43 protein-coding genes and 1 pseudogene (1 of these 44 running past the window's edge) are annotated in these 44426 nt (G+C 55.9%); 24 read left to right on the forward strand and 20 right to left on the reverse strand.

Annotation, left to right across the window (positions count from 1 at the left end; all coding sequences use genetic code 11):
- On the reverse strand, positions 1-797 hold the beginning of the coding sequence (gene argS, locus ACWKXN_RS08705; RefSeq protein ID WP_262770477.1) for an arginine--tRNA ligase. Its footprint begins 937 nt before the window's first position; the window shows 797 of its 1734 coding nt (coding positions 1-797); it begins with the start codon at positions 795-797; its stop codon lies beyond the left edge, outside the window.
- 239 nt (positions 798-1036) lie between these two features.
- Here argS and ACWKXN_RS08710 point away from each other — a divergent pair, with 239 nt between their 5' ends.
- Together ACWKXN_RS08710 and cutC are read left to right on the forward strand one after the other, a co-directional pair.
- Positions 1037-1597 carry a VOC family protein gene (locus tag ACWKXN_RS08710; protein WP_033145857.1) on the forward strand — a complete coding sequence of 187 codons (561 nt, stop codon included), beginning with the start codon at positions 1037-1039 and terminating at the stop codon, positions 1595-1597.
- Positions 1598-1675: 78 nt separating this feature from the next.
- A complete protein-coding gene (gene cutC / locus ACWKXN_RS08715) occupies positions 1676-2419 on the forward strand; it encodes a copper homeostasis protein CutC (RefSeq protein ID WP_454543640.1) in 744 nt (247 codons plus the stop codon).
- 188 nt (positions 2420-2607) lie between these two features.
- On the opposite strand, the gene cmoB is transcribed toward cutC, so the two are convergent.
- The 5 genes from cmoB to ACWKXN_RS08740 are packed head-to-tail and all read right to left on the reverse strand — an operon-like array spanning position 2608 to position 6188.
- Positions 2608-3579: a tRNA 5-methoxyuridine(34)/uridine 5-oxyacetic acid(34) synthase CmoB gene (cmoB, locus tag ACWKXN_RS08720; protein WP_039263658.1), complete on the reverse strand. Its 972-nt coding sequence runs from the start codon at positions 3577-3579 to the stop codon at positions 2608-2610.
- Positions 3576-4319: a carboxy-S-adenosyl-L-methionine synthase CmoA gene (cmoA, locus tag ACWKXN_RS08725; protein ID WP_182072476.1), complete on the reverse strand. Its 744-nt coding sequence runs from the start codon at positions 4317-4319 to the stop codon at positions 3576-3578. The genes cmoB and cmoA overlap by 4 nt, the downstream gene beginning before the upstream one ends.
- Before the next feature lie 40 nt (positions 4320-4359).
- On the reverse strand, positions 4360-4755 hold the full coding sequence (locus ACWKXN_RS08730) for an MAPEG family protein (RefSeq protein ID WP_021240443.1): 396 nt from the start codon (positions 4753-4755) through the stop codon (positions 4360-4362).
- A 51-nt stretch (positions 4756-4806) separates the two neighbouring features.
- A complete protein-coding gene (locus ACWKXN_RS08735; protein WP_454543641.1) occupies positions 4807-5625 on the reverse strand; it encodes a DUF72 domain-containing protein in 819 nt (272 codons plus the stop codon).
- On the reverse strand, positions 5622-6188 hold the full coding sequence (locus ACWKXN_RS08740; RefSeq protein ID WP_045887971.1) for a hydrolase: 567 nt from the start codon (positions 6186-6188) through the stop codon (positions 5622-5624). Before ACWKXN_RS08740 ends, ACWKXN_RS08735 begins: the two co-directional genes overlap by 4 nt.
- A gap of 263 nt (positions 6189-6451) precedes the next feature.
- On the opposite strand from ACWKXN_RS08740, the gene aspS reads away from it, so the two are divergent.
- The 6 genes from aspS (at position 6452) to ruvB (ending at position 11707) form a co-directional block, all read left to right on the forward strand.
- Positions 6452-8224 carry an aspartate--tRNA ligase gene (aspS, locus tag ACWKXN_RS08745; protein ID WP_023312238.1) on the forward strand — a complete coding sequence of 591 codons (1773 nt, stop codon included), beginning with the start codon at positions 6452-6454 and terminating at the stop codon, positions 8222-8224.
- A gap of 1 nt (position 8225) precedes the next feature.
- Positions 8226-8669, forward strand: a complete 444-nt coding sequence (gene nudB, locus ACWKXN_RS08750; RefSeq protein ID WP_033145850.1) for a dihydroneopterin triphosphate diphosphatase — start codon at positions 8226-8228, stop codon at positions 8667-8669.
- A gap of 27 nt (positions 8670-8696) precedes the next feature.
- Complete coding sequence (locus ACWKXN_RS08755) at positions 8697-9437, forward strand: YebC/PmpR family DNA-binding transcriptional regulator (RefSeq protein ID WP_008500447.1); 741 nt, start codon at positions 8697-8699, stop codon at positions 9435-9437.
- 34 nt (positions 9438-9471) lie between these two features.
- Positions 9472-9993: a crossover junction endodeoxyribonuclease RuvC gene (ruvC, locus tag ACWKXN_RS08760; RefSeq protein ID WP_003859749.1), complete on the forward strand. Its 522-nt coding sequence runs from the start codon at positions 9472-9474 to the stop codon at positions 9991-9993.
- Positions 9994-10073: 80 nt separating this feature from the next.
- Positions 10074-10688: a Holliday junction branch migration protein RuvA gene (gene ruvA / locus ACWKXN_RS08765; protein WP_023312236.1), complete on the forward strand. Its 615-nt coding sequence runs from the start codon at positions 10074-10076 to the stop codon at positions 10686-10688.
- Between the two features lie 8 nt (positions 10689-10696).
- Positions 10697-11707: a Holliday junction branch migration DNA helicase RuvB gene (ruvB, locus tag ACWKXN_RS08770; protein WP_023312235.1), complete on the forward strand. Its 1011-nt coding sequence runs from the start codon at positions 10697-10699 to the stop codon at positions 11705-11707.
- A 57-nt stretch (positions 11708-11764) separates the two neighbouring features.
- Here the strand turns inward: ruvB and znuB are convergent, their stop codons facing one another.
- Positions 11765-12550 (reverse strand): zinc ABC transporter permease subunit ZnuB, encoded by a 786-nt coding sequence (znuB, locus tag ACWKXN_RS08775; protein WP_029741768.1) that lies wholly within the window; start codon positions 12548-12550, stop codon positions 11765-11767.
- On the reverse strand, positions 12547-13302 hold the full coding sequence (gene znuC, locus ACWKXN_RS08780) for a zinc ABC transporter ATP-binding protein ZnuC (protein ID WP_023312233.1): 756 nt from the start codon (positions 13300-13302) through the stop codon (positions 12547-12549). Before znuC ends, znuB begins: the two co-directional genes overlap by 4 nt.
- A gap of 77 nt (positions 13303-13379) precedes the next feature.
- On the opposite strand from znuC, the gene znuA reads away from it, so the two are divergent.
- The 3 genes from znuA (at position 13380) to lpxM (ending at position 16752) form a co-directional block, all read left to right on the forward strand.
- Positions 13380-14324, forward strand: a complete 945-nt coding sequence (gene znuA / locus ACWKXN_RS08785; RefSeq protein WP_045404493.1) for a zinc ABC transporter substrate-binding protein ZnuA — start codon at positions 13380-13382, stop codon at positions 14322-14324.
- 15 nt (positions 14325-14339) lie between these two features.
- The gene (gene mepM, locus ACWKXN_RS08790; protein ID WP_023312231.1) at positions 14340-15659 is read left to right on the forward strand and encodes a murein DD-endopeptidase MepM; all 1320 of its coding nucleotides are present in this window, start codon (positions 14340-14342) and stop codon (positions 15657-15659) included.
- 121 nt (positions 15660-15780) lie between these two features.
- Entirely contained in the window at positions 15781-16752 is a 972-nt protein-coding gene (gene lpxM, locus ACWKXN_RS08795) for a lauroyl-Kdo(2)-lipid IV(A) myristoyltransferase (protein WP_454543642.1), read from the forward strand.
- Between the two features lie 45 nt (positions 16753-16797).
- Here the strand turns inward: lpxM and pyk are convergent, their stop codons facing one another.
- Together pyk and ACWKXN_RS08805 are read right to left on the reverse strand one after the other, a co-directional pair.
- Positions 16798-18240 (reverse strand): pyruvate kinase, encoded by a 1443-nt coding sequence (pyk, locus tag ACWKXN_RS08800; RefSeq protein WP_039263653.1) that lies wholly within the window; start codon positions 18238-18240, stop codon positions 16798-16800.
- A 140-nt stretch (positions 18241-18380) separates the two neighbouring features.
- Positions 18381-19250, reverse strand: a complete 870-nt coding sequence (locus tag ACWKXN_RS08805) for a MurR/RpiR family transcriptional regulator (protein WP_023312229.1) — start codon at positions 19248-19250, stop codon at positions 18381-18383.
- Between the two features lie 356 nt (positions 19251-19606).
- Here ACWKXN_RS08805 and zwf point away from each other — a divergent pair, with 356 nt between their 5' ends.
- From zwf to kdgA, 3 genes are all read left to right on the forward strand, one after another.
- Positions 19607-21082 (forward strand): glucose-6-phosphate dehydrogenase, encoded by a 1476-nt coding sequence (zwf, locus tag ACWKXN_RS08810; protein WP_023312228.1) that lies wholly within the window; start codon positions 19607-19609, stop codon positions 21080-21082.
- A gap of 232 nt (positions 21083-21314) precedes the next feature.
- On the forward strand, positions 21315-23126 hold the full coding sequence (gene edd / locus ACWKXN_RS08815) for a phosphogluconate dehydratase (RefSeq protein ID WP_454543643.1): 1812 nt from the start codon (positions 21315-21317) through the stop codon (positions 23124-23126).
- Between the two features lie 39 nt (positions 23127-23165).
- On the forward strand, positions 23166-23807 hold the full coding sequence (gene kdgA, locus ACWKXN_RS08820; RefSeq protein WP_454543644.1) for a bifunctional 4-hydroxy-2-oxoglutarate aldolase/2-dehydro-3-deoxy-phosphogluconate aldolase: 642 nt from the start codon (positions 23166-23168) through the stop codon (positions 23805-23807).
- 41 nt (positions 23808-23848) lie between these two features.
- Here kdgA and purT read toward each other — a convergent pair whose 3' ends face one another.
- On the reverse strand, positions 23849-25027 hold the full coding sequence (purT, locus tag ACWKXN_RS08825; protein ID WP_045888028.1) for a formate-dependent phosphoribosylglycinamide formyltransferase: 1179 nt from the start codon (positions 25025-25027) through the stop codon (positions 23849-23851).
- A gap of 170 nt (positions 25028-25197) precedes the next feature.
- Between purT and ACWKXN_RS08830 the strand changes: the two genes are divergently transcribed.
- Together ACWKXN_RS08830 and ptrB are read left to right on the forward strand one after the other, a co-directional pair.
- Positions 25198-25845, forward strand: coding sequence for a tellurite resistance TerB family protein (locus ACWKXN_RS08830; RefSeq protein ID WP_454543645.1), 648 nt, complete (start codon positions 25198-25200; stop codon positions 25843-25845).
- Positions 25846-25930: 85 nt separating this feature from the next.
- Positions 25931-27991 carry an oligopeptidase B gene (ptrB, locus tag ACWKXN_RS08835; protein WP_454543646.1) on the forward strand — a complete coding sequence of 687 codons (2061 nt, stop codon included), beginning with the start codon at positions 25931-25933 and terminating at the stop codon, positions 27989-27991.
- Here ptrB and exoX read toward each other — a convergent pair.
- The 3 genes from exoX to ACWKXN_RS08850 all read right to left on the reverse strand — a co-directional run bounded on the left by exoX (position 27988) and on the right by ACWKXN_RS08850 (position 29666).
- Entirely contained in the window at positions 27988-28650 is a 663-nt protein-coding gene (gene exoX, locus ACWKXN_RS08840) for an exodeoxyribonuclease X (RefSeq protein ID WP_010432611.1), read from the reverse strand. The two genes, ptrB and exoX, sit on opposite strands and share 4 nt — an antisense overlap.
- Before the next feature lie 24 nt (positions 28651-28674).
- A complete protein-coding gene (locus tag ACWKXN_RS08845) occupies positions 28675-29325 on the reverse strand; it encodes a nitrilase-related carbon-nitrogen hydrolase (protein ID WP_454543647.1) in 651 nt (216 codons plus the stop codon).
- Positions 29326-29435: 110 nt separating this feature from the next.
- Positions 29436-29666, reverse strand: a complete 231-nt coding sequence (locus tag ACWKXN_RS08850; protein ID WP_008500465.1) for a DNA polymerase III subunit theta — start codon at positions 29664-29666, stop codon at positions 29436-29438.
- Positions 29667-29802: 136 nt separating this feature from the next.
- Between ACWKXN_RS08850 and yobA the strand changes: the two genes are divergently transcribed.
- Genes yobA through ACWKXN_RS08865 form a run of 3 tightly spaced genes read left to right on the forward strand, consistent with a single transcriptional unit; the run spans position 29803 to position 31400 of the window.
- Positions 29803-30174 carry a CopC domain-containing protein YobA gene (yobA, locus tag ACWKXN_RS08855; protein ID WP_213729597.1) on the forward strand — a complete coding sequence of 124 codons (372 nt, stop codon included), beginning with the start codon at positions 29803-29805 and terminating at the stop codon, positions 30172-30174.
- A 1-nt stretch (position 30175) separates the two neighbouring features.
- Positions 30176-31045, forward strand: coding sequence for a copper homeostasis membrane protein CopD (gene copD / locus ACWKXN_RS08860; protein ID WP_047061088.1), 870 nt, complete (start codon positions 30176-30178; stop codon positions 31043-31045).
- 16 nt (positions 31046-31061) lie between these two features.
- Positions 31062-31400, forward strand: a complete 339-nt coding sequence (locus tag ACWKXN_RS08865; RefSeq protein ID WP_454543648.1) for a YebY family protein — start codon at positions 31062-31064, stop codon at positions 31398-31400.
- Between the two features lie 439 nt (positions 31401-31839).
- Here the strand turns inward: ACWKXN_RS08865 and ACWKXN_RS08870 are convergent, their stop codons facing one another.
- Both ACWKXN_RS08870 and ACWKXN_RS08875 read right to left on the reverse strand, forming a co-directional pair.
- On the reverse strand, positions 31840-32736 hold the full coding sequence (locus ACWKXN_RS08870) for a glycosyltransferase family 17 protein (protein ID WP_039263645.1): 897 nt from the start codon (positions 32734-32736) through the stop codon (positions 31840-31842).
- A 173-nt stretch (positions 32737-32909) separates the two neighbouring features.
- Positions 32910-33851, reverse strand: a complete 942-nt coding sequence (locus ACWKXN_RS08875) for a VirK/YbjX family protein (RefSeq protein WP_033145838.1) — start codon at positions 33849-33851, stop codon at positions 32910-32912.
- A gap of 166 nt (positions 33852-34017) precedes the next feature.
- On the opposite strand from ACWKXN_RS08875, the gene pphA reads away from it, so the two are divergent.
- Entirely contained in the window at positions 34018-34662 is a 645-nt protein-coding gene (gene pphA / locus ACWKXN_RS08880) for a protein-serine/threonine phosphatase (RefSeq protein WP_033145837.1), read from the forward strand.
- A gap of 34 nt (positions 34663-34696) precedes the next feature.
- On the opposite strand, the gene ACWKXN_RS08885 is transcribed toward pphA, so the two are convergent.
- From ACWKXN_RS08885 to yebS, 4 genes are all read right to left on the reverse strand, one after another.
- Entirely contained in the window at positions 34697-34936 is a 240-nt protein-coding gene (locus ACWKXN_RS08885; protein WP_008500472.1) for a YebV family protein, read from the reverse strand.
- Positions 34937-35042: 106 nt separating this feature from the next.
- Positions 35043-36485, reverse strand: a complete 1443-nt coding sequence (rsmF, locus tag ACWKXN_RS08890; protein WP_454543649.1) for a 16S rRNA (cytosine(1407)-C(5))-methyltransferase RsmF — start codon at positions 36483-36485, stop codon at positions 35043-35045.
- Positions 36486-36562: 77 nt separating this feature from the next.
- The gene (locus ACWKXN_RS08895) at positions 36563-39196 is read right to left on the reverse strand and encodes a PqiB family protein (RefSeq protein WP_039263642.1); all 2634 of its coding nucleotides are present in this window, start codon (positions 39194-39196) and stop codon (positions 36563-36565) included.
- Positions 39165-40448 carry a membrane integrity lipid transport subunit YebS gene (yebS, locus tag ACWKXN_RS08900; protein ID WP_023312213.1) on the reverse strand — a complete coding sequence of 428 codons (1284 nt, stop codon included), beginning with the start codon at positions 40446-40448 and terminating at the stop codon, positions 39165-39167. The genes ACWKXN_RS08895 and yebS overlap by 32 nt, the downstream gene beginning before the upstream one ends.
- A 132-nt stretch (positions 40449-40580) precedes the next feature.
- Here yebS and ACWKXN_RS08905 point away from each other — a divergent pair, with 132 nt between their 5' ends.
- From ACWKXN_RS08905 to ACWKXN_RS08920, 4 genes and pseudogenes are all read left to right on the forward strand, one after another.
- Positions 40581-41078: a GAF domain-containing protein gene (locus ACWKXN_RS08905; RefSeq protein WP_008500476.1), complete on the forward strand. Its 498-nt coding sequence runs from the start codon at positions 40581-40583 to the stop codon at positions 41076-41078.
- Between the two features lie 96 nt (positions 41079-41174).
- Entirely contained in the window at positions 41175-41861 is a 687-nt protein-coding gene (gene proQ, locus ACWKXN_RS08910; protein WP_014884292.1) for an RNA chaperone ProQ, read from the forward strand.
- A gap of 19 nt (positions 41862-41880) precedes the next feature.
- Complete coding sequence (gene prc / locus ACWKXN_RS08915) at positions 41881-43929, forward strand: carboxy terminal-processing peptidase (RefSeq protein ID WP_454543650.1); 2049 nt, start codon at positions 41881-41883, stop codon at positions 43927-43929.
- Positions 43930-44122: 193 nt separating this feature from the next.
- Positions 44123-44426, forward strand: a pseudogene (locus ACWKXN_RS08920) (protease HtpX); the annotation flags it as partial.

A 44426-nucleotide genomic window follows, 5' to 3' on the forward strand; every position in this document is an offset into this window, starting at 1 on the left:
GGCAGCATTGGGTTATAGAGGCTTTCGCCCATCACGTCGTCACGGGTCAGGGTAACGTTCAGACGGTTATAGGTCAGCTGGTTCTGCGACATGGTGATGTCGACAAGCTTGCGCCACATCTCGAGGAAGTATTGGTCGCCGCCCTGCAGTTTAACCACGTAGCTGCGCGCGCGCTCGGCAAAGGCTTCGTCTTCGTCGTAGTGTTTTTTGGCTTCGCGGTAGAACCCTTCCAGGTCCGCCAGCGCCATTTCACCCGCGTTTTCCTGCTGCTGTTTTTCCAGGTAAGCAATCAGCATGCCGAACTGGGTACCCCAGTCGCCCACGTGGTTCGCGCGGATCACCTTGTGACCGAGGAACTCGAGCGTGCGCACCGCGGCATCACCAATGATGGTGGAGCGCAGGTGGCCAACGTGCATCTCTTTCGCCACGTTCGGCGCAGAGTAGTCGATCACGACGGTCTGCGCATCCGGCTGGGAAACGCCCAGACGGTCAGATTTCAGGGCCGCGTCAACGTGGCTTGCCAGGAATGCAGGCTCAAGGAAGATGTTGATAAAGCCCGGACCGGCGATTTCGGTTTTGCTGGCAATGCCGGAAAGATCCAGATGCGTCAGTACCTGCTCAGCGAGCTGTCGCGGCGGCATGCCCAGTTTTTTAGCCACTGCCATCACGCCATTAGCCTGATAGTCGCCAAACTGTACTTTTGCTGACTGACGAACCTGCGGTTCGCAATCCGCAGGTGCGCCTGCGGCAATCAGTGCCTGACTGACTTTTTCGGAGAGAAGAGCCTGAATATTCACCTGGATACCTTACGTTTTTGATGCGGGCTTACAACCGCCCGCGCCAGTTAAAGAATTTAGGGCGGGAGTATACTGCAAATGCCCTCTGGCGTCAGCATTGCGGGGCCTGAAGATTGCTCAGAATCCAGGCGGTGAAGGTGTGCATAATCATGCAGTCGCAAAAAGCCGGATTCTGCGGTTGGTCAAAACAGGGCAACAGAGTAAATTAGCGGCTTTGCGACATGAAAAGAGAGTGACTTATGGCGAACTGGCAATCCATTGACGAACTGCATGATATTTCCGCAGATTTACCGCGCTTCACCCAGGCGTTCACAGAACTTGCCACCCGTCTTGGTCTGGATATCGCGCCGCTTGAGGCCGATCACATCTCTTTGCGCTGTCATCAGAATGCCACGGCCGAGCGCTGGCGTCGCGGGTTCGAACGGTGCGGCGAGTTGCTCTCCGAGAACATCATCAATGGTCGCCCCATTTGCCTGTTCAAACTGCATGAACCGGTGAACGTGGCGCACTGGCAATTCAGCGTGGTTGAGCTGCCGTGGCCGGGCGAGAAACGCTATCCGCACGAAGGCTGGGAGCATATCGAAATAGTCCTGCCGGGTGAGCCGGAAACGTTGAACGCGCGCGCGCTGGCCCTCCTTTCCGACGAAGGCTTAAGCAAGCCGGGGATTTTTGTGAAGACGAGTTCACCCAAAGGCGAGCGCGAGCGGTTACCTAACCCGACGCTGGCCGTCACTGACGGACAGGTCACGGTGAAGTTTCATCCGTGGACCATTGAGCAGATCGTTGCCAGCGAAGCGTAAGAGATGTGAGTTCACGCCGGGACTGAAAACGGACGGCGTGTCAGGATGTTTCGTTTAGTGGAATTTCAGGAGGATTAAATGGCGCTGCTGGAGATTTGTTGTTACAGCGTGGAGTGTGCCGTGACCGCGCAAAAGCACGGGGCTGACCGCATTGAACTGTGCGCGGCACCCAAAGAGGGCGGGCTGACGCCGTCTTACGGCGTGTTGAAGTCTGCCCGTCAGGCCGTCACCATTCCCGTTCACCCGATTATTCGTCCGCGCGGCGGTGATTTTTGTTACACGGCGGGCGAGTTCAGTGCCATGCTTGATGATATCGCACTCGTTCGGGACCTGGGGTTTCCAGGGCTGGTGACCGGCCAGCTGGATGAAGACGGCAATATCGATATACCGCGCATGCGTCAGATTATGAGCGCCGCGCAGGGGCTGGCCGTCACTTTTCATCGCGCATTTGATATGTGTAAAGATCCGCTTCAGGCCTTTGAAACGCTTGGAGAACTTGGCGTGGCGCGCATCCTGACATCGGGTCAGCAGGCGTCAGCTGAAAAAGGACTGCAATTAATTACGGAACTAAAAGCACATTCCGGTGTTCCAATAATAATGGCGGGTGCGGGAGTCCGCGCCAGCAATCTGGAACGGTTTTTAAACGCAGGGGTAGAAGAGCTGCACAGCTCCGCGGGTAAATGGATACCTTCGCCCATGCGTTATCGCAATACAGGATTGTCAATGTCGACGGATGCTGAAGCGGATGAGTATTCACGCTATGGCGTAGAGGGAGAGTCGGTTGCGGAAATGAAGTCGCTGATTGAGCGCCATCACGTGTAGCAACGTACCGATTTTTACCGCGCATCATGTCGCCCAATATGATGCTTGCTTGTACCAGGCCCCTGCAATTTCAACAGGGGCCTTTTTTTATCCCCTCACCCTAACCCTCTCCCCATAGGGGAGAGGGGACGGCTCGGTGCGGTTTTTCTCCCTCGCCCCTATGGGGAGAGGGCCGGGTGAGGGGAAAACTACGGCTTGGTCGCAATCAACACCGCACGCATCGGGGCTGGATAGCCTTCGATGGTTTTGCTGTGGTCGGCCGGGTCGAGGAACTGCTCCAGCGATTCGGTGATCATCCAGTCGGTGCGGCGCTGTTCCTCAATTGAGGTCACGCTGACGTCGGCAATCCGCACATCCACAAACCCGCACTTCTCCAGCCAGTTCTTCAGCGCCAGCGCGGAAGGGATGAAGTAAACGTTGCGCATCTGCGCGTAGCGATCGCCCGGCACCAGAACGGCATGTTCATCGCCTTCAATCACCAGCGTTTCCAGCACCAGCTCGCCGCCGCTGACCAGCTGATCCTTCAGCTGCCACAGGTGTTCAAGCGGGGAACGACGGTGGTACAGCACGCCCATGGAGAAGACGGTATCAAAGGCTTTCAGGGCAGGGAGTTGTTCAATGCCCAGCGGCAGCAGGTGCGCGCGCTGGTCGTTACCCAGCAGCTTACGCACCGCTTCAAACTGGCACAGGAACAGCTGCATCGGGTCAATACCTACCGCCAGATGCGCCCCCGCGCCAATCATGCGCCACATGTGATAACCGCTGCCGCAGCCCACGTCCAGAATGGTACGTCCGGTCAGGTCGGAAAGGTGGGGCAGCACGCGATCCCATTTCCAGTCCGAGCGCCATTCGGTATTGATGTTCACGCCGTAAAGTGAAAACGGCCCTTTGCGCCACGGCATCAGGTTACGCATCAGCGTTTCGATGCGGTTGATCTGCCCGGCCGGGAGCGGCTCTTCACTCTCGGCGGTTACGCTGTGCAGAAGATCCAGACGATGTGGGGTCAGTTCGGGCAGATACTCCACCGCGTTTGACCACTGCTTTAACAGGCCGTGCTGCTGATCGCGCTGCCAGGCGGCAATCTGCGCGGGCAAGGTTTCCAGCCAGTGGGAAAGCTGGTTTTTGGCAATCAGCTGATAGAAGTTGCTGAATTCGATCATGCGGATTCTCCCGCTTTCAGCGCCACCAGAGAGCCAAAGTTAAAGCACTGGAACCACAGTTCGCTGTGCTCAAAACCGGCTTTGCTCAGACGCGCTTTGTGGGTTTCTACGGAATCCGTCAGCATCACGTTTTCGAGCATGCTGCGCTTCTGGCTGATCTCCAGCTCGCTGTAGCCGTTCGCCCGTTTGAAATCGTGGTGCATATTGAACAGCAGTTCGCCAACCTCGGCATCTTCGAAGCTGAATTTCTCCGAGAGCACCAGCGCGCCGCCGGGATTCAGCCCTTGATAAATTTTGTCCAGCAGCAGCTGACGGTCTTCAGGCACCAGGAACTGCAGGGTGAAATTCAGCACCACCATCGACGCGTTATGGATCTCAATCTCGCGGATATCGCCTTCCACCACGTCGACCGGAACAGGGGCTTTATACGCGTCAATGTGGCGACGGCAGCGCTCAACCATGGCCGGGGAGTTATCGACGGCAATGATTCGACAGCCTTCGTGGTGAACGTTACGACGAACCGACAGCGTTGCCGCGCCGAGCGAGCAGCCCAGGTCATAGACCTGCGTGCCGGGTTGAACGAAGCGCTCAGCCAGCATGCCGATCATAGAGATAATATTGGAATAACCGGGAACAGAGCGCTGGATCATATCCGGGAAGACTTCGGCTACCCGTTCATCGAAGGTCCAGTCGCCCAGGCTGGCGATAGGCGCGGAAAAAAGCGTGTCGCGATCTGACATAACGTAAAAATCCGGGAAAAATAAAGTGGCGTATTGTGCGCTAATGGAGGGAGAAAACCAACTCCCACGGCATATACCACAGGTTAGCCAGCACCATCAGCAAAAGCGAACACCAGGTCGCGCTCATGCCGGAACGACGCCAGCGGATTAAGCGGTGGTGAAAACCATAATAGTGCATCAGGCGGCCAGCAATAAGAAGCAGGCCACAGATGTGCACCATCCAGGTTTCTGCGCCATTCATCTCCATAAAAAGCAGCAGGATTAAGGCTGCGGGGATGTATTCGACCGCATTGCCGTGAATGCGGATAGCGCTTTGTAGCTCGGAAAACCCGCCGTCACCGTAAGAGACGCGGTACAGCGTTCTGAGGCGCACAACATCAAATGAAAACTTAATCAGCAGTAATGCACCTAACACCGCATACAGCGCGCTGACCATACAAACTCCCTGTTTTTGGCAGATGGCACTTCACTATGATAGGGGGTGATATCAGAAAAGAGAAGATTGTTGTGGGATGGAAGGGGCGCTGCCCACGGACGGCACCGCAGCCTGCAAGGCCTGCCACAGAGCATCGACCAGTTCGGGCGCCTGGGCGATATCCGGCGTGTGCAAAAAGAGATACGGCGTGGTGGTGTGTTCCCACTTCGCTAACGTTTGCAGCCAGACGGCGAACATCGCCTGATTTTGCTGCATGTTATCGCTGCCGATAAACCTGACCATTGGGTTATGCGCGGTCACGATGGCGTGGACCGGCACTTTGGGTTTTTTACGCTGAGCTTCAACGATGGCTTCGCTATGGGGGACAGCGCTGTGCACCGGCCGGCTATCGAGGATCACCCGGTTAACGGAACGCTCAAGCAGGCCGCGATTGAGCGCTTTTTCTGCTTCGCCCTTCGCAAAAAATTCAGGATGCCTGACTTCAACGCCGTAGGCGAATTCACGGGGCAGGGCATCCAGGAACTGCCAGAGCGCAGGTAAATCGCGCGGGCCAAACGTGGCGGGCAGCTGGATCCAGTGCTGACCGATGCGGTTCGCCAGCGGCGACATGCGCGTAAAAAACTCTTCGGTCAAATCCCCGCAGTTGCGCAGCGCGGCCTGGTGGGAAATGGTGGCCGGAAACTTAAAGCAGAAGCGGAAGTCGTCGGTCGTTTGTTCCCGCCAGCGCGTAACAATCTCGGCTTTAGGGAGCGCATACAGGGTGGTGTTACCCTCGACACAGTTGAAGTGCCGGGCATACTCCTCAAGGCTGGTGATGCCAAGGCGCACCCATTTCGGGTGCGACCACTGGGGCAGGCCCACGTACATCATAGCGCGCTGACAATCTCATCCGTGCTGCGCACGCGGCCGATACGCGGGAAGATATGGGTCATGCTGCCCTGGTGCTGTTCCGCGGAGGCCGCGCTGCAGGCATCTTCCGCGATCACTAGGTTAAAGCCCAGCTCCCACGCGTTGCGGGCGGTTGACTCCACGCCGATGTTGGTGGAAATGCCGCACAGGATGATGGTGTCGATGCCGCGACGGCGGAGCTGCAGCTCGAGATCGGTACCGTAAAATGCCCCCCACTGGCGTTTGGTCACTTCGATGTCGCTGTCGCGTTTGCCGAGTGCGGCCGGGTACGTCCACCAGTTTTCAGGCAGGGCGCGTGCTGGAACCTGGGCATCAACGGGCTGTTTTAACGCTTCAGCGTAATCAGCGGACCAGCCGACGCGCACCATGACAACAGGCGCACCGCTGGCACGACATGTTTCCGCCAGGCGAGCTGCGCGGCTGACCACATCATCCGCGGTATGCGGGCCGCCGGCGAAGGGCAGAATGCCTTCCTGTAAATCAATCACGACAAGTGCGGTTTTACTGGCATCAAGTGTTAACATCGTTACTCCCGTTAAATGAATCACTTCCAGACACCATACGACGTGATGGCCTGTTCCTGGGCGGATAATTTTGTTAATTTTTGTGAGAATGCGCAATAAGAGTGCAGCAAACGACCGCCTGGCCGTGGTTCGCTCTTATCGTCCGGCGGAATTTCCAGTATAATAGCCGCCTTTTTTCATCCAGTTGTGACATACAGAAAGCTGCGACATAGTAGCCTGCATACCAGGCGACATTTAGCCTGCGGCTAATTAAGGGATATCTCATGCGTACAGAATATTGCGGGCAGCTGCGTCAGTCCCACGTCGGACAGCAGGTCACCCTGTGTGGTTGGGTCAATCGTCGTCGTGATCTTGGTAGCCTTATCTTCATCGATATGCGCGACCGCGAAGGTATCGTCCAGGTGTTCTTCGACCCGGATCGCGCAGATGCGTTGAAGCTGGCCTCTGAGCTGCGTAATGAGTTCTGCATTCAGGTTACCGGCACCGTGCGCGCGCGTGACGAGAAAAACGTCAACGCCGACATGGCAACGGGCGCCATCGAAGTGCTTGCGTCCGATCTGGTGATCATCAACCGTGCAGAAGCGCTGCCGCTGGACTCCAACCACGTCAACACTGAAGAAGCGCGTCTGAAATACCGCTACCTGGATCTGCGTCGTCCGGAAATGGCTCAGCGCCTGAAAACCCGTGCGAAAATCACCAGCCTGGTGCGTCGCTTTATGGATGACCACGGTTTCCTCGACATCGAAACCCCGATGCTGACCAAAGCCACGCCGGAAGGCGCGCGCGATTACCTGGTCCCATCCCGCGTTCATAAAGGCAAATTCTACGCGCTGCCGCAGTCTCCGCAGCTGTTCAAACAGCTGCTGATGATGTCCGGCTTCGATCGCTACTATCAGATCGTGAAATGCTTCCGCGACGAAGACCTGCGCGCTGACCGCCAGCCAGAATTTACCCAGATCGACGTGGAAACCTCCTTCATGACTGCCGAGCAGGTGCGTGAAGTGATGGAAGCCCTGGTGCGTAGCCTGTGGAACGACGTGAAAGGCGTTGAGCTGGGCGATTTCCCTATCATGACCTTCGCTGAAGCCGAGCGTCGTTACGGCTCTGACAAACCAGACCTGCGTAACCCGATGGAGCTGGTGGACGTAGCAGACCTGGTGAAAGGCGTTGAGTTTGCCGTCTTCGCTGGCCCGGCTAACGATCCTAAAGGCCGCGTAGCAGCGCTGCGTGTACCGGGCGGTGCGGCACTGAGCCGCAAGCAGATCGACGACTACGGCAACTTCATCAAGATCTACGGCGCGAAAGGTCTGGCCTATATTAAAGTGACCGAGCGTGCGAAAGGTCTGGAAGGCATCACCAGCCCGGTAGCGAAATTCCTGAACGCGGACATCGTGGAAGCGATCCTTGAGCGCACCGGCGCGCAGGACGGCGACATGATCTTCTTCGGCGCAGACAACAAGAAAGTCGTGGCGGATGCGATGGGCGCGTTGCGTCTGAAGCTTGGCAAAGACCTGAGCCTGACCGACGAAAACAAATGGGCGCCGCTGTGGGTTATCGACTTCCCAATGTTTGAAGACGACGGTGAAGGCGGCCTGACCGCAATGCACCACCCGTTCACCTCGCCAAAAGACATGACGGCGGCAGAGCTGAAAGCGGCACCGGAAGATGCGGTCGCGAACGCTTATGACATGGTGATCAACGGCTACGAAGTGGGCGGCGGTTCCGTGCGTATTCACAGCGGTGAAATGCAGCAGACCGTGTTCGGCATTCTGGGCATCAACGAGCAGGAGCAGCGCGAGAAGTTTGGCTTCCTGCTGGACGCCCTGAAATACGGTACGCCGCCGCACGCGGGCCTGGCCTTCGGTCTTGACCGACTGACCATGCTGCTGACCGGCACCGATAACATTCGTGATGTTATTGCCTTCCCGAAAACCACTGCCGCAGCGTGTCTGATGACCGAAGCGCCAAGCTTTGCCAACCCGGCCTCTCTGGCCGAACTGGGCATTGAAGTGGTGAAGAAGGAAGAGAAAAACTGATATGGCATATAAGCTTCCCGTTTCGGTCCTGGTGGTCATTTATGCAGAAGACACGAAGCGGGTGCTGATGTTGCAGCGGCGCGATGACCCTGATTTCTGGCAGTCGGTTACCGGCAGTCTGGAAGAGGGGGAAACCGCGTCGCAGGCCGCCGCGCGCGAAGTAAAGGAAGAGGTCACCATTGACGTTGCCCGCGAGCAACTGACCCTGAAGGACTGCCAGCGCACGGTGGAGTTTGAAATTTTTAGCCATTTACGTCATCGCTACGCGCCGGGTACCGAGCGCAATACGGAGTCGTGGTTCTGTCTCGCGCTCCCCCATGAACGGGAGATCGTGTTTACCGAACACCTGACCTACCGCTGGGTGAATGCGGCGGATGCCGCCGCACTGACCAAGTCGTGGAGCAACCGGCAGGCGATTGAAGAATTTGTAATTAACGCAGCCTGAGAAGGCGCGATTTTTGGAGAACTTTTTATGGCAGGTCATAGTAAGTGGGCCAACACCAAACACCGCAAAGCGGCACAGGATGCCAAGCGCGGTAAGATCTTTACCAAAATCATTCGCGAGCTGGTGACAGCAGCGCGTCTGGGCGGCGGCGACCCGGCATCTAACCCGCGTCTGCGCGCGGCGGTAGATAAAGCGCTGTCTAACAACATGACGCGCGACACCCTGAACCGTGCAATCGCACGTGGCGTGGGCGGTGATGAAGACGCGAACATGGAAACCATCATTTATGAAGGTTACGGCCCTGGCGGTACTGCGGTGATGGTTGAGTGTCTGTCCGACAACCGTAACCGTACCGTTGCGGAAGTGCGCCACGCGTTCACCAAAACCGGTGGCAACCTGGGCACTGACGGTTCCGTTGCTTACCTGTTCAGCAAAAAAGGCGTCATCTCCTTCGAGAAAGGCGACGAAGATGCGATCATGGAAGCGGCGCTGGAAGCCGGTGCGGAAGACGTGGTGACCTTCGATGACGGTGCTATCGACGTTTATACCGCGTGGGAAGAGATGGGTGCCGTGCGCGACGCGCTGGAAGCGGCTGGCCTGAAAGCGGACAACGCTGAAGTGTCCATGATCCCGTCCACCAAAGCGGACATGGATGCGGAAACGGCACCGAAACTGCTGCGTCTGATCGACATGCTCGAAGACTGCGACGACGTGCAGGAAGTGTACCACAACGGTGAAATCTCTGATGAGGTTGCAGCGACTCTCTGATGAGAGCCTGTAAACCGTTTACGGGAGACGCGTGATGTCGATTATTCTCGGGATTGACCCAGGCTCACGCGTCACCGGTTATGGCGTTATCCGTCAGGTGGGACGCCAGTTAACCTACCTGGGCAGCGGCTGTATTCGCACCAAAGTGGACGATCTTCCTTCGCGCCTGAAGCTCATTTATGCGGGCGTGTCGGAGATCATCACCCAGTTTCAGCCGGACTATTTCGCCATTGAGCAGGTCTTTATGGCGAAAAACGCCGATTCAGCGCTAAAGCTCGGTCAGGCGCGCGGTGTTGCCATCGTCGCTGCCGTGAATCAGGATTTGCCGGTATTCGAATATGCGGCGCGTCAGGTCAAGCAGACGGTGGTGGGCATTGGGAGCGCGGAGAAAAGCCAGGTGCAGCATATGGTGCGTACCCTGCTGAAGCTTCCCGCGAACCCGCAGGCCGACGCCGCGGATGCGCTGGCGATTGCGATTACCCACTGTCACGTCAGCCAGAACGCGATGCAAATGAGCGAGTCGCGGCTCAATCTGGCGCGAGGCAGGTTACGATAATCAGAAATCAGGCTGGATAAACATCCAGCCTTTTTTTATTATGTCGGCAGTTAATTTCTCCCAGAACGCAGGAGCGTCACGTGATAGGCAGACTCAGAGGCATCATCATTGAAAAACAACCCCCGTTAGTGCTGCTGGAAGTAGGTGGCGTGGGCTATGAAGTCCATATGCCGATGACCTGCTTCTACGAGCTGCCGGACGCGGGCAAAGAGGCGATTGTCTTTACCCAGTTTGTGGTGCGTGAAGATGCCCAACTGCTGTACGGATTCAATAACAAGCAGGAACGCACCCTGTTCCGCGAGCTGATTAAAACCAACGGCGTCGGTCCGAAGCTGGCGCTGGCGATTTTGTCCGGCATGTCGGCACCACAGTTCGTGAATGCCGTTGAGCGCGAAGATCCTGCGGCGCTGATTAAGCTTCCGGGCATTGGTAAGAAAACCGCCGAGCGCCTGATTGTCGAGATGAAAGACCGCTTTAAAGGTCTGCATGGCGATCTGTTCACTCCGGCTGCCGATTTGGTACTGACCTCTCCTGGCGGCCCTGCAACGGATGATGATGCCGAGCAGGAAGCGGTTGCCGCGCTGGTGGCGCTGGGCTATAAACCTCAGGAGGCCAGCCGAATGGTGAGCAAAATTGCCAAACCGGACGCCAGCAGTGAAACCCTGATTCGTGAAGCGCTGCGCGCTGCATTGTGAGGTAAAGGATGATTGAAGCAGACCGCCTGGTGTCGGCAGGCACTATTCAGGCAGATGACGTGGTGGATCGCGCGATCCGCCCAAAACTGCTTGATGAGTATATCGGCCAGCCGCAGGTTCGTTCCCAGATGGAGATTTTCATCCAGGCGGCAAAGCTGCGCGGCGATGCGCTCGATCACCTGCTGATTTTTGGCCCTCCCGGTTTAGGCAAAACCACGCTGGCGAATATCGTCGCCAATGAAATGGGCGTCAACCTGCGCACCACCTCCGGCCCTGTGCTGGAGAAGGCGGGCGATCTCGCGGCGATGCTGACCAACCTCGAACCGCATGACGTGCTGTTTATCGATGAGATCCACCGCCTGTCGCCGGTGGTGGAGGAAGTGCTCTATCCGGCGATGGAAGATTACCAGCTGGATATCATGATCGGTGAAGGCCCGGCCGCGCGCTCCATCAAAATCGATCTGCCGCCCTTTACCCTGATTGGCGCCACCACCCGCGCCGGGTCGTTGACCTCTCCGCTGCGCGACCGTTTCGGCATCGTGCAGCGTCTCGAGTTTTACCAGGTGGCGGATCTCCAGCACATCGTTGGCCGTAGCGCCCGCTATATGGGGCTTGAAATGAGCGAAGAGGGCGCGTTTGAAGTGGCGAAACGTTCCCGCGGTACGCCGCGTATCGCCAACCGCCTGCTGCGCCGCGTGCGTGACTTTGCCGAGGTGAAGCACGATGGCTCGATTTCCGCGGAGATCGCCGCTCAGGCGCTGGATATGCTGAATGTCGATGCTGAAGGCTTTGACTATATGGACCGTAAACTGCTGCTGGCGGTGCTGGACAAGTTCTTTGGCGGCCCTGTCGGGCTGGATAACCTGGCGGCGGCAATCGGAGAAGAGCGTGAGACGATTGAAGATGTGCTGGAGCCGTATCTGATCCAGCAGGGCTTCCTGCAACGCACCCCCCGTGGACGTATGGCAACGGTGCGGGCGTGGAATCATTTCGGCATTACGCCACCGGCAATGCCGTAATGTTTTGTTCCCTCTCCCGAGGGAGAGGGCCAGGTGAGGGCTTCAGCGCCCTCCATGTTAATTCGCGGTCTTTTTCATCATACTGAAGATAAACAGCACCGCCGCACTCAGCACCACTGACGGCCCCGCAGGCGTGTCATAGAACGCCGAGAACGTTAACCCACCCGTTACCGCAATCATCCCGATAATCACGGCTACGCCGGCCATCTGCTCCGGCGTACGGGCAAAACGACGCGCCGTGGCGGCTGGGATGATCAGCAGCGACGTAATAATCAGCGCGCCGACAAACTTCATTGCGACACCAATCGTTAACGCCGTCACCAGCATCAGCAGCAGTTTTACGCGCTGCAGCTTCACGCCGTCGACAAATGCCAGATCCGGACTGACGGTCATGGCCAGTAAATTCCGCCACTGCCAGAGCAGAATAGCGAGCACCACCACCACGCCAACGGCGATAGCGATGAGATCTTCCGGCGTCACGGCCAGCAGGTCGCCGAAGAGGTAGGCCATCAGATCCACGCGGATGTTCGACATCAGGCTGACCACCACCAGGCCCAGAGACAGGGCACTGTGCGCCATAATGCCAAGCAGCGTATCAATGGCGAGGTGAGGGCGCTTTTCCAGCCAGACCAGACCGGCGGCCAGCAGCAGCGTGACCACAATCACCGCGTAGAAGGGGTTCACATCCAGCAGCAGACCAAAGGCAACGCCCAGCAGAGACGCATGCGCCAGGGTATCGCCAAAATAGGACATTCTGCGCCAGACAACAAACGAGCCGAGCGGGCCCGCGGCGCAGGCAAGCATAATCCCGGCCAGCCAGCCGGGCAGTAACAGTTCAATCATGAGTGTCCATTTCCCCGACGCAGTACGATTCGTCCCTGTAAATCATGGCGATGATTATGATGATGGCGGTAAATGCCCAGCTGTTCAGCGCCGCGGGGGCCGAACATGGAGATAAACTCCGGGTGCATTGACACCACTTCAGGCGTACCGGAACAGCAGATATGGTGGTTGAGACACAGCACTTCGTCGGTTTTTGCCATTACCAGATGCAGGTCGTGAGACACCATCAGCACGGCGCAATCAAGCTCCCGACGGAGCTGGTCGATCAAATCATAAAGCGCAACCTGACCATTCACATCCACACCCTGAGTTGGTTCATCCAGTACCAGCAGCTGCGGGCTGCTCAGCAGCGCGCGGGCAAGTAAAACACGCTGAGTTTCACCGCCGGACAGTTTTTGCAGCGGCGCATCGACAAGATGGCCCGCCTGCACGCGTTTTAGCGCCGGGAGAATATCGGCTTTACGAGTGCCGGGGCGCAGGCGCAGGAAACGGCTGACCGTTAGCGGCAGCGTGGCGTCGAGATGAAGTTTTTGCGGCACATAGCCAATACGCAATTTTTCCTCGCGCTTAATCACGCCTTCATCGGGTGCGACCAGACCCAGCACCACGCGCACCAGGGTGGATTTGCCTGCGCCATTGGGGCCGAGCAGCGTCAGAATTTTGCCGGGCTTCAGATCGAGCGACACGTCAGAGAGGACGCGGCGCTGCCCGAATGAGACCGAAATATTTTCAAGAGAAACCAATGTCGTCATGTCATTTTAAGCTTGAAGAAGTCAACGAATGTTATAATATCACATTCCACGCATTCACTACGATGATTAGTCGCATTATGTTACATAAAAATACGCTTCTTTTCGCAGCATTATCCGCTGCCCTTTGGGGTACAACCGCACAAGATGTTAACGCTGCGGTTGTCGCTTCGCTTAAACCACTCGGATTCATCGCGTCGGCCATTGCCGATGGGGTAACGGAAACCCAGGTTCTGCTCCCTGATGGTGCATCTGAGCATGACTATTCCCTGCGCCCGTCAGATGTAAAACGCTTACAAAACGCGGACTTAGTTGTCTGGATTGGTCCTGAAATGGAAGCGTTTATGCAAAAGTCAGCAAAACAGGTTGCTGGCGAAAAACAGGTCGCGATTGCCGAACTCTCCGGCGTGAAACCGTTGCTCATGAAAGGGGCGGATGACGACGGCGACGAACATGACCATCATGCCGCAGACGGCGAAAAAGGTGATGGAGATCACCATCACGGCGAGTACAACATGCATCTTTGGTTATCCCCTGAGATAGCGCGGCTTTCAGCGGTTGCAATCCACGACAAATTAGTGGAACTTATGCCGCAAAGTCGAGCCAAACTAGACGCCAACCTGAAGGATTTTGAGGCACAATTAGCCGCAACCGATAAGCAGGTTGGTAATGAGCTCGCACCGTTGAAAGGTAAAGGGTATTTCGTTTTTCATGACGCCTACGGCTATTACGAAAAACACTACGGTTTGACCCCACTGGGCCACTTCACCGTCAACCCTGAAATTCAGCCTGGTGCGCAGCGTTTACATGAAATCAGAACACAGTTGGTTGAGCAAAAAGCGACATGCGTTTTTGCTGAGCCACAGTTCAGGCCAGCGGTCGTAGAAGCCGTGGCCAGGGGAACATCCGTGCGCATGGGAACCCTTGACCCGCTAGGTACGAATATCCAGTTGAGCAAAGCGAGCTATTCGCAGTTCCTCAGCCAACTGGCGAACCAGTATGCGAGCTGCCTGAAAGGAGATTAACGAGGAAGTGAATACGTGCAACAGATAGCCCGCTCTGTCGCCCTGGCATTTAACAATCTGCCACGACCCCATCGCGTTATGCTGGGGTCGCTTACAGTACTCACCTTAGCGGTCGCCGTCTGGCGGCCCTATGTTTACCACCCGAGTTCTGCCCCTATCATTAAAACCATTGAGCTTGAAAAGAGCGAAATCCGTTCTTTGCTGCCTGAAGCCAGTGAGCCTATCGACCAGGCGGCTCAGGAAGATGAAGCCATCCCGCAGGATGAGCTGGACGATAAAACCGAGAACGAGGCGGGTATCCACGAATATGTTGTCTCTACCGGGGATACGCTGAGCAGCGTGCTGAACCAGTACGGCATCGACATGGGCAATATCAGCCAGCTGGCGGCTGCGGATAAAGATCTTCGTAACCTGAAAATCGGACAACAGCTCTCCTGGACTTTAACGGCGGATGGCGATCTCCAGCGTCTGACCTGGGAAATGTCCCGCCGCGAAACCCGCACCTACGATCGCACTGCAAACGGTTTCAAAATGACCAGCGAAATGCAGAAGGGCGACTGGGTTAACAGCGTTCTGAAAGGCACCGTGGGCGCGAGCTTTGTCTCCAGCGCGCGCGATGCAGGCCTGACCAGCGCTGAAATCAGTTCGGTGATCAAAGCCATGCAGTGGCAGATGGATTTCCGCAAGCTGAAGAAGGGCGATGAGTTCTCCGTCCTGATGTCCCGCGAAATGCTGGACGGCAAGCGCGAGCAAAGCCAACTGCTGGGCGTACGTCTGCGCTCTGAGGGCAAAGATTACTACGCGATTCGTGCCGAAGACGGTAAGTTCTATGACCGCACCGGTACGGGCCTTGCGAAAGGCTTCTTGCGCTTCCCGACGGCAAAACAGTTCCGCGTCTCCTCGAACTTTAACCCGCGTCGTCTGAACCCGGTAACCGGGCGCGTCGCGCCGCACCGTGGCGTTGACTTTGCCATGCCGCAGGGCACGCCGGTACTGGCGGTTGGCGATGGTGAAGTGGTGGTGGCCAAGCGTAGCGGTGCCGCCGGATATTATGTCGCGGTACGTCATGGTCGTACTTATACGACCCGCTATATGCACCTGCGTAAGCTGCTGGTGAAGCCGGGCCAGAAGGTGAAGCGTGGTGACCGTATCGCGATCTCCGGCAATACCGGACGCTCTACCGGCCCGCACCTGCACTATGAAGTGTGGATCAACCAGCAGGCCGTGAACCCGCTGACGGCGAAACTGCCGCGCACCGAAGGCCTGACAGGTAAAGATCGTACTGATTATCTGGCGCAGGTGAAAGAGGTGATGCCGCAGCTGAGCTTAAACTAAGCCCTCTGTTTTTGTTAAAAAAGCCGGCGCACATTGACGCCGGCTTTTTCTTTTGTGCGTGGACGACTGCCTCGCTACACTATCTGAATAAAATTTTGCGTCATCAGACCCTGGATCCAGCATGGAAACCAAAAAAAACAATATTGAATACATTCCTGAGTTTGAAAAATCCTTCCGCCTTCCGCGCAACTGGGGCGCCTGGCTTGGTGTCTACGCCTTTGCGGGGATGGCGATGCTGCCTGCTTCCGTACGCGATCCCGTTCTGGGGAAAATTGGCCGTCTGGCCGGGCGTTTAGGCAAGAGCGCCCGCCGCCGCGCGCAGATTAACCTCTATTACTGTTTTCCTGAGAAAAGCGACGCCGAGCGCGAGGCAATCATTGATGAAATGTACACCACCGCCCCGCAGGCAATGGCGATGATGGCTGAACTGGCGCTGAAAGGGCCGGATAAAATCGTCGATCGCGTTGACTGGAAAGGGCTGGACATCATCGAGGAGATGCGCCGCAATGACGAGAAAGTCATTTTCCTTGTTCCCCACGGCTGGGGCGTTGATATTCCGGCGATGCTGATGGCGTCTCAGGGCCAGAAAATGGCGGCGATGTTCCATAACCAGGGAAATAAAATCTACGATTTTGTCTGGAATACGGTGCGTCGTCGTTTTGGCGGACGTTTGCATGCGCGTAACGATGGCATTAAGCCCTTCATTCAGTCGGTGCGTCAGGGGTACTGGGGCTACTATCTGCCGGATCAGGACCACGGCCCAGAGCACAGCGAGTTTGTCGATTTCTTTGCGACCTATAAAGCGACGCTCCCCGCGATTGGTCGCCTGATGAAAGTCTGTCGTGCCCGCGTGATCCCGCTGTTCCCGGTCTATGACGGCAAAACGCATCGCCTGAGTATTGAGGTCCGTCCGCCGATGGATGATCTGCTGACCGCGGACGACCACACCATTGCGCGTCGAATGAACGAAGAGGTAGAAATCCTGGTGGGGCCGCATGCCGAACAGTACACGTGGATCCTGAAGCTGCTTAAAACGCGTAAGCCGGGTGAAACTGAGCCCTATAAACGCAAAGAGCTTTATCCGCGGAAATAAAAAAAGCCCTCTCCATCTGGAGAGGGCTTTTTAACACAGACATTATTACTCGACGGTCATAACGCGCGTGGTGTTGGTTGAGCCGATGGTGCTCATCACGTCGCCCTGGGTCACAATGACGATATCACCGGACACCAGATAGCCTTTATCGCGCAGCAGGTTTACGGCATCGTGTGCCGCAGCTACGCCGTCACTGGTGCTGTCGAAGTGAACCGGCGTCACGCCGCGGTACAGCGCCGTCAGGTTCAGGGTACGTTCGTGACGGGACATGGCGAAGATCGGCAGACCAGAGCTGATACGAGAGGTCATCAGCGCGGTGCGGCCAGATTCGGTCATGGTGATGATCGCGGTAACGCCCTTCAGATGGTTTGCCGCATACATCGCAGACATCGCTATCGCTTCTTCCACGTTGTCGAACTGCACGTCCAGACGGTGTTTAGAAACGTTGATGCTTGGGATCTTTTCAGCGCCCAGGCAGACGCGCGCCATAGCGGCCACGGTTTCTGCCGGATACTGGCCCGCAGCGGTTTCCGCAGAGAGCATCACCGCATCGGTACCGTCCAGCACGGCGTTAGCCACGTCCATGACTTCTGCACGGGTTGGCATTGGGTTGGTGATCATCGATTCCATCATCTGAGTCGCGGTGATCACCGCGCGGTTCAGCTGACGTGCGCGACGAATCAGCGCTTTCTGGATCCCTACCAGCTCAGGGTCGCCAATTTCCACGCCCAGGTCACCACGCGCAACCATCACCACGTCAGACGCGAGGATCACATCGTCCATGGCATCCTGATCGCAAACGGCTTCCGCGCGTTCAACTTTCGCGACGATTTTAGCATCGCAGCCTGCATCACGTGCCAGACGACGCGCATAGTTTAGATCTTCGCCGCAGCGCGGGAAGGAGACCGCCAGGTAGTCAACGCCGATCAGCGCAGCCGTCACGATGTCCGCTTTGTCTTTATCGGTAAGCGCTTCTGCAGAGAGGCCGCCGCCCAGTTTGTTGATGCCTTTATTGTTGGAGAGCGGGCCGCCGACGGTGACTTCGGTGAACACTTTCATGCCCTGAACTTCCAGCACCTTCAGCTGTACGCGACCGTCGTCGAGCAGCAGGATATCGCCTGGCACCACGTCAGCCGGCAGGCCTTTATAGTCGATACCGACTTTCTCTTTATCGCCTTCGCCTTTGCCCAGGTTGGCATCAAGCAGGAATTTGTCGCCGATATTGAGGAAAACCTTACCCTCTTTAAAGGTCGATACACGAATTTTTGGACCCTGCAAATCGCCGAGGATAGCAACGTGGCGGCCCAGTTTGGCTGCGATTTCACGCACTTTATCGGCACGTAATTTATGGTCTTCTGGCGTACCGTGAGAGAAGTTCATACGCACCACGTTGGCGCCGGCGGCGATAATTTTCTCAAGATTATTATCGCGATCGGTGGCCGGGCCTAAGGTGGTTACGATCTTGGTTCTGCGAAGCCTTCTGGACATGTAATACTCCGTTGACTGAAACAACTTTGGTGTTGCGTGAACATTGAATCGGCCTTCATCTGCTGCAAGGCAGCGGAGAGGGGACCGAATGCCGTAAATCGTTACATCGTAATTATTGGTTACGTCTTCGTTATCAACTATCAGGGAACATCGCTCTTTATAAGCAATTCTTTATCAAAACGCGATTCCTTCAGCGCTTCCTTGACCCGCTTCAAGTTATCCCGGAATTTTGCGCCCCGACGTAAGGTAAAACCGGTTGCCAGCACGTCAATCACGGTGAGCTGCGCCAGTCGGGAAACCATCGGCATATAAATGTCGGTGTCTTCCGGCACGTCGAGGGTGATCGCCAGCGTCGCCTCACGCGCCAGCGGCGTGCCTGCCGTGGTGAGGGCAATCACCATGGCATCGTTTTCACGGGCCAGCTGCGCCAGCTCTACCTGACTCTTGGTGCGGCCGGTGTGCGAAATCAGTACCACGACGTCATCTTCACTGCAATTCATACAGCTCATGCGTTGCAGCACAATGTCATCGGAATAAATCACCGGGACGTTAAAGCGGAAAAATTTGTTCATGGCGTCATGCGCCACGGCGGCAGACGACCCGAGACCAAAGAACGCAATCCGCTTGGCCTGGGTGAGCAAATCCACCGCGCGATTCACGGAACTCATGTCCAGAGACTGGCGGACGTGGTCAAGCGAAGCCATAGCCGATTCAAAAATTTTCGCGGTATAGGCATCAACGCTGTCGTCTTCATCCACATTACGATTAACATATGGGGTGCCGTTAGCCAGACTTTGTGCCAGATGCAGTTTAAAATCAGGAAAGCCGCGCGTTTCGAGGCTGCGGCAAAAGCGATTGACCGTCGGTTCGCTAACACCCGCTTCCTGTGCCAGAGCGGCGATGCTTGAATGAATCGCCTGAGCGGGGGAGGCGAGAATGACCTCGGCCACTTTTCGCTCGGATTTGCTAAGGTGTTCCAGTTGAAACTGGATTTTTTCCAGCATGTTCATGTTAACAGGACGCTCATGGGTGTAAACGATTTCATAAATTGATGAAATCGTGATTCGATTTAACCGATATTACCCTTGTGGCTTCCATTAAGGGTAACAATCGACAAGATAATGTTGTTGTTTTTTTTCATTACTTGATCGGTGTCGGGTTTTGCTGTGACCCCGTTGCGCAAAGAAACGACGGTTGTTGCGTCATTGCGCCGTCGTAATCCTCCAAAGGGGGAAAAATCGCGTTATCGCACGCGACGATAAGCGCTAATGGTTTCGGGAATGACGTAAAAGCAGTACAGTGCATTGTAATAAAATTACAACGATACCTGGCAGAAGTACCAGGTGATCCAACTGAGGAGAATGACATGGCGGTAACGCAAACAGCCCAGGCATGTGACCTGGTCATTTTCGGCGCGAAAGGCGATCTTGCACGCCGAAAATTGCTGCCTTCCCTGTATCAACTGGAGAAAGCGGGCCAAATTCATCCGGATACCCGTATCCTGGGTGTCGGGCGCGCCGACTGGGATAAGGACGCTTATACCAAAGTCGTCCGCGAGGCGCTCGAAACTTTCATGAAAGAAAAAATTGATGAAAGTTTGTGGGATACCCTGAGTGGACGCCTCGATTTCTGCAACCTGGACGTTAATGACGTCAGCGCGTTTACCCGCTTAGGCGCGATGCTGGATCAGAAAAACCGTGTCACCATTAACTATTTCGCCATGCCGCCAAGCACCTTCGGCGCCATCTGCAAAGGTCTGGGCGAAGCCAAACTGAACGCCAAACCGGCGCGCGTCGTGATGGAGAAGCCGCTGGGTACGTCGCTGGCAACCTCGCGTGAAATCAACGACCAGGTGGGCGAGTTCTTTGAAGAGTGCCAGGTCTACCGTATCGACCACTACCTCGGTAAAGAGACGGTACTGAACCTGCTGGCGCTGCGTTTTGCTAACTCCCTGTTTGTGAATAACTGGGACAACCGCACTATTGACCACGTGGAAATCACCGTGGCGGAAGAGGTGGGGATTGAAGGTCGCTGGGGCTACTTTGACCAGGCCGGTCAGATGCGCGACATGATCCAGAACCACCTGCTGCAAATTCTGTGCATGATTGCCATGTCTCCACCGTCTGACCTGACGGCTGACAGCATCCGTGATGCAAAAGTGAAAGTGCTGAAGTCACTGCGCCGCATCGATCGCTCCAACGTGCGTGAGAAGACCGTCCGCGGCCAGTACACCGCCGGTTTTGCGCAAGGCAAAAAAGTGCCGGGCTACCTGGAAGAAGAGGGCGCGAACAAGTCCAGCAACACCGAGACGTTCGTGGCGATCCGCGTGGATATCGACGACTGGCGCTGGGCGGGCGTTCCGTTCTACCTGCGCACCGGTAAACGTCTACCAGCCAAATGTTCCGAAGTGGTGGTTTACTTCAAAAACCCGGAACTTAACCTGTTCAAAGAGTCCTGGCAGGAACTGCCGCAGAACAAGCTGACTATTCGGCTGCAGCCGGACGAGGGCGTGGATATCCAGATCCTGAACAAAGTGCCGGGGCTGGATCATAAACACAACCTGCAGACCACCAAGCTGGATCTGAGCTACTCCGAAACCTTTAACCAGACGCACCTGGCCGATGCTTACGAGCGTCTGCTGCTGGAAACCATGCGCGGTATCCAGGCGCTGTTCGTGCGCCGCGATGAAGTGGAAGAGGCGTGGAAATGGGTCGACTCCATCACCGAAGCCTGGGCGGCCGATCAGGATGCGCCAAAACCGTATCAGGCGGGGACCTGGGGACCGGTCGCGTCGGTGGCGATGATCACCCGCGATGGCCGCTCCTGGAACGAGTTTGAGTAAGATAATCCTCTAGCTCGAAAGTGTTATTTTACCGGTAACATGATCTAACACAGCTAGTGGCACAATTTTCAACTTTTAAGCTCCGCGTGGATTCACCCGCGGAGCTTTTTTTATTACACTGCCGGAAGTGATTTTGCCCCTGAGCTCCGGACAGCAAGCGTTTCAGCGTTGTTAACAACTGCCAGCGACTTTGTAAACTCCCGAGCCGGACAGATAATTTAGAGGAGCTTTTATGAATCCGACATTGTTACGCGTAACACAGCGCATTATCGAGCGCTCGAAAGAGACCCGTTCGGCCTACCTCGCCCGGATTGAACAGGCAAAGAGCAGCACCGTCCACCGATCTCAGCTGGCCTGCGGGAACCTGGCGCACGGCTTCGCCGCCTGCCAGCCTGATGATAAAGCGTCGCTGAAAAGCATGTTGCGTAACAATATCGCCATTATTACCTCCTATAACGATATGCTTTCCGCCCACCAGCCGTATGAGGTCTATCCCGCTATCATCCGTAACGCGCTGCACAGCGTAAATGCGGTGGGCCAGGTGGCGGGCGGTGTACCTGCCATGTGCGACGGCGTGACGCAGGGGCAGGACGGTATGGAGCTATCCCTGCTGAGCCGCGAAGTGATTGCCATGTCTGCCGCGGTGGGGCTGTCACACAATATGTTCGATGGCGCGCTGTACCTCGGCGTGTGCGACAAGATTGTCCCGGGCCTGGTGATGGCGGCGCTGTCGTTTGGGCATCTGCCTGCGATCTTCGTCCCGTCCGGCCCGATGGCAAGCGGTCTGCCGAACAAAGAAAAAGTGCGTATTCGCCAGCTGTACGCGGAAGGGAAAGCAGACCGTCAGGCGCTGCTGGAGGCGGAAGCCGCGTCCTATCATGCGCCGGGAACCTGTACGTTCTACGGTACGGCTAACACTAACCAGATGGTCGTGGAATTTATGGGAATGCAGCTTCCGGGCTCGTCCTTTATCCAGCCGGATGCGCCGCTGCGCAAGGCGCTGACCGAGGCCGCAGCCCGTCAGGTGACGCGTCTGACCGGCAACGGCAACGAATGGATGCCGATGGGCAAAATGGTTGACGAAAAAGTCATCGTCAACGGGATTGTCGCGCTGCTGGCAACCGGGGGGTCAACCAACCACACCATGCATCTGGTGGCCATGGCGCGTGCGGCGGGCATTCTGATTAACTGGGATGACTTCTCCGAGATCTCTTCCGTGGTGCCGCTGATGGCGCGCCTGTACCCGAACGGTCCGGCGGATATCAACCACTTCCAGGCCGCAGGCGGCGTACCGCTGCTGATGCGCGAGCTGCTGAAAGGCGGACTGCTGCATGAAGACGTGAATACCGTGGCGGGCTTTGGCCTTCAGCGCTACACCCAGGAGCCGTGGCTGAACAACGGCGAGCTGGACTGGCGTGAAGGGGCGAGCACGTCTCTTGATGCGCAGGTGATTGCCACTATCGACAAACCGTTCTCTCCTCATGGCGGCACCAAAGTGCTGAGCGGCAACCTCGGCCGCGCGGTAATGAAGACCTCTGCCGTACCGGAAGAGAACCAGGTGATCGAAGCGCCGGCGGTGGTATTTGAAAGCCAGCACGACGTGTTACCGGCCTTTGACGCCGGTCTTCTTGATAAAGACTGCGTGGTCGTGGTGCGTCACCAGGGGCCTAAAGCCAACGGGATGCCAGAATTACATAAACTTATGCCACCACTTGGTGTATTATTGGACCGCCGTTTCAAAATTGCGCTAGTCACCGATGGACGCCTCTCCGGGGCATCCGGTAAAGTGCCTTCAGCCATCCACGTGACGCCGGAAGCCTACGACGGCGGTCTGCTGGCGAAAGTACGCGACGGTGACATGATCCGCGTGAACGGCCAGACGGGCGAGTTAACCCTGCTGGTGGATGAAGCCGAGCTGGCGGCACGTCAGCCCCATATTCCTGACCTGAGCGCATCGCGCGTGGGGACCGGACGCGAAATGTTCAGCGCGCTGCGTGAGAAACTCTCCGGTGCGGAGCAGGGCGCAACCTGTATTACGTTTTAAGACGACTTGATTTTAACGATCTGGCGAGAGAAAACTCTGATGAAAAACTGGAAAACAAGTGCAGAAGCAATCCTGACCACTGGCCCTGTCGTGCCGGTTATCGTGGTAAACAAGCTGGAGCACGCTGTACCGATGGCGAAAGCGCTGGTTGCGGGTGGCGTTCGCGTTCTGGAAGTGACCCTGCGCACCGCCTGCGCGATGGATGCTATCCGCGCTATCGCGAAAGAAGTGCCTGACGCCATCATCGGTGCGGGTACCGTTCTCAACGCGCAGCAGCTGGCGGAAGTGACCGAAGCGGGCGCGCAGTTCGCCATCAGCCCTGGCCTGACCGAGCCGCTGCTGAAAGCCGCCACCGAAGGTACCATTCCTCTGATCCCGGGCATCAGCACCGTCTCTGAACTGATGCTGGGCATGGACTACGGTCTGAAAGAGTTCAAATTCTTCCCGGCTGAAGCGAACGGCGGCACCAAAGCGCTGCAGGCGATTGCGGGTCCTTTCTCTCAGGTACGCTTCTGTCCGACGGGCGGTATCTCTCCTGCCAACTACCGTGACTACCTGGCGCTGAAAAGCGTGCTGTGCATCGGCGGTTCATGGCTGGTTCCGGCGGATGTGCTGGAAGCGGGCGACTGGGATCGCATCACCAAACTGGCTCGTGAAGCGGTTGAAGGCGCGAAGCAGTAAGCCACTCGCCGCATGAAAAACGGGCCTTACGGCCCGTTTTTTTATCCTGCAACCTTGACGCTCGCAGCGGCCGCTTTCGCTCTCGCCACGGCGTCGTCAACGTTATCCCCGGTGGCTAATGCCACGCCAAGACGGCGAGTTCCGTCGATCTCCGGCTTGCCGAACAGGCGTACCTGCAATCCTGCGCCCACCGCCCCGTCGACGTTATCAAACGTGACGTTCTGGCTGGTTAACTGCGGCAGGATCACCGCCGAGGCGGCAGGGCCATACTGACGAACACCGCCGACGGGCAGGCCGAGGAAGGCGCGCACGTGCAGGGCGAACTCGGAGAGATCCTGCGAAATCAGCGTGACCATGCCGGTGTCATGCGGGCGAGGGGAGACTTCGCTGAAAATCACCTCATCACCGCATACAAACAGCTCCACGCCGAACAGGCCATAGCCGCCCAGCGCCAGGACGGTTTTACGAGCGATCTCCTGAGCACGCTCCAGCGCCAGGGCGCTCATCTGCTGCGGCTGCCAGGATTCGCGGTAATCGCCATCTTCCTGACGGTGACCAATCGGGTCGCAGAAATGGACGCCGTCAACGGCGCTGACGGTCAGCAGGGTGATTTCGAAATCAAACTTCACGACGCCTTCGACGATCACGCGACCGGCTCCGGCACGGCCGCCCTGCTGGGCATAATCCCACGCGTTATCCAGGGTGCCGCTGTCGCGAATAAAGCTCTGTCCTTTTCCGGAGGAGCTCATCACCGGCTTAACGATGCACGGGTAGCCAATTTCCTCGACGGCCTGCAGAAACGCGGCCTTATCGCCAGCAAAACGGTAGCTCGAGGTGGGCAATCCCAGCTCTTCCGCCGCCAGGCGACGAATGCCTTCGCGGTTCATGGTCAGCTTTGCGGCTTTCGCACAGGGCACCACGCGCTGGCCTTCCTGCTCCAGGGCGATCAGCGTATCGGTGGCGATGGCCTCAATTTCCGGCACGACAAAATCGGGTTTTTCGCGCGTAATCAGTTCGCGAAGGGCATCGCCATCCAGCATGTTAATCACATAAGAACGATGGGCGACGTGCATGGCGGGTGCGTCGGCGTAACGGTCTACGGCAATAACTTCCACACCTAAACGCTGGCACTCAATGGCGACCTCTTTCCCCAGCTCGCCCGATCCCAACAGCATCACTCGCGTCGCCGCAGGTCGCAGCGCAGTTCCTAAACGAATCATAACAATCCCCCTGAAAAAGTTGCGCGCAGTATAAACGAAAACGTTTGCGTCTGTCTTGTGCACGGCTAAGCGAGGGGACAGAAATTTGCGCATCTTTAGCCCGACCAGACATTTCCTGACGCCTGCTCGCTTACGCTGTGAAACATGTTCACCGTTAAGTGAGGGAAACCATGTCTGGCTGGTTAAATCAATTGCAATCCCTGTTAGGGCAGAAAACATCGTCTGGCGAGCGGGACCTCAGCAAACTGCTGGTACCCGGGGCGCTCGGCGGGCTGGCAGGCCTGCTTGTCGCGAATAAATCCTCACGTAAGCTGCTGGCAAAGTATGGTACAGGCGCGCTGCTGGCCGGCGGCGGCGCCATCGCGGGCACCGTGCTGTGGGATAAATACAAGGACAGAATACGGACCGCGCACAGCGATGAACCGCATTACGGCGAGCACACCTCGCCGCTGGATCTGCGTACCGAACGGCTCATTCTTGCGCTGGTTTTTGCCGCGAAAAGCGACGGGCATATTGACGATAAGGAACGAGCGGCGATCGAGCAGCAGCTGCGCGAAGCCGGCGTTGAAGAGAAGGGAAGAGTGCTGGTGGCGCAGGCGATAGAACAGCCGCTCGAGCCGCAGCGTCTTGCCCAAAGTGTGAAAAATGAGGAAGAGGCGCTGGAGCTCTATTTCCTCAGCTGCGCAGCCATCGATATCGATCATTTTATGGAGCGGAGCTACCTTAACGCCCTGGGCGATGCGTTAAAGATCCCTCAGGACGTGCGCGAGGGCATTGAGCGGGATATCCGGGAGCAAAAACAGGCGTTACAGGGATAGTCGTCGCCGTCGCGACGCTGTTTCGCTTGCATCATGCGTGGGTTTTGCCAACCTTATAGGGTGTAAATCTTAAAAGAATGATGACATGCCACCGAAAGCCCGACGTACTCCTTATGCGATCACCACGCATGGCGATACGCGTATAGACAACTATTACTGGCTGCGGGACGATTCGCGCTCCCGGCCAGAGGTACTCGACTACCTGCACGAGGAAAACGACTATGGCCGCAAGGTCATGTCCAGCCAGCAGACGCTTCAGGACCAGCTCCTGAATGAAATGGTGCAGCGTATTCCCCAGCGCGATATCTCCGCGCCCTGGACCAAAAACGGCTATCGCTATCGCCATATTTACGAGCCCGGCAATGAGTATCCCATCTACCAGCGTCAGTCGGTGTTAAGCGCCGAATGGGATGAGTGGGATATTCTGCTGGATGCCAACCAGCGCGCCGCCCACAGCGAGTTTTATACCCTGGGCGGCATGTCCATTTCCCCTGACAACGCGGTGATGGCGCTGGCGGAGGATTATCTCTCCCGCCGCCAGTACGGCCTGCGGTTTCGCAATCTGGAGACCGGCAACTGGTATCCGGAAATGCTGGAAAACGTCTCCCCGGATTTTGTCTGGGCGAATGATTCCGAGACGGTTTACTACGTTAAAAAGCACGTGTCGACGCTGCTGCCTTACCAGGTGTGGCGACATACCGTGGGAACAGACTCCGCTGACGACGAGCTGGTTTATGAAGAGAAAGACGAAACGTTTTATGTCAGCCTGCATAAAACCTCCTCACGCCACTATGTGATTATCTTCCTTGCCAGCGCGACGACGTCGGAAGTCCTGCTGCTGGATGCCGAACTGCCGGACGCCCAGCCGCTCTGTTTCCTGCCGCGCCGCAAGGATCACGAGTACAGCCTGGATCACTTCCAGCACAGCTTTTATTTGCGCTCCAATCGCGAGGGCAAAAACTTTGGTCTCTATAAAACCAAAGTGCGCGATGAGCGAAAGTGGGAGGTGCTTATCCCCGCGCGGGATCAGGTGATGCTGGAAGGGTTCACCCTCTTTACCGACTGGCTGGTGGTGGAAGAGCGCCAGCGCGGGCTGACCAGTATCCGGCAAATCAACCGAAAAACCCGGGAAGTGGTGGGGATTGCGTTTGATGACCCGGCCTACGTGACGTGGATTGGGTTCAACCCTGAACCCGAATCGTCGCGGTTGCGCTACGGCTACTCCTCCATGACCACGCCGGACACCTTGTTTGAGCTGGATATGGATACCGGGCAGCGCCAGGTGATTAAACAGACCGAGGTAAAAGGGTTTGAGTCCGACAACTACCGCAGCGAGCACCTGTGGGTCACCGCCCGTGATGGCGTGGAGGTGCCGGTCTCTCTTGTTTACCATCGGGCTCATTTCCAGAAAGGCAAAAACCCGATTCTGGTGTACGGCTACGGCTCGTATGGCTCAAGCATGGACGCCGATTTCAGCAGCAGCCGGCTAAGCCTGCTCGATCGCGGTTTTGTTTTCGCCATCGCCCATATTCGCGGCGGCGGTGAGCTGGGCCAGCACTGGTATGAAGACGGGAAATTCCTGAAGAAGAAAAACACCTTCAATGACTACCTCGACGTCTGCGATGCGCTGATTGAGCAGGGCTACGGCGATCCCCAGCTCTGCTTTGGGATGGGCGGCAGCGCGGGCGGCATGCTGATGGGGGCGGCGATCAACCAGCGTCCCGATCGCTTTAAGGGGATTGTCGCGCAGGTACCGTTTGTCGATGTGGTCACGACCATGCTCGATGAATCCATTCCTCTTACCACCGGGGAGTTTGAGGAGTGGGGGAATCCGCAGGATGAGATGTACTACCGCTATATGAAAGAGTACAGCCCGTACGATAACGTGGAGGCGAAAGCCTACCCGCATATGCTGGTCACCACCGGTTTGCATGATTCTCAGGTGCAATACTGGGAGCCGGCAAAATGGGTGGCAAAACTGCGTGAGCTGAAAACCGATGACAATCTGCTGCTGCTGTGTACCGATATGGATTCAGGACACGGGGGGAAATCGGGGCGATTTAAATCGTACGAAGGGGTTGCGCTGGAATATGCCTTTTTAATAGGCCTGGCGCAGGACACGCTGCCAGGCCGTGCGGAGCGTTAAGCATCGCCCAGATAATGTTTCAGCGTTAAGCGCAGTTCCGGGCTCATTCTGTCGAGGTTGTTATACAGCCAGCGCAAATAGCCCGGGTCTTTATCCGCCACCTCGGACACCGGCTTCCCGCGATATTTACCAAAGGTAAACGTGGTCAGCAGCGCGGGACGTCCGGTGATGGTTGCCATATCATCCGGTGTCCAGCCAGAGATATTCATGATATCAATCAGCAACGCGGCGGTGATATAGCAGTCATACAGGGCGCGGTGATGGTGAAGCCCCTCAGGGGTACGAACGCTCAGCTTGCGGGACTTGTACAGCGCCATGTTGCTGTATTTAATCCCCGGCCAGAGACGACGCGCCAGCTTCATGGTGCAAATCCATTCCCCCGGCATTTCAGGCAACACCCGGCGGTCAAAGCTGGCGTTATGCGCGACGTACCACGGGCTACCGTAGTAGTGCGGAATAATCTCTTCGATCCACGGCTTATCCGCCACCATCGATTCGGTAATGCGATGGATAGCCATCGCCTGTGGGCTGATGGGGCGATCGGGACGCACCAGATGGCTCATGGGGTTGACGATTTTACCATCAACCACGTCGACAGAGGCCACTTCCACTATTCCGCCCTGAAGATCGCAAGTTTCGGTATCGATGACGCGCAGCATTGAAAACTCCTGAGCTTAAAACGCCTAGCCTAAAGGAATGATATCGCCTTGCCAACCCTCTCCGCCGAGCGTGCCGGTCACCAGAAGCTCGCCCTTATCCGCGCGCACGATCAGCTGGCCTTTTTCATCCCACAGCGCGCTGCCGCCGCAGGCGTTCGCCATCAGCACCGCAATGGCATATTTATGCGCGAAGCGCTGCAGGTTACTGATGGACTGCCGCCAGCGATTATCCCCCACCGACTGGCAGCTGGTAACAAGCGTTGCCCGGGGATCGAGATTGGGCGAATCGGGATGTGCATCAAGGATGGTAAGGTGTTTATCCCCCGGCACGAGGCTGGCACCGCGCCCTTGCGGATAGCGCAAAATGCGATGGCGAGCGGGCGAAAACAGCACAAGGCCTTTCTGGCGCTGGCCATTCTGCTCCAGGGGGAGCCCGGCAATAACGGTGATCTGGTGTTGATGTGCCGCGTTGAGCAGCGGCTCCAGCTGCGCGTCATCGGGCGGGGGAGGTAACGTCGGCGAGCCAGAGCCCGTTAATGAGAGTTCAGGGAAAACCAGCAGATCGCACCGCTGCCGTGCTGCTTCGGCGATGAAGCGCAGGTGGTGCTTAACATGGTCATCTACAGTCTGATGCAGCCCGCCATACTGGGCTGCCGCTATATTCCAATGTGACATAGTGACTTCCTTATACACTGAGTCGCAGAGATTTAAGAATACACCTAAAATAATCAGGGTTTTCTTATCCTGCCAGATTCCGCGTAAGGAAATGTAACGACTCGTTAAGCTTATTTAACTTTAGGCTCGTACGGTAAACGGGAGAGGTTGACCGAGGCGAGGCGGTGGGCGATGAGTCTTTCGCGAAACCAGTCGCGCAGATGGGCGGGCTGTTCCCGTTCCACGACTTCAGCCACGACGGGCATGTTGTAACGCTCTTTGAACGCGACGCCAGCGGCAGCGAGATCGACATTCACTTTATCCATCTCGTCCTGCGGAAGGGCGGCCAGATTGATCTTCATTACCTTCTCCTTTTTATGCGGCGGCAACGTTACCGCGATTGCACGACGATGACAAGCGGAGGCAGGATGATCCTCGACTCGTTTATTATACAGCGTTATTCTTTAGCATACAGACATAACAAAAAGGAATGATAGGATGGGTTTCTCCGCTTCCCGCGCGGTCTGCGCACTGGTTTTTGTGGCCTCGACAATGATGACGCCTTCCGTGCTGGCACATGCACATCTTAAACAGCAGATCCCGGCAGCAGACAGCGTGGTGACCGCACCGCAGGCACTTACGCTGAATTTTTCAGAAGGTATCGAACCTGGATTTAGCGGTGTAGTGGTAACGGATGCGCAAAAGCAGATCGTCAAAACGGGAACCGCTACGCGCGACGAAAAGAACAAAGCTCAGCTTACCGTGCCGCTGGAACAAACGCTGGCATCAGGGACTTACCAGGTGGACTGGCATGTGGTCTCCGTGGACGGCCATAAAACCAAAGGCAGCTATCACTTTAGCGTGAAATAGCATGCTGGCGCTGTGTTATATCGGGCTACGCTTTATCCATTTTGGGGCGCTGATGCTGGTGTTTGGCAATGCGCTTTACAGCGTCTGGTTTGCTCCTTCCTCTCTCCACCGTCTGCTGTCCCGGCGATTCCAGTCGCAGCAGAAAGTGGCGGCCTTAGTGAGCCTTGCGGCAGCGGTCCTGATGTTTATGCTGCAGGGCGGATTGATGGGCAACGGCTGGGGAGATGTGTTTGCGCCACAGGTCTGGTTCAGCGTGATGGGAACCCGGTTTGGCGGCGTCTGGCTGTGGCAAATAATCCTCGCTGCGCTGACGGTCGGTGCGGCATGGCTTGCGCCGCTGAAAGGTTCGCGTCTGCTGCTGCTCGCAATGGGCCAGCTTATCCTGCTGGCTGGGGTAGGGCACGCGGCGATGAACGACGGTCCGACGGGGGCGCTGCAGCGTCTTAATTATGCTTTTCACCTGATATGTGCCGCCACCTGGCTTGGCGGATTACTGCCCCTGCTGTTCTGCATGCGTCTGGCGAAAGGGCGCTGGCAGAATGCCGCCATCTTTACCATGATGCGCTTCTCGCGCGTGGGGCATTACGCCGTTGCGGGCGTTCTGCTCTCCGGGGTGATAAATGCGCTCATGATACTGGGCCTCGATATTCCCTGGCAGGCTGGCTACGTGCGGTTTTTGTTGTTCAAATGTGCGCTGGTGGCGTTGATGGTGGTAATTGCGCTGGCAAATCGGTATTTTCTGGTGCCACGGTTTCGTCCGGAGAGCGGGCGAGCACAACAGATTTTTATCAGGATGACACAGGCAGAAGTGGTGCTGGGAGCGCTGGTGCTGGCAACGGTCAGTCTGTTCGCCACCTGGGAACCCTTCTGACAAGGTTAAATATCATATGAAAAAGACAGTACTTTCTCTCTTATTGCTGGCCTGTATGGGGAGCGCGCTTGCCGCACCGCAGGTCATCACCGTGAGTCGTTTTGAAGTGGGTAAGGACAAATGGGCGTTCAATCGCGAAGAGGTGATGCTGACCTGCCGTCCAGGCCATGCGCTGTATGCGATCAACCCGAGTACGCTGGTGCAATACCCGCTGAATGATACCGCAGAGCAGCAGGTAGCCAGCGGCAAGAGCAGCGGCCAGCCGATTAGCATTATTCAAATCGATGACCCGGCGCATCCGGGACAAAAAATGAGTCTGGCACCGTTTATCGAGCGCGCCGACAAGCTCTGCTAACGTTCGGGTTTCCAATAAAAAACCGCAGATGCTTGCGAAAGCACTGCGGTTTTTCACTTTTAATGATGCTCTGGCGCTTTTTTTCCGACCGCTTTTGCTGTGGACTGGAAAACCTGGCGTCGTCATCTATTCTTAAAAGGCAAGGCGACTTAGCCTGCATTAATGCCAACTTTTAGCGCACGGCTCTCTCCCAAGAGCCATTTCCCTGGACCGAATACAGGAATCGTATTCGGTCTCTTTTTATCTGTTTGTTTTTCAAAGCATTGTTCGGTGTTGACTCTAAATCACCCGAAACTTTCTCGAACATTCCATATCCTGTCTAAACCATAACATACTCAGGACCGCGTGCGTCCAGGGTTTTTTGGGATCTTTGTTAAAATTTTGTGGCCGAGCGACCGCTGAGCAAACGCCTTCTGGCGAGCAAAAGGGCAGCCCTAAGTTAAATAATGAACGCGCTGAATTTGTCTTTGTGGCGGACAATGTACTCCGGGAAGTTTTCAACCGTTAGCTCTTGCTTGATTAATGTCCTGTCCCGACCCCAGATATCTTCCGCATTTTTAATGACCTTCATGATGTGTTCCGGGTTGTTAAACTCAGGAAGATCGTATTCAGTATGGGATATGGTCGACATTTTTTCTGAGATGCGCTCGGGGGTCATTACCCACGAGAAGTGCCAGCCACCATTGTCAATAATGCTGTTGTTAATCTTGAACCAGTTCCACTTTAGCCAGGACCAGTTTTTAACGCTTCGGGTGCGTTTAAGATTCCTGAATGATTCAGGTTCGCCGCCAAAGAAACTAACGAGATTTTTATATTGTGTGGCTCGCGGTAATTTACATTTTCTTGGCGTGTTGTCAGTATTAAAAACCTGCAGGTTGAACTGATAATTATAGAAATTCTGATAAATAGTGGTGCAGAGCTTTTTGGGATTTATCGATGCTACCACCTGTGGTGAAAATATCTCATCGACATCGGAAACTAAAATCAAATCATCATCGTTGGCATGCGTCAAACCCTGCATGATGGCATTCCTCTGCGCGGCTTCATTTGCCCACGCATCCACCACCATTCCCTCTGGCAGACCCGGAATCACCTCCCGAGCAGGGTGTGATTCTTCAGCGGCTTTCGTAATCGGTTCTTTATCATGAACAACGTAGATAATTTTATCTTTAAACTGGCTGTATTTATTAATGTCAAAATGCAGCGGCCTCTTTTTACCGGTAAAGGTATGCGTTGACTCAACGATAACGAAGCGATCGACAACGTCCGCGAGCGTGTTTAGCCTGATTTCGAGAAGCATATCTTCATCGTAATATAAGAAGCAGTCATAGATCATTACCGAAGTCCCTCATTTTTGCGCCCACATTGCGCTCTTCCCAACGCATTCGCCGGTTTCATTTCGCGCAATGCTAACTGAGCGCCCTCGCCCTGTGCAATAGTGGGCTGCTTTATCATTCTTTTTTAAACGGAATGCATCCGCTATGCAGTGAGCGAAGACGCTGGCCAGGCTTAAAAGTGGGACTTAACGGATGCCTCTATTTCATCGAGCAGCTCAAAGCGACGGCGGTATTCGGCGCGTTTTTTACTGGCAATTTCTTCAAGGGATTTACGCTCCATCTGCAGCGGCAGTTGCCAGCAGAAGCTTGAAAGTTTTTTACCGTCCAGAGACGCCCAAAATTCATCGTAGCTGGCGTGGAAATGGCGGCCTTTGCTCAGGCGATATCGCAACGCGCGGAAAACGTGCCCTTCATCGCTGACGGCAAAAATCGCCCGGACAGATGACTGTGCAGCCAGCTGAAAAAGAACTTCCATTAACACGCGCTTAGGGAACAGGCCGTGACAGGCGCGGGTGGCCTGCTTAATGACGTCTCGCGATACGCTGCGGCGGGGCCCCTGAAGCCCGCCGATGACCATGACTTGCTGGCCGTTACTGCGCGCGACGCTAAAGGTCAGGCTGGCCAGCAGCGTATCCTCGTTGTCGCGTAGCCACAGCGTGCTTTCGCCTTCGCGCTCGGCTTTCCCCGCAGAGGAGGCATTGACCGTATAGGTTACACCGTCTTTGGCGTGGAACTGCACAACGGTTTGCTCCTGCGGGCTGCTCAGGGCCTGAGCGAGACCGCTCTCTCTCAGGCTATCAATCCAGTAGTAATGGTTGACGATAGCGTCGGCGCGATCGTTAGCCGTCAGGCCGCGCATCAGATACTGTCGGTGGGTCTTGCTGGGCAACGTAATTTGAGAGGCCAGCAGCCTGTCGAAATCGTCGCGACCCGAAAGGGCTTCCAGCATGCGATGGGTAGAAGACCAGAACAGAAGCGAGCGTAAAAGGAACTTCAGGCGATATTCGCGTTTACGCCAGATTGGACCCGGCACGCGTTTGCCGTTCACCAGCTCGGAAATAATGTTTGTGCGATGCGGATAGAAAACATCGTTATGCAGGTGCGTATTAGACACGTGAAGACCCCTCTTTTTTTATACCCTTATTCTAAAGAGCCAATAAAAAGGGATTAATAGCGCGAGGATCTTTATTTCTGTTTGGTTTACCGTTTGTTTCACTTCGTGACGACCGCGCCGGTCTGTCGCCTTTTCTGCGGCGGCTATACTGTTTAAAGGAGGTTCTATGTATCAGCGAATTGAAGGTGGGATGTGGCGTCACGTCTGGGTTGTCAGCGATATACACGGTTGTTACCAGTGGCTTATGGATGAGCTTAAACGCCGTCACTTTAACCCGTATGAGGATTTGCTTATTTCGGTCGGGGATGTGATCGATCGTGGCCCTGATAGCGTTAAATGCCTGCAGTTAATTCATGAAAAATGGTTTCGTGCCGTGCGGGGAAACCATGAGCAAATGGCTCTCGACAGTCTGGATAATAACGATTTTTCACTCTGGACGATGAATGGCGGAATATGGTTTTCGCATCTTGAACGCGACCAGCAACAGCTGGCCCTGTCGTTGCTCGACGCCTGTCGCGATTTACCGCATATCATCGAGATAACCTGTGCGAACGGTCTGAATGTGATTGCCCATGCGGATTATCCAGCCGCGGAATACCGGTGGCAAAAACCGGTTAGCGCCCAGCGCGTCTTATGGAACCGCGACAGGCTGATGGGATTTATGGTGGGCAAAGGAGAGGGCATCAGCGGCGCGGATCATTTCTGGTTTGGGCATACGCCTCTCGACAGAAGATACGATTTTAATAATCTTCACTACATTGATACGGGGGCTGTTTTCGACGGTTACTTCACGCTGGCGCAGCTGCAGTAATAAATAACCCGCCTTCGGGCGGGTTCTCTTTAGGTCAGGCAAGACGCATGACCCAGGCATCGGTTTTACTATCGTAATGCTCGCGGTAAAGGACAGAATGTTCGCCATCAAGTATTGCCGGGACGCTGGTGTCTGCATCCCATGCATCAAGCTGCATGCACAAATCCGGGTCGGATTTGCAGGGAATACTTAACGTTCGATCGCCTTGTGCTTCGCCGCGCAGTTCTGCGTCGTCGATCTCAAAAGCGCCAATACGCACGCTGGTTTTCGTCATAGTGCTCTCCGGGTCGGTTGTCAAAATCTGGTATGACCAGTGCGATCACCCATTTTTGATCGTAGACAAGGAGAGCAAAATCGCCAGTAAAAAAATGCGCTTTTTTTCAGGCTGTGCGATCGTTACCGGTAAACAGACGGCCGTCCCGAACCAGCTCGCGCGGATAGCTGTTTTTCAGCCTTGAGCCGACCTTTTTTGCCAGCCCCAGCGGATATCCCTGATACGTCACTATCACTTCATCGCCTGATGGCGTGCTGTCCGGATAGACATCGCGGCCACGGTACCACTCTTCGGCTTCCTGATGCGTCAGGGCAAAGGTATTCTCGCGTCCGGCAAGGGCGATAACGGCCTCATGCTGCCAGCGATACCCTTTATTATGCACTTCCGCCAGGCGGATCCCGATTCGCGAAAAACGGACCTTTCCGATAAGCGGCTCGATCTGTGCCGGGAACAGCCATATCTCTTTATCACGCATCCAGGGGTGCAGGCTCTCATCCCAGACCAGCCCAACCTTTTTGGCGGCGGCTTCAAGCTGTGCTGCATCGCGACCTTTAAGAGGGGAAAACGGGAAGTTGCCGACCTTGAATTTAGGTGCGGGCAGGGGAGCAACCGCCTGCGTTTTACGCAAACGCGCCACAAAAAAACCTTCGCAGTCGTAAATCTGCGGGAACACGTGAAGGAAACCCTCCGGCGTGACCGCCTCCTGTGCCGAGGCGAACAGGCCGTTAAGCGGCAGGAACTCAACTGCCTCCGGGTAGTTCGCTTTCAGCCACAGGCAGACGTCTTCGTTTTCATCGCGGTTTAAGGTGCACGTTGAATAGACCAGCGTGCCGCCAGGGCGCAACGCGTGAAATGCGCTCTCGATCAGCTCGCGCTGCGTGGCGGCGATCTCAAGGTTGCTCTCAACTGACCAGTTTTTTAACGCGTCGGGATCTTTACGCACCACTCCTTCGCCGGAGCAGGGCGCGTCCAGCAGAATGGCATCGAAGGCTTCCGGTAAAGCGGCGCCAAACACGCGTCCGTCGAAGTGCGTCAGGGCAACATTATGAATACCGCAGCGGCTGATGTTGGCATGCAGCACCTTCACGCGGCTGGCGGAAAACTCGTTGGCGAGGATCGCCCCGTGGTTACCCATTCGGGCGGCAATTTGCGTGGTTTTTGAGCCAGGAGCGGCGGCAACATCCATCACGCGTTCAGGCGCATTGCCATCGGCGAACAGGGCGGCCACCGGCAGCATCGAGCTGGCTTCCTGAATATAGAACAGGCCGCTCAGATGTTCAGCGGTACTGCCCAGCGGCAGCGAGGCTTCGTCATCGCGTTCGATCCAGAACCCCTCGGCGCACCACGGGACCGGCGTAAGCTGCCAGCCGTACGGCGAGACCAGCGCCAGAAAATCCTCGACGCTGATTTTCAGCGTGTTGACGCGAATACTTCGGCGTAACGGACGCTGGCAGGCGGCGATAAAATCATCTAACGACAGGTGAGAAGGAAGCGCCTCGCGCATCTGCGCCAGGAATTGTTCAGGAAGAAATACGGAGTTTTGAGCCACGGGCACACCACAGGGAAAAGTTCAGGTGCGCAGTGTAACATAAAGGCTCCGGTGCGTTGACACCGGAGCCTTTCAGATTAACGCGGCAGGGCGGTTCCCCATTCGCGCCACTCTTTCGGTTCGCTTTCGAGCAGCAGGAAGTGTTTACCCGGCTGCGCTTTCGGCGCCAGCGGCGTGCCCGGCGGCGTGGCAAACGCGATACCGCCGCGAATGAACTGGTTGAAGGTGCCGGTTTTCACCACGCCTCCCGTCAGGCCAAAGTCCAGCGAATAGCCTGATGCCAGCCAGAATACCGAGTTATTACGGACCAGGTGCTGGTAGCGTTCGCTGATGCGTAACGCCACCATTACGCGGTCGGAGAGCGTACCGAGCGTCAGGCCCGTGACCGTACCCACTTCAATGCCGCGGAACAGAACCGGGGTGCCGATGCTCAGCGAGCCCGCTTCCGGCACTTCCACCACGATGCTCAGGCCGCCAAGGTAGCGCGAGTCGGTGATTGTGGCTTCCTGAAGCTCGAAATCACGACGGGCATTGCCCTGGCCCGGCTCAACGTTGATGTACGGCTGCAAAATGGTGTCGAGATGCTCAACGCCCGCGGCCGAGATCTGCGGCGTCACCACCGAGAAGCGCGAACCCGTGCGGGCGAAGGTCTGCACATATTCCGGGTACAGCACGGCGGTGGCCTGCACCTCGTTGCGCGAGGTAATCAGCGTCAGCTTCTGGATTTGTCCAATATCAATGCCCAGATAGCGGATTGGCATGCCTTCCGCCAGCTTACCGGCATCAAACGCGTGCAGGGTAATCTGTCCACCCACGGCACGCGCGGCGGTTTCGGACGGGAAGAGAATACGCTTATCACCTTTACGCAGATTCGCCCCCGCGCCGCTGAGATTATCGAAGCTTATCGCGCCGCGCAGCGCGCGTGAGAGCGGGGAGGCCTGCACGGTCAGCCCGTTACCGTTAAGCTGAACTTTCGCGCCGCCTTCGGCCCAGAAGACGCTGTTTGGCGTTAGCAGCTTGCGGTACTCCGGCTTGATATGCAGTTCGATATCAAACGCGTCCGCACGCGGGCGAACGGCGATCACTTCCCCAACTTCAAACTTGCGATACAGCACCACGGATCCTGCCTGTACGTCCGGCAGCGTCTCGGCGCTTAATGTCAGCGTGGTGGTAGGGAGATCGCTCAGGCTGTTTTCAACCGCTTTCTCCAGGTTGGCATACAGCGGATAGCTGTCGCGAACGGGGCCTTTATCACCGGGCAGAATGCGGATGCCGCCGTTAACCCATTCGCTGGCGCTGGCGCCGAGGAATTCCACGCCGTCCAGTCCCACCTTCACATCGACGCGACTGTTCACCACGAATTTGCTGTCACCGTGCACCAGGTCGCTGTACTGCGGATCGATGGCGACCGAGAAGGTCACGCCATTCGCGGAGAGCTTACGCTCCAGCACCTGGCCGACCTGCACGCCGTGTAAAATTAACGGCTGGCCGGCTTCGATTCCGTAACTTTCTGGCGCATTCAGCGTGACGGTCACTACGCCCGGCTTTTGCAGCAGGGATTTATCCGCCGGGGCAATCACGAAGCTATTGCTGGGCTCACCTTCACCGGGGATGAGTTCAAACGTATTGCCGGTCAACAGCGTGCTGAGGCTGGCATCGTTCAGGGAGAGCTTTGGACTGCGCATTTCGATACGCGTTTTCTCGCGCAGGAGGTCGACCACGCTCGGGTCGACAGTCATTTCTCCTGTGACCGAGCCGCCCGGGTTGAGCGTCATTTTGGTGAGCTGACCAACCTGCAATCCCTGATACATCAGCGGCGTTGAACCCGCTTTTAGCCCCTTAGCATCGGGCAGAGCGAGTTTGACGATCACGCCGCGCTGGCTGTGCGCCAGGTCTGCGTACAATCCAAATGAGTCATCCGCGGTGGCAGGGCTTGAGTTTTCCGGGGAGTCAAAAGCAATGGCACCATTCACCAGCGCGGCCAGACTCTCCAGCTTCACTTTCGCACCGCTCAGGCTGAGGTCCGCATCCACGCCGGAGACGTTCCAGAAGCGGCTGCCTTTTTTCACCAGATTGGTGAAGCGACGCTCGATCAGCACGTCGATGGTGACGCCCTGTTTATTCGGGTTGATCGCGTAATCGTACACGCGGCCAACCGGGATTTTGCGGAAATAGACCAGCGAACCGCTGTTCAGAGAACCGAGATCCGGCGCCTGCAGATGAATCATTAAATCGCCGTTGTTGAGGCGGTACTTGGGCTGTGTATCCAGGGCAACAAAGTGATCCTGCGGCTCTCCTTTACCCGGCATCATGCCGATATAGTTACCGCCCACGAGCGCATCCAGCCCTGACACGCCCGCCAGAGACGCTTTTGGCGTGACCAGCCAGAACTGCGTTTCGCTGCGCAGGGCATCCTGCATGTCAGATTTAATACTGACCCGCACCTGAATCTTGTTCAGCCCTTTTCCAAGGGAGATGTCCTGAACCGTACCCACTTCAACCCCCTGGAAGCGAACGGGCGTTCGCCCGGCGACGATGCCGTCGGCGGTCTGGAAATCAATGGTGACGGTACTCCCGCGATCTTCATAGCTCGTCCAGATCAGCCAGCCTGCAATCATCAGGGCGATGACGGGCAGCAACCAGAATGGCGAAATGCGGCGTTTTGTTTTAATTCTCGCTTCAGTCGGCGAAGCGGGGGTTTCCTGACTCATGTGCATCCCAAAGTAAGCGGCTATCCAGCCATTCCACAGCAAGAATAGTCAATATCACCGCAGAGCCGAAATAAAAAGCCGCGGGTCCCATTGTAAAAGCAAGTAGCTGGTCGCGATTGATGAGCGACATCATCAGCGAAATCACGAACAGATCTAACATTGACCAGCGGCCAATCCAGGTGACGAACCGCAGCAGCAGAATGCGGGTCCGTAAGCCTTGTTCACATTTAAAGTGAATGCTGATGAGCAGGGTAAACATCACCACCACTTTGGTAAAGGGAACCAGGATACTGGCAATAAAAACGATCGCCGCCACCCCGACGTTGCTGTGCGCAAGGGAGATAATCCCGGAGAGGATAGTATCCTCCTGACGCCCGCCATTCACGTAAATGATGGAAATCGGCAGCATATTGGCTGGGATCAGAAACACCAGGGAGGCGATCAGCGCGGCCCAGCATTTTTGCAGGCTGTTGTTGCGCCGCAGTCTCAACGGAATGTGACACCGCGGGCAGCGCCCACGCGCGTCGGGCAAGCCGGTATAGTGGCATCCCAGACAGACGCGCAGATTTTCATCAGGACGCGTGGCGGGGCGCTGAGGGTAAAATCGCTCCCAGAGCTGTTCAACGTTCAGGTGGATCAGAGTCAAAATACTCAGCAATACCAGGCTGATGAAAGCAAAAAGTCCGATGCCGGGCTGCAAAAAGGCGTAGTCCTGCACCTTTATTGACGCAACGCCCACGCCCACCAGATAAATATCCAGCATCACCCACTCTTTGAGCTTATCCAGCATCAGCAGAACCGGGCGAAGGTTCATGCCGAGAATATTACCAAACCACAGATAGGCAATGGCGGCGACCAGCACCAGCGGCGCACCAACGGTGCAGAACAGCACCATGGCAGCGGTGATGGGATCGCCCTGACGGGTCATCTGCCAGATACCCTGCAGCACGTTGGCGTCAATGCGCACGCCAAGCAGGTAGAGTTTCAGCAGCGGTTCGCTCCAGGCGAAGGGCATTAGCAGCAGCATGGTGACGGCCATGGCGGCGAGGCGGGTGAGCGACCAGTCGCGGCCGTCGCGAATTTTGGCGTCGCAGCGGGGACAAAAGGCACTTTGGTGCGATTTCATCTTCGGCAACATAAAAAGCGTATCGCACTGGGGGCAACGCTGATAATGTGCACGTGGCAAAGCTTCGCTCACCGTATGGACAGTTATCTTTCTTGTCGGCGTAATTTTGGTTGTTTTTAAGGCCATCAGCTGCGCACAAATAAGTATTGTTGAAAGTTATAATAACTCATGAACGGATTCATCTTGAGCATGAGCGCATTTAATGCTTATTTTAATAGGCTATGCGGTAAATTTGTAAGACAACTAAGTGATTGAATAATGAACAAAACAGAATTCTACGCGGATCTGAACCGCGATTTTAAGGCATTGATGGCGGGTGAGACCAGCTTCTTAGCCACTCTGGCAAATACTAGCGCATTGCTGTTTGAACGTCTCTCTGACGTGAACTGGGCCGGCTTTTACCTCCTGGAAGGTGAAACGCTGGTGCTCGGCCCGTTCCAGGGCAAACTGGCCTGCGTGCGTATTCCGGTAGGGCGTGGCGTATGCGGCACGGCGGTGGCCGAAAATCAGGTCCAGCGTGTGGAAGACGTTCATGCGTTTGACGGGCACATTGCCTGTGATGCCGCCAGTAATTCTGAAATCGTTCTGCCGCTGGTGGTCAAAAATCAGATTATTGGCGTTCTGGATATCGACAGTACGGTCTTCAGTCGCTTTACAACCGAGGACGAACAGGGGCTGCGCGAGCTGGTGGCGAATCTGGAAAACGTACTCGCTGCAACCGATTATCAAAAATTCTTTGCGAGCGTCGCAGGATAATCAACGGATAACGTAGCATTTACTGATAGCGTCATTATAATGACGCCTGTTCATGCCTGCGCTTGTTGGCAACGTCCGTTGTAATCAGGAAATTTCATGGAAAATCAACCTAAGTTGAATAGTAGTAAAGAAGTTATCGCATTTCTGGCCGAGCGTTTCCCGCAGTGCTTCAGCGCGGAAGGTGAAGCTCGTCCCCTGAAAGTCGGTATTTTTCAGGATCTGGTGGCGCGTGTTGAAGGGGAAATGAACCTCAGCAAAACTCAGCTGCGTTCCGCCTTACGTCTTTATACTTCGAGCTGGCGCTACCTGTACGGTATCAAACCTGGCGCGACCCGCGTGGATCTCGACGGCAACCCGTGTGGTGAGCTGGACGAGCAGCACGTTGAGCACGCGCGTAAGCAGCTTGAAGAAGCCAAAGCACGCGTTCAGGCACAACGTGCAGAACAGCAGGCGAAAAAACGCGAAGCCGCAGCGGCAAACGGCCAGGAAGAAGCGCCTCGTCGTGAGCGTAAACCACGCCCTGCGCCGCGCCGTCACGATAATAACGATCGCAAACCGCGTGCAGACAAACCAGCAGCAAAAGCCCCGCGCGCCCCTCGTGAAGAGCCGCGCCATACGCCGGTTTCTGACATTAACGCCCTGAGCGTAGGTCAGGCGCTGAAGGTAAAAGCGGGTAACAATGCTATGGACGCCACCGTACTGGAAATCACCAAAGATGGCGTTCGTGTACAGCTGACTTCTGGTATGTCAATGATTGTACGCGCAGAACACTTGTTGTTCTGAAACGGAGGCCAAGCCTGGCATGAACACTTTTTTTAAGCTCACCGCGCTGGCGGGCCTGTTTGCCATAACAGGTCACGCTTTTGCAGTGGACGATATCACGCGTGTTGATCAAATTCCGGTTCTCAAGGAAGAGACGCAGCACGCGACGGTGAGCGAGCGCGTGACCTCACGTTTTACCCGCTCGCACTATCGTCAGTTCGATCTCGATAAGGCCTTTTCGGCCAAAATCTTTGACCGCTATCTGAACTTGCTGGATTACAGCCATAACGTTTTGCTCGCCAGCGATGTCGAGCAGTTCGCTAAGCGCAAATCCGAGGTGGGTGACGAGTTGCGTTCTGGCAAGCTGGATCTGTTCTACGATCTCTACAACCTGTCGCAAAAGCGCCGCTTTGAACGCTATCAGTACGCGCTGAAAGTGCTGGAACGTCCGATGGACTTCACCGGTACTGACACCTTTAATCTGGATCGCAGTAAAGCACCCTGGCCGAAAGATGAAGCCGAGTTGAATGCGCTGTGGGACGGTAAAGTTAAATACGACGAACTGAGTCTTAAGCTGACCGGCAAAGACGAAAAAGAGATCCGTGACACGCTGACGCGTCGTTACAAATTCGCCATTCGTCGTCTGGCGCAGACCAACAGTGAGGATGTTTTCTCACTCGCGATGACCGCCTTTGCGCACGAAATCGATCCGCACACCAACTATCTCTCTCCACGCAACACCGAACAGTTCAATACCGAGATGAGCCTGTCTCTGGAAGGTATCGGCGCGGTGCTGCAGATGGATGATGATTACACGGTGATCAATTCCATGGTCGCGGGTGGCCCGGCATCCAAAAGCAAAGCGATTAGCGTAGGCGATCGCATTGTGGGTGTAGGACAAACAGGCCAGAACATGGTCGACGTGATCGGCTGGCGTCTCGATGACGTGGTTGCGCTGATCAAAGGTCCGAAAGGCAGCAAGGTTCGTCTGGAAATTCTGCCTGCCGGTAAAGGCACCAAAACCCGTATCGTTACCCTGACCCGCGAGCGTATCCGTCTGGAAGACCGCGCGGTGAAAATGTCGGTGAAAACTGTGGGTAAAGAGAAGGTGGGTGTTCTGGATATTCCTGGCTTCTACGTGGGCCTGACTGACGATGTGAAGGTTCAGCTGCAGAAGCTTGAAAAGCAGAACGTCAGCAGCATTATCATCGACCTGCGCAGTAACGGCGGCGGGGCGCTGACGGAAGCGGTTTCACTCTCCGGTCTGTTCATTCCATCTGGTCCGGTGGTTCAGGTGCGCGATAACAACGGTAAAGTGCGTGAAGATGCCGACAACGACGGTGTGGTCTACTACAAAGGCCCGCTGGTGGTCCTGGTTGACCGCTTCAGTGCTTCCGCGTCTGAAATCTTTGCCGCTGCAATGCAGGACTATGGCCGCGCGCTGATCGTCGGTGAGCCAACCTTCGGAAAAGGCACCGTTCAGCAGTATCGCTCTCTGAATCGTATTTACGATCAGATGCTGCGTCCGGAATGGCCTGCGCTGGGCTCGGTTCAGTACACCATTCAGAAATTCTACCGCGTGAACGGCGGCAGTACGCAGCGTAAGGGCGTAACGCCGGACATCATGATGCCGACAGGCACGGAAGAGACCGAAACCGGCGAGAAGTTTGAAGATAACGCCTTGCCGTGGGACAGCATCAATGCCGCGACCTACGTGAAAGCGGGTGATATGACGCAATTTGGCCCTGAACTGCTGAAAGCGCATAACGAACGCATCGCGAAAGATCCGGAGTTCCAGTACATCATGAAGGACATTGCACGATTCAATGCCCTGAAAGATAAGCGGAATATCGTTTCTCTGAACTACGCACAGCGTGAGAAAGAGAATAACGAAGACGATGCAACCCGCCTGGCGCGTATCAACGATCGCTTCAAGCGCGAAGGTAAGCCTCTGCTCAAAAAACTGGACGATCTGCCAAAAGATTACCAGGAGCCGGATCCGTATCTGGACGAGACGGTGCATATCGCTCTCGACCTGGCGAATCAGGAAAAAGAGAAACCTGCCGTACAGCCCGCTCCGGCAAAATAATCACCCAACAGGCACAAGGAATTGTGCCTGTTTCTTTTTGTTCTTCATCCTTCCGTCAGCCAGATTTCCAATTGTGTAAAGTTGTGTCTTTCTGGTGACTTACGCCCGCCGGATGCTTGAAAATAGCCGCAATACCCATACGATGTGGGTAATCGCATAGTGCGTTTTGTTAAACTGAGGTAAAAAGAAAATTATGATGCGAATCGCGCTCTTCCTGCTCACCAACCTGGCGGTCATGGTGGTTTTCGGGCTCGTGCTAAGCCTGACAGGAATTCAGTCGAGCAGCGTTCAGGGTCTGTTGATTATGGCGCTGCTGTTTGGTTTTGGTGGCTCGTTCATCTCCCTGCTGATGTCGAAGTGGATGGCACTGAAATCGGTGGGTGGTGAGGTTATTGAACAGCCGCGTAACGATATGGAACAGTGGCTGATGAATACGGTGGCTCAGCAATCCCGTCAGGCCGGGATCGCCATGCCGCAGGTGGCGATTTACCATGCCC

It is taken from the genome of Enterobacter sp. UPMP2060 (assembly GCF_053709655.1).

Excerpts from the sequence above, each read along its gene's own strand:
- ACWKXN_RS08710 (WP_033145857.1), top strand. The coding sequence starts at position 1,037 with ATGGCGAACTGGCAATCCATTGACGAACTGCATGATATTTCCGCAGAT.
- cutC (WP_454543640.1), top strand. The coding sequence starts at position 1,676 with ATGGCGCTGCTGGAGATTTGTTGTTACAGCGTGGAGTGTGCCGTGACC.
- cmoB (WP_039263658.1), bottom strand. The coding sequence starts at position 3,579 with ATGATCGAATTCAGCAACTTCTATCAGCTGATTGCCAAAAACCAGCTT.
- cmoA (WP_182072476.1), bottom strand. The coding sequence starts at position 4,319 with ATGTCAGATCGCGACACGCTTTTTTCCGCGCCTATCGCCAGCCTGGGC.
- ACWKXN_RS08730 (WP_021240443.1), bottom strand. The coding sequence starts at position 4,755 with ATGGTCAGCGCGCTGTATGCGGTGTTAGGTGCATTACTGCTGATTAAG.
- ACWKXN_RS08735 (WP_454543641.1), bottom strand. The coding sequence starts at position 5,625 with ATGATGTACGTGGGCCTGCCCCAGTGGTCGCACCCGAAATGGGTGCGC.
- ACWKXN_RS08740 (WP_045887971.1), bottom strand. The coding sequence starts at position 6,188 with ATGTTAACACTTGATGCCAGTAAAACCGCACTTGTCGTGATTGATTTA.
- aspS (WP_023312238.1), top strand. The coding sequence starts at position 6,452 with ATGCGTACAGAATATTGCGGGCAGCTGCGTCAGTCCCACGTCGGACAG.
- nudB (WP_033145850.1), top strand. The coding sequence starts at position 8,226 with ATGGCATATAAGCTTCCCGTTTCGGTCCTGGTGGTCATTTATGCAGAA.
- ACWKXN_RS08755 (WP_008500447.1), top strand. The coding sequence starts at position 8,697 with ATGGCAGGTCATAGTAAGTGGGCCAACACCAAACACCGCAAAGCGGCA.
- ruvC (WP_003859749.1), top strand. The coding sequence starts at position 9,472 with ATGTCGATTATTCTCGGGATTGACCCAGGCTCACGCGTCACCGGTTAT.
- ruvB (WP_023312235.1), top strand. The coding sequence starts at position 10,697 with ATGATTGAAGCAGACCGCCTGGTGTCGGCAGGCACTATTCAGGCAGAT.
- znuB (WP_029741768.1), bottom strand. The coding sequence starts at position 12,550 with ATGATTGAACTGTTACTGCCCGGCTGGCTGGCCGGGATTATGCTTGCC.
- znuC (WP_023312233.1), bottom strand. The coding sequence starts at position 13,302 with ATGACGACATTGGTTTCTCTTGAAAATATTTCGGTCTCATTCGGGCAG.
- znuA (WP_045404493.1), top strand. The coding sequence starts at position 13,380 with ATGTTACATAAAAATACGCTTCTTTTCGCAGCATTATCCGCTGCCCTT.
- lpxM (WP_454543642.1), top strand. The coding sequence starts at position 15,781 with ATGGAAACCAAAAAAAACAATATTGAATACATTCCTGAGTTTGAAAAA.
- pyk (WP_039263653.1), bottom strand. The coding sequence starts at position 18,240 with ATGTCCAGAAGGCTTCGCAGAACCAAGATCGTAACCACCTTAGGCCCG.
- ACWKXN_RS08805 (WP_023312229.1), bottom strand. The coding sequence starts at position 19,250 with ATGAACATGCTGGAAAAAATCCAGTTTCAACTGGAACACCTTAGCAAA.
- zwf (WP_023312228.1), top strand. The coding sequence starts at position 19,607 with ATGGCGGTAACGCAAACAGCCCAGGCATGTGACCTGGTCATTTTCGGC.
- edd (WP_454543643.1), top strand. The coding sequence starts at position 21,315 with ATGAATCCGACATTGTTACGCGTAACACAGCGCATTATCGAGCGCTCG.
- kdgA (WP_454543644.1), top strand. The coding sequence starts at position 23,166 with ATGAAAAACTGGAAAACAAGTGCAGAAGCAATCCTGACCACTGGCCCT.
- purT (WP_045888028.1), bottom strand. The coding sequence starts at position 25,027 with ATGATTCGTTTAGGAACTGCGCTGCGACCTGCGGCGACGCGAGTGATG.
- ACWKXN_RS08830 (WP_454543645.1), top strand. The coding sequence starts at position 25,198 with ATGTCTGGCTGGTTAAATCAATTGCAATCCCTGTTAGGGCAGAAAACA.
- ptrB (WP_454543646.1), top strand. The coding sequence starts at position 25,931 with ATGCCACCGAAAGCCCGACGTACTCCTTATGCGATCACCACGCATGGC.
- exoX (WP_010432611.1), bottom strand. The coding sequence starts at position 28,650 with ATGCTGCGCGTCATCGATACCGAAACTTGCGATCTTCAGGGCGGAATA.
- ACWKXN_RS08845 (WP_454543647.1), bottom strand. The coding sequence starts at position 29,325 with ATGTCACATTGGAATATAGCGGCAGCCCAGTATGGCGGGCTGCATCAG.
- ACWKXN_RS08850 (WP_008500465.1), bottom strand. The coding sequence starts at position 29,666 with ATGAAGATCAATCTGGCCGCCCTTCCGCAGGACGAGATGGATAAAGTG.
- yobA (WP_213729597.1), top strand. The coding sequence starts at position 29,803 with ATGGGTTTCTCCGCTTCCCGCGCGGTCTGCGCACTGGTTTTTGTGGCC.
- copD (WP_047061088.1), top strand. The coding sequence starts at position 30,176 with ATGCTGGCGCTGTGTTATATCGGGCTACGCTTTATCCATTTTGGGGCG.
- ACWKXN_RS08865 (WP_454543648.1), top strand. The coding sequence starts at position 31,062 with ATGAAAAAGACAGTACTTTCTCTCTTATTGCTGGCCTGTATGGGGAGC.
- ACWKXN_RS08870 (WP_039263645.1), bottom strand. The coding sequence starts at position 32,736 with ATGATCTATGACTGCTTCTTATATTACGATGAAGATATGCTTCTCGAA.
- pphA (WP_033145837.1), top strand. The coding sequence starts at position 34,018 with ATGTATCAGCGAATTGAAGGTGGGATGTGGCGTCACGTCTGGGTTGTC.
- ACWKXN_RS08885 (WP_008500472.1), bottom strand. The coding sequence starts at position 34,936 with ATGACGAAAACCAGCGTGCGTATTGGCGCTTTTGAGATCGACGACGCA.
- ACWKXN_RS08895 (WP_039263642.1), bottom strand. The coding sequence starts at position 39,196 with ATGAGTCAGGAAACCCCCGCTTCGCCGACTGAAGCGAGAATTAAAACA.
- yebS (WP_023312213.1), bottom strand. The coding sequence starts at position 40,448 with ATGGCCTTAAAAACAACCAAAATTACGCCGACAAGAAAGATAACTGTC.
- ACWKXN_RS08905 (WP_008500476.1), top strand. The coding sequence starts at position 40,581 with ATGAACAAAACAGAATTCTACGCGGATCTGAACCGCGATTTTAAGGCA.
- proQ (WP_014884292.1), top strand. The coding sequence starts at position 41,175 with ATGGAAAATCAACCTAAGTTGAATAGTAGTAAAGAAGTTATCGCATTT.
- prc (WP_454543650.1), top strand. The coding sequence starts at position 41,881 with ATGAACACTTTTTTTAAGCTCACCGCGCTGGCGGGCCTGTTTGCCATA.